We start from the raw sequence: 55,779 nt of genomic DNA, 5'->3' as shown, positions 1-55,779 counted from the left end.
CGCCGTGCTTGCGGCCTACCTGATCGGCTCACTGTCGTTTGCGGTGATCGTTAGCAAGCTGATGGGCTTGAACGATCCGCGCAGCTACGGCAGTAAAAATCCAGGGGCCACCAATGTGCTTCGTTCCGGCAACAAGGCCGCAGCCGCACTGACGCTGCTGTTTGACGGTGTCAAGGGCTGGGTGCCGATGGCACTGGTGATGTGGTTTGGCAAGGACTATGGCCTGCGCGAAGGCACCCTGGCCGCCGTTGGGCTGGCGGCGTTCATGGGCCATCTGTATCCGGTGTTTTTCGGCTTCAAGGGCGGCAAGGGGGTGGCAACGGCGGCCGGTGTGCTTTTCGGCGTGCACTGGATTTTGGGCCTGGCTACGTTGGCGACCTGGATCATCGTGGCCTTTTTCTCGCGTTATTCGTCGCTGGCGGCACTGGCCTGCGCCATATTTGCGCCCTGGTACTACCTGATAGGCGACCGTTCGTTCTGGTATGTCGACAAACTGGTGGCGCTGGCCTTGGTCGCCATGAGCGCCTTCCTCATCTTCCGGCATCGGGAGAACATCATCAAGCTGCTCAAGGGAACCGAGTCGAAGCTGGGGGGCAAAAAGAAGAGCTGAGCTGCATTGCAGTCTGCTATGAATTAAGTAGCTGCTTATGCCCGCACAATAAGGGCTACAGCCGCTTTTCCTTCAGAATCGTTTGGTCAGTGTCATTTGGTCATTTTCCCGGACCATCTGAAAACGCGTCAGGAAGCTGTTGCCCAGCAGCATGAAGGGCATGGGCTGGGAGATGACCACGGCGTCAACGTCGTACACCTCGACGTCACCCACACGCACGGAATTGAGCTTGACGCGAAAGCCTGGCGCGACGCCATTGGCCGTGCTCAACTGGATGGGCTGGCCGCTCTTGTAGTTGATTCCAGCTCGTTCGGCATCGGCCGCGCTCATGGCGATGCTCGTGGCGCCCGTGTCCACCACGAACTGCACGGCGCGCCCGTTGATCTGACCTGGAGTCACGAAGTGGCCGCCGGTGCCGGCTGTCAACACGATGCGGTTGCCGCCTTTGCCGCTCTTGCCGGCTTCGCCGCCCGTGCCTCCCCCGGCGCCCACACTGACCGGGGCGTCCCCGACGCGCAGGGTGTGGCGCTTGCCATTGAGTTCGAGCACGGCCTGGTCTCCGGACGTGGAGATGACCTTCACATCCATGTGCTTTTCGCCCACCGCTACGGATTTTGGCGCAGCACCGTTGACCACCAGCAGCGCCTTGTTGCCCAGCGTGCCGGCCAGGGCCACACTCTGGGCCTGCGCCATGCCACCAAAGGCCGCCAGCGCGATGAGCAAGAGGGTGAGGTGTCTCCATCCCATGCCAGCCGGGGCCGCGGAACCGGCTTCGCCGGGCCGCAGGCGCAGCGCCCCCTCGGGGGGCAGCGAACCACACGCAGTGGGGAGCGTGGGGGCCAAACCTCTAGTCCCTGAAGTTGTTAAAGCTAAGCGGCATGTCAGGCAGCTCCGCTTTGATCATGGCCATGGCGGCTTGCAAGTCGTCGCGCTTGGCACCGGTGACGCGCACCGCATCGCCCTGAATGGAGGCCTGCACCTTGACCTTGCTGCCCTTGATGAGCTGCGAGATCTTCTTGGCCTGTTCGGTCTCTATGCCGTTGCGGACCTTGACGATCTGCTTGACCTTGTCGCCGCCAATTTTTTCCACTTTGCCGGCATCGAGGAAGCGAACATCCACCGCGCTTTTTGTCATCTTGTTGCGCAGGATGTCGGTGATCTGGTCGATCTGGAAGTCGCTGTCGCCGATCAGCGTGATTTCCTTGTCCTTGAGCTCGATCGCGGCGGCCGTGCCCTTGAAGTCGAAACGCGTGCCGATTTCCTTGGCGGTATTCTCCACGCCGTTTTTGACCTTCACCAGATCGGCTTCGAGGACAGTGTCAAAAGAGGGCATGTTTGCAGTTTCCTGGTTGCGTTGCAGGGATGGCAGGGTGAGACAATCCCGTCATGTTAGTCGAGAAAAACGTTCCCCTCCAGTTTTCCAACACCTTTGGCATCATGGCCAAGGCGCTTGCGCTGGTGCGCATTGCCAGCGAGGAGGATGTCGCTGCCGTGCTGGCCGATCCCGCCCTGCAGGCGGTGCCCAAATTCGTGCTGGGCGGCGGCAGCAACATCGTGATCACCGGTGACGTCAAACCACTGGTGCTCAAGGTGGAAATCAAGGGCAAAAAGCTGGCCGGCGAAACGGCCAAAGCCTGGATTGTGGAAGCCGGTGCCGGTGAAAACTGGCACGACATCGTCAGCTGGACGGTGCACAACGGCTACCCCGGGCTGGAAAACCTGGCACTGATCCCCGGTACCGTGGGGGGCTCGCCGGTGCAGAACATTGGCGCATACGGCGTGGAGCTGCAAGACCGCTTTGACTCGCTGGACGCGATCGACCTGACCACTGGCAAAAGCTTCACGCTCAATGCAGCGCAGTGCGCTTTTGGCTACCGCGATTCGGTTTTCAAACACAGCAGCAATGGCCCCAACGGGCTCGGCCTGGCCGGCAAGGCGCTGATCACGCGTGTGCGCTTTGCCCTGCCCAAAGCCTGGAAAGCCGTGCTGGGTTATGCCGATATCGAGAAAAAGATGGCGCAGTTCGCGTCCGTTGTGCCTGACGCGCTACAAATTTATGAATGGATCTGCGAAATCCGCAAAGCCAAGCTGCCCGATCCGAAGGTGATCGGCAACGCCGGCAGTTTCTTCAAGAACCCCACCGTCACGCCCGAGCAGTGCGCCGACATCATCCTGCGCGAACCCAAGATCGTTCACTACCACCTGGACGACGGCTCCGTCAAGCTGGCGGCAGGCTGGCTCATCGATTCCTGCGGCTGGAAGGGCAAGACGATTGGCAATGCCGGGGTTTATGAGCGGCAGGCCCTGGTGTTGGTCAATCGCGGCGGCCCGGCCAACCCGGTGACCGGCGGCGAGGTCATGACCTTGGCCAAGGCGATCCAGACCAGCGTGTATGAACGTTTCGGCATTTTGCTGGAACCCGAACCGGTGGTGGTCTGAACATGGCGCGGCTGGGCGAGACCTATCGGGGGCTGCGGATGTCTTTGTGGCGCCGGCTGGCGCTACGGTATTCAGGTTTGTCGGCCGTGTTGCTGGGCATCCTTTGGGGTTGCCTGTTCCTGGTTTCGGTGTTGTCTGGCTTGCACCCAGACAGGGCAATGCTGCTCATTCTTGTATTGGCCTTCCCGCTGTCTCTTGTCGCAATATGGGCGACCTCGGAGCGCCGCCGGCTGGTGCGTGAAGCGCCGCTGCCGCGCTTTCTGAAGCAAAAGCTGGTGGATGCCTATCCGCACCTAACCCTGCGAGACGCCGAACTGGTCGAACGCGGTTTGCGCCAGTTTTTCACTGCCTGCCAGCGCAGCAACAAGCGCTTCGTCGCGATGCCGTCGCAAGTGGTCGACAGCATGTGGCATGAATTCATCCTGCACACCTCGGCCTACCGCGAATGGTGCGACCTGGTGATCGGTCGTTTTGTTGACCATGTGCCTGCCGAAGTGCTGGGCCGCAAGGCATCAACCAACGACGGCCTGCGCCGCACCTGGTTCTGGGCCTGTCGCGAGGAGTCCATCAACCCCAAAAAACCGAGCCGCCTTCCGCTACTGTTTGCGTTGGACGCGAAATTTGCGATAGCCGGCGGCTTTGTCTACCTGGCCGATTGCAAGGGCGTGCGCCGTGACGACGGAGCAGGCGGTTCAGCGGGCGCTTATTGCGGCGAAAGCTTTTCCGACGGCAGCTATAGCGGCGATGCGGATGGGTTTGGCGGCAGCGAATCTTCGGGCGGCGGCAGCGACGGAGATGGCGGTAGCGGTAGCGGATGCGGCTCGGGGTGCGGCGGAGGCGGCGATTAGTTGGCTGCCACCGCGTATGGGTGAAAATTGTCAGATGCTCTGTATTCCCTGCAACCGGGACAAGAGTGACCTTTAATCCAGTTGCATTCCGATGATTTAGGTTTCTGCTCAAATCTGATTGAATCGCCAGCAAAAAGCCCGCCAAGCTCTCACTTGGCGGGCTTTTTGTTGGGTGATCAGTCAGTTCTGATTTACTTGCCCAACTTCAAGAAATCATCCCCCTTGCCCAGCTCCAGCATTCCGGCATTGGAGTAAATGCCCAGCTTGGCGCGCGTGTCGGTGATGTCCAGATTGCGCATGGTCAGTTGACCAATCCGGTCCAGCGGCGAGAAAGGCGCGTCTTCCACCTTTTCCATGCTCAAGCGTTCGGGTGCGTAGGTCAGGTTCAGCGATTCGGTGTTCAGCAGCGAGTAGTCGTTACCGCGGCGCAGTTCTAGCGTGACGGTGCCGGTGATCGCGCTGGCGATCCAGCGTTGGGCGGTTTCGCGCAGCATGATGGCTTGGCTGTCGAACCAGCGGCCCTGATACAGCAGACGGCCCAGCTTGCGGCCGTTGTCGCGGTACTGTTCGATGGTGTCTTCGTTGTGGATGCCGGTGACCAGGCGCTCGTAGGCGATGAACAGCAGCGCCAGGCCGGGGGCTTCGTAGATGCCGCGGCTCTTCGCTTCAATGATGCGGTTTTCGATCTGGTCGCTCATGCCCAGGCCGTGGCGACCGCCGATTTCGTTGGCCTTGAGGATCAGGCTCACCAGGTCGGGGTAGTGCACACCGTTGAGTGCCACAGGGCGGCCTTCTTCAAAGGTCACGCTGACTTCTTCGGCCTTGACGGCGCAGTCGTCTTTCCAGAACGGTACGCCCATGATGGGGTTGACGATCTTGATGCCGCTGTTGAGGTTTTCCAGGTCTTTGGCTTCGTGCGTGGCGCCCAGCATGTTGCTGTCGGTGCTGTAGGCCTTCTCGGCGCTCATCTTGTAGCCAAAGCCGTTGGCCGTCATGAACGCGCTCATCTCAGAGCGACCGCCCAGTTCGTCAATGAAGAGCTGGTCCAGCCAGGGCTTGTAGATCTTCAGGTCGGGATTTGTCAGCAGGCCATAGCGGTAAAAACGCTCGATGTCGTTGCCCTTGTAGGTGCTGCCGTCGCCCCAGATGTTGACGTCGTCCTGCTTCATCGCCGACACCAGCATGGTGCCGGTCACGGCGCGGCCCAGCGGCGTGGTGTTGAAGTAGGTCACGCCGGCGGTGGTGATGTGGAATGCGCCAGACTGCAGTGCGGCAATGCCTTCAGCAGCGAGCTGTGGGCGGCAGTCGATCAGGCGGGCTTTGATGGCGCCGTATTCCATGGCCTTGCGCGGGATCTCGTCGTAGTCGGCCTCGTCGGGCTGGCCCAGGTTGGCGGTGTAGGCGTAGGGCAGGGCGCCCTTCTGTTTCATCCACAACAGCGCGGCGCTGGTGTCGAGGCCGCCAGAGAACGCGATGCCGACTTTTTGGCCGGCGGGGATGTTTTGCAGGATGGTGTTTGACATTAAATGTGCCTCTGGCCCTCGTGGAATATGCGCAAGCAGCTATTAAATTAGGAGTAAGTTGCCCTGCGGATCAGCCGAAATGGCAGATGTAGTGATAGGCCTCGGTGACGCGGATGTCGAAGCTCGAGTTGCCCGGTATGCTGAATTTTTCGCCCGGCGAAGACTTGAGCCAGGCATCGGAGCCGGCCAGTTTGTACTCGCAGGAACCGGCCACACATTCCATGATCTCGGGCGCGCCCGTCTTGAAAGCCAGGGTGGACGGCAGCACCACGCCAACGGATTTTTTGGTGCCGTCAGGGAAGGTGATGCCGTGGCTCACACATTTGCCGTCGAAATAGACGCTGGCCTGGGTGGAAACGCTGATATTGGCGATGTGGTCGGTAATCATGGTGGTGGGCAAAGTCGGATGGAAGCCGGACGGCAAAGAGCTGCAAAACCATTGATTTTAGGTCACCCGGGCCTATCCTTGGTGCCTGGCCACCCTGGTGACGTTCCGGCCCTGCGGGGAACCTGAATCCATTTGCCTGCTTGTGGCGTATCACTGATGCAGGACAATGACGGCCATGAACGCAGAAAGCCCGGACACCCAATTGATCGCGCTGATTAACCGCGTGGCGATGGCCGATGAAGCGGCACTCAGGGCGCTGTACGAATTGACATCTTCCAAGCTGTATGGTGTGGCTGTGCGTGTGGTCGGCAACAAGAGTTGGGCCGAAGATGTGCTGCAGGAAGCATTCATCAATATCTGGCGTATCGCAGGTGATTACAAGGCAACACTCTCGCCGCCCATGGCTTGGCTGTGCCTGATTGTGCGCAGCCGGGGGCTGGACTTTCTGCGGCGGCGTACCTCGGACCGGGCCGACGCGGCGCAAGAGCTCGACGATGTGATGGCTGAAACGCTGGAGGGCGATTCCGCCAACCCGATGGACACGGCCCTTGCCGGCGAGCAGGCCTGGGCCTTGCACCAATGCCTGAGCCAGCTTGACAACCAGCAGCGAGAAGTGGTCAGCCTGGCCTATCTGCGTGATTTAAGCCACGGCGAATTGGCAGAGCAGCTGAAGTTGCCGCTGGGAACCGTGAAAACATGGATACGGCGCGGGCTCGAGAAACTGCGCGGCTGCATGGCCCATTTCGCATGAATCCGGTCGCATGAAGCCGATGATTGATTTTGTTTGTTCCGGCCCTTTGCGGCTGGAAACTTCTGAAGAAGGTGGCGTATGAACCTGACCCGCAATCCCGCGCTGATCGAGCAGCTGGCTGCCAGCTATGCGCTGGGCACCTTGCGCGGTGGCGCGCGCCGCCGGTTTGAAGCACTGGCGCGAACCCACGCTTCCGTTCGCGCCGCCGCGCTGATCTGGCAAGGCCGGCTGGCTTCGGTGACCGAGCTGCAACCGCAGGAAGCGCCCAGCCCGGCTGTGTGGAAGCGCATAGAAAATCTGGTGCAGGCGGACAAGCAGGCGCGTGCGATGCAGGCCGCGCGGCAGGCGCCACGGGCCAGCGCGGGGGGCTGGTGGGCCAGCCTGGGCTTGTGGCGCGGCGCTTCGGCTGCGGGTGCCATGGCGGCAGTGGCTGCGGTGGTGGTGGGCGTGAACCTGAACACCCAGCTCAATGGCCAGGTCCGGGAGTTGAGTGCCAGGCTCGCGGCCACGCCTGAAATCCAGTATGTGGCGGTGCTGGCCGACGACAAAGCCGCAGCCTCCATGCTGGTGACTTTTGATCCCAAGAACAACAGGCTGGTGCTCAAGCGCGTCGGTGGCTTCCAGGAAAGCGCCGACAAGTCGCTCGAGCTGTGGGCGCTGCCGCAGGCGGGCGGACCCAAATCGCTGGGTGTGCTGGGCAGCGAAAAAGTGATCCGGCTCACCGCCAGCGACACGGATGTCAGGGAGGTGCCCGCGCTGGCCATCACGCTGGAACCCAAAGGCGGCGTGCCACCGGGCAGTGGGCCCACCGGGCCGATTCTCTTCAAGGGCGCACTGATCCAGACAACGCTGTAAAAGGCTGCGTTTGAGGTGCGCAGGTTAATCGCCGGGCAAAAAAAAAGGGGCTTTTCAGCCCCTTTTTTGTTTGCCCGGCTCAGCGCCAGTGGCGGTGCCCGTGGCTCCCGCGGCTGTACCCAAAATTGAGCGACACGCCGACCGGCGGGTAGTAGTAAGGGCGCGGGTAATAGCCAGGGTAGGCCACCACGGCAGGCTGCACGTACACCGGTTGTGTGTAAACAGGCTGTGAATAGACGGGCTGCGTATAGACGGGTTGCGAATACACCGGCTGGGACGGCTGCACATAGCCCTGCTGCACATTGGCCTGGGGTGTGGGCTGTGCCGGCAGGGTGCCTACCGGCGTGACCTGCAGCCGGACATAAAGGCCGGGGTCATTGGGCATTTGCACTGTGTACTGCTTGTCCGCGTATTCATAAACCACGTTGTAGTGTGTGGTGCGGTTCTCATAGGTAGTCTGGGTGCCGCACTGTTGCACGTTCTGCACCTGGTTGCGGTTGCCTTCGATGTTGTTGCCGACCACGGCACCACCCACGAGACCGATCATGGTGGCCAGGGCCCTGCCTCCACCGTCACCGATGGCATTGCCCATGGCACCGCCCGCCAGTGCGCCCATCACGGCGCCGGCACCCGAAGGAGGGGCCTGGGTGATCATGGGCTGCGTGGTGCAAACCTGCTGCGGCACGCTGACCTGCTGGACAACCGGTGTGCTCGAAATGACGCGCGCCAGGATGTCCATCGCCGATGCATGGGCTGCAAAAAGGCCGGACGCTGCAGCGACTGTCGATAAAACCAATGCTTTTTTCATGATTCAGACTCCTTTTTCAGCCTGCTGGAACGAACCCTGCAAGGGTGTCCAAAAGTGAGTTTTCAAGTTTAATGAAACAGACACGTTTTGGTGCACAAAAGTTCGGTAAAGCCCTGTAAAGCTGTGTTCGTGCTTACAAGCGCGCCGTCCAGCCGGCTTCGTCGAACCCGACGGTGATGCCGATCCCCCAGTCCACCACCGGCCGTTTGATCACGCTGGGATTGGCCAGCATGAGCGTCTGGGCGCTGGAAGCGTCTGTGGTTGCAGCCTGCAGTTGCGGCTCCAGTTTGCGCCAGGTGGTGCCCTGGCGGTTGAGTAGTTTTTCCCATCCCACGGCTTTTTGCCAGGTGGGCAGCCGTTCTGCGGGCACGCCTTGCTTTTTGAAGTCGTGGAATGTGTAAGTGACGCCGCGGCTGGCAAGCCAGGCGCGGGCTTTTTTGACGGTGTCGCAGTTGGGAATGCCGTAAACAGTGATCATGATGCCATTTTGGCATAAATTGAAGTATCAAATCGGCACTTTGCCCAATGCCTGCGGGCGCAAGCAGCTACTTATTTGATAGCAAATTCTTCCTCGTGGACGGCAGGGCTGCGGTTCCCGCGGGTGAACGGGTGAGGTGCCAGCAGCGACAATACAGCCCTCTATGGACAAGCTCACTACCCTGGACGATTGGCTCACGCATTGTGAGCGACTGCACCCCCACGCGATTGACCTCGGGCTGGACCGGGTCCGCCAAGTGGCAAGCCGCATGGCGCTGCGTTTTGATTGCCCGGTCATCACCGTGGCCGGCACCAACGGCAAGGGCTCGAGCTGCGCAATGCTCGAGGCCATCCTGCAGCAGGCGGGTTACCGCACCGGCGTTTACACCTCGCCGCATCTGGTGCATTTTGAAGAGCGCTGCCGCATACGCGGCGAAATGGCTTCTGCCGCCGCGCTGGTGCCGCACTTTGCCCGGGTGGAAGCCTTGCGCGGCGAGATTTCGCTGACCTATTTCGAGTTCACCATGTTGGCTATCTTCAGCCTGATGGCGGCTTCCGGGCTGGACGTGGTGATCCTGGAGGTGGGCGTGGGTGGCCGGCTGGATTCGGTCAACATCATCGACGCCGATTGCGCGCTGATCACCAGCATCGACATCGACCACACCGAGTTGCTGGGCACCGACCGGGAAAGCATCGGCTTCGAAAAAGCCGGCATCATGCGGCCCGGCAAACCGGTGGTGGTGGGCGATCCCGTACCGCCGCAAAGCGTGATCAAGCACGCGGCCGAAGTGGGTGCCGACCTGTGGCGCCTGGGCCATGATTTCAATTTTTCTGGCGACAAGCAGCAATGGGCCTGGGCGGGCCGTGGCCGCCGGTACGCCGGCCTGGCTTACCCGGCGCTGCGCGGTGCCAACCAATTGGTCAATGCCTCCGGCGTGCTGGCTGCGCTGACCGCCTTGCGCGACCGGCTGCCGGTGACTGCTCAGGCGGTGCGCAACGGCCTGGGCATGGTCGAGTTGCCGGGACGCTTCCAGATCATTTCCGGCCAGCCGACGCTGGTGCTCGACGTGGCGCACAACCCGCATTCAGTGGCCGCACTTGCCGAGAACCTGGACGCCATGGGTTTTTATCCGTGTACCCATGGCGTGTTCGGTGCCATGGCCGACAAGGACCTGGCGCAGATGCTGGCGCGCGTGAACCCCCTGGTTGACCGCTGGTATTTCACCGATTTGCCAACGCCCCGCGCGGCAGCCGGCGCTGATTTGATGGCCAGGTGGCAAGGCCTGAATACACGCAAGGATGTGAGCGCCACCGTGTTTGCCGACCCCGTGCAGGCCCTGCAGGCCGCAGTGGCCGCAGCAGACCCCGCTGATAGAATTGTCGTGTTCGGATCGTTCTACACCGTGGGGGGTGTTTTGAAGGACGGGCTGCCCCGCCTTTTTGCCCCGCACGCGGCGCCTGAGCGCCATGTTTCATCAACCGATACCTAGTCACCCACATGCCGTTTTTCAACTTTCGCCGGAGCCAAGCCTCTGCCGCTGCTGCCGGGTCTGGCGCCCAGACCGAGAGCATGGAAGTGATACGCAAGCGTGCCAAGCACCGCCTGATCGGTGCTGTGGTGCTTGTTCTGGCCGGCGTGATTGGTTTCCCATTACTGTTTGACACGCAGCCACGGCCGGTGGCGGTGGACATCCCGATTGAAATACCGCCTAAAAACGGGGCCAAGCCCCTGGCCGTGCCTGCACCAGCAGTGGCGCAGGCGCCTACCGCCAGTGCGTCATCCAGCACGGGCGACAAAGTGGCAGTGCCGTCCAGCCTCGCACCCCGCGAAGAAATAATTACTGAGAAAAAGGCTGCAGCCCCCGCTGCGCCTGCGTCGGCAGCTATCAAGACAGAAGCAAAGCCGGAACCCAAAGCAGAGCCCAAACCAGAACCCAAGGTGGCTGCCAAAGCGCCACCGGCCAGTGATGAAGCTGCACGCGCCAAGGCCCTGCTCGACGGCAAGGTAGCGGCGGCGCCGTCGGCCAAGGCCGCGGCCCATGAGGCCGAAGGGCGACTGGTGGTGCAGGTTGGCGCTTTCGCTGATGCCGACAAGGCCCGTGAAGTGCGGCAGAAGCTGGAACGCGCGGGGCTCAAGACTTATACGCAGGTGGCAGAAACCAAAGACGGCAAGCGCATTCGCGTGCGGGTCGGGCCTTTTGCCACCAAAGCCGATGCAGACAAGGCTGCCAGCAAGATCAAAAGCCTTGATTTGCCCGCTGCCGTCCTGACCTTGTAAAAGCAGCTGACTTGTGGCGATTGCTGACCTGGCTTTTCTGGGGGTGTTGGTGGTGTCGCTGATCATCGGCGCTTGGCGGGGATTGGTGTACGAAGTCCTTTCTGTTCTCGGTTGGGCCTTGTCGTTTTACCTGGCGCAATGGTTTGCACCGGATGTGGCCCTGCTGCTGCCGCTGCAGGGGGCGTCCGAAAAGATTCGTTATGCGGCAGCCTTCGTGCTGGTTTTCATAGCCGCCGTATTTGTGGCGGGTCTGCTGGCGGTGCTGTTCAAAAAGCTGGTCGAGGCTGTCGGCCTGCGGCCGGTGGACCGCACATTGGGAGCTGCATTTGGCGTGGTGCGCGGCGTGATTCTTTTGTTGGCAGTGACGGTGGTGATCAACATGACGGCTTTTAAAAGCAGCGCCTGGTGGCAGGAGTCCAAGGGCGCGGAAGTGTTGACGGCCACTGTCAAGGGCCTGAAGCCGGTGCTACCTGAACAGTTTGCAAAATACCTGTAATTGATGGCGACTTGATGATCGGAAATTTATGTGCGGAATAGTTGGTGTTGTCAGCAACGCCCCAGTGAACCAGCTGATTTACGACGGACTGCTTTTGCTGCAGCACCGTGGCCAGGACGCGGCCGGCATTGTCACTCAGCAGGGACGCAAGTTCTTCATGCACAAGGCCAAGGGCATGGTGCGCGACGTGTTCCGCACGCGCAACATGCGCGCGCTTCCCGGCACGGTCGGCCTGGGGCAGGTGCGCTACCCCACGGCGGGCAATGCCTACAGTGAGGACGAGGCGCAGCCGTTCTATGTGAACGCGCCTTTTGGCCTGGTGCTATCGCACAACGGCAACCTGACCAATGCCGCGGTGCTGAAGGCCGAGCTTTTCAACACCGACCACCGCCATATCAACACCGACAGTGATTCCGAGGTACTGCTCAATGTGCTCGCGCATGAGCTGGAAAAAACCACCCGTGGCCTGCCGCTCAAACCCTCCGATGTGTTTGCGGCTGTGCGCGGTGTGCACAAACGCGTGAAGGGCTCCTACGCGGTGGTGGCGCTGATTGCCGGCCACGGACTGCTGGCATTTCGTGACCCCTATGGCATCCGGCCGCTGTGCATTGGCCGGGGCCAGAACGAAAACGGCAGCACGGTGATGGTGGCCAGCGAATCGGTGGCGCTGGAAGGCACGGCACACCAGTTCGAGCGCGATATCGCTCCTGGCGAGGCAGTGTTTGTGGACCTGGACGGTGTGGTGCACGCCGAGCAGTGCGCTGCGAACCCGCAGCTCATGCCCTGTATTTTTGAATTTGTCTATCTGGCGCGGCCGGACTCGGTGCTGGACGGCATCTCGGTCTATCAGGCCCGCCTGAACCTCGGCGAAACGCTGGCCAAGCGCGTGGTCTCCACGGTGCCGCCGAACGAAATTGATGTGATCATTCCGATTCCGGAATCGAGCCGGCCGAGTGCCACGCAGCTTGCACATCTGCTGGGCATTCCTTACCGCGAAGGCTTCGTGAAAAACCGCTATGTGGGCCGGACCTTCATCATGCCGGGCCAGGGCGTGCGCAAAAAGTCCGTGCGCCAGAAGCTCAATGTGATCGCCAGCGAATTCAAGGGCCGCAACGTATTGTTGGTCGATGATTCCATCGTGCGCGGCACCACCAGCCGCGAGATCGTTCAGATGGCGCGCGACGCGGGCGCCAAAAAAGTTTACCTGGCCAGCGCCGCGCCACCTGTGCGTTACCCCAATGTCTACGGTATCGACATGCCGACTGCCGACGAACTGGTCGCGCACGACAAAACCGTGGAAGAAATCCGCATTGCCATTGGCTGCGACGCATTGATCTACCAGGACGTCGAAGGCATGAAGCGCGCGATTGGTTCCCTGAACAAAAAGCTCGATGGCTTTGACGCCTCGTGCTTTGACGGCGTGTACATCACGGGCGATATCACCGTCGAGAGCATTGCAAAAATGAACGAACAGCGGATCGACTCCAGTGAGGAAAACGAGGTCGATGTTTCGCGCCTGGCGCTGCCCAATCCGCAGGAAGCCTGAACATGGCTTCCAAGCAACTGCCTGATAACCTGCACCGCGACACACTCGCCGTGCGTGTTGCGCTTGAGCATAGCCAGCACGGCGAAAACTCCGAAGCGCTGTACCTGACCAGCGGTTTTGTTCAGCCCGATGCAGAAACTGCAGCCCGGCGTTTTGCCGGAACTGAAGATGGCTATACCTACGGTCGCACTTCCAACCCCACGGTGACCAGCTTCGAACAACGGCTGGCGGCGCTGGAAGGAACAGAAGCGGCCGTTGGCGCCTCCACCGGCATGGGCGCCATTCTGATGATGTGCATGGGGCTGCTGAAATCCGGCGACCACGTTATTTGCTCGCGCTCGATGTTCGGCTCAACCATCAATTTGATCGGCCGTGAGTTTGGCAAATTCGGTGTCGAAACCACCTTTGTCTCGCAGACCGATGTGAGCGAGTGGAAGGCCGCACTCAGGCCCACCACCAAACTCCTGTTTGCTGAAACGCCGACCAATCCGTTGACGGATGTGTGCGATATCGCAGCGCTTGCCGATCTCGCGCACAGTGTCGGCGCGTTGCTTGCGGTCGACAATTGTTTCTGCACGCCTGCGCTGCAGCGGCCCGGTGAGCTGGGCGCGGACCTGGTGATTCATTCCGGCACCAAATACCTCGATGGGCAGGGCCGTGTCATGGCCGGGGCCATTTGCGGTCCCTCGAAGTTGATTGTTGACGTGTTTGGCCCGGTCGTACGGACGGCCGGCATGACGCTGTCCCCCTTCAATGCCTGGGTGGTACTCAAGGGGCTCGAAACACTGGGCATCCGCATGCAGGCGCAATGCGCCAATGCGCTCGCCTTTGCGAAGTGGCTGGAAAAACAGCGCGCGGTTTCGCGCGTCTACTACCCGGGGCTTGCCTCGCATCCGCAGCACGACCTGGCAATGCGCCAGCAGTCAGGGCAGGGCGGAGCCGTGGTTTCGTTTGACGTGCGTGGTGACACCCCTGAGCTTGCACGCGCCAATGCCTTTCATGTGATCAACAGCGTGCGGGTGATGAGCATTGCCACCAATCTCGGCGACACCAAAACCATCATCACCCACCCGGGCACCACCTCGCATGGGCGTCTGACCGAAGTGCAGCGACAGGATGCCGGCATCGGCCAGGGTCTGATCCGTGTAGCGGTAGGCCTTGAGCATATTGAAGACCTGAAGGCCGACCTGCTGCGTGGCCTGGACACCCTGACATGACACAGAAAACAAGAACGCGTTTCGCGCCATCCCCTACAGGGTTCATTCATCTCGGTAATATCCGCTCGGCCCTCTATCCCTGGGCTTTTGCGCGCGCCACGGGCGGTGATTTCGTCCTTCGCATCGAAGACACCGATGTCGAGCGCTCCAGCCAGGAAGCCGTTGATGTGATCATCGAAGGCATGCGCTGGCTGGGACTGGACTACGACGAAGGCCCGTTCTATCAAATGCAACGCATGGACCGCTACAAGGCCGTGCTCGCGCAGATGCAGGTTGATGGGCTGGTATATCCCTGCTACATGAGCGTGGCCGAACTCGATGCCCTGCGCGAAAAGCAGATGGCCGCCAAGGAGAAACCGCGTTACGACGGCACTTGGCGCCCCGCGCCCGGCAAGACATTGCCGCCGGTACCGCAAGGCGCGCAGCCCGTGCTGCGCTTCATGAATCCACAAGGCGGCAGCGTCGTGTGGGACGACAAGGTCAAAGGCCGCATTGAGATCAGCAACGACGAACTCGACGACTTGGTGATTGCACGGCCGGATGGCACACCGACCTACAACTTTTGCGTGGTGGTCGACGACATTGACATGGGCATGACCCACGTGATTCGCGGCGACGATCATGTCAACAACACGCCGCGCCAGATCAACATCTTCCGCGCCCTGGGCAAAGAGGCGCCGGTGTATGCGCACCTGCCGACCGTGCTCAACGAGCAGGGCGAGAAGATGAGCAAGCGCAACGGCGCCAAGGCCGTCACGCAGTATGCAAAGGAAGGTTACCTGCCAGATGCCATGGTCAATTACCTGGCGCGCCTGGGCTGGAGCCACGGTGACGATGAGATTTTCAGCCGTGAACAATTCTTGCAATGGTTCAATCTCGACCACTTGGGCAAGAGCGCGGCGCAATTTGACGAAGCCAAGCTGCGCTGGGTGAATGCCCAGCACATGAAGACCATGGCGGATGACAAGCTGGCCGAGCTGATGCAACCTTTTCTCAGCGAGCAATGCCTAGGCGGGCTGGATGCGGCACGGCGCGTGCAGGCCTGCGCGTTGTTGAAGGACCGTTGCAGCACGCTGGTGGAACTTGCCGAATGGATGGCGGTGCTGGTCAGTGGAGAACCCATCAGTGCGGCAGACATCCAGGCGCATGTGCCGGCCGATGCTGTTCCGGCGGTGGCAAGGCTGGCGGAATTACTGGTTGACTGCGAGTGGACCAAGGCGTCGATTGCTGTTGTGATCAAACAGGTGCTGACTGAAACAGGCCTGAAAATGCCGCAACTGGCCATGCCGGTGCGCGTGCTGGTGGCGGGGCGCCAGCAAACCCCTTCGCTCGATGCATTTCTGGCCTTGATGGATCGGCAAAACGTCATCGCCCGACTCGGCAGCTTGAAAAGCCTCTGATTTTCGGGCTATAATTCAAGGCTCGACGATTGCAGGGAAACTTGCAACATGGGGGTATAGCTCAGCTGGGAGAGCGCTTGCATGGCATGCAAGAGGTCAGCGGTTCGATCCCGCTTACCTCCACCATTGATCGTCGGGAAGATTTAAGAAGAGTTTTTTGGCAGGCCTTTGTGTAAAACCAAAGCCTGCTGACGGAAGTTCCAAGGTTTAGACCCTATCGTCTAGAGGCCTAGGACACCACCCTTTCACGGTGGCTACAGGGGTTCGAATCCCCTTAGGGTCGCCAAAATTCTTCACAGCGATGTGAAGCACAAGGCACAAGTTGATAACAAGCCTGCGCAAGCAGGTGGCTTGGCTCGAAAGAGCGAACGTTGTCACTACCAGGAGTGGTAGTTCAGTTGGTTAGAATACCGGCCTGTCACGCCGGGGGTCGCGGGTTCGAGTCCCGTCCACTCCGCCAATAAAATCAACGGGTTGCAGCAGTTTTGCCGCAACCCGTTTTTCTTTGGCTGCGCCGTGGGAACACTTATGGGAACAGTTGATCTTGGGGCACATGCGTAGTGATCTCGTGCGCCTGAACATTCGTGTCTTCACACAGGTGTTAGCCATGCGGCGGCCGCGCATCACTGAGCGTCGAAGGCCGTCGGATGTCGAATCTGCTGCGGACCCAGCGCGCGCGTGTGTGGAGACGGCTCCACCCGCCGTCCATGCATCAGCCGTGATTTACGGATAATCCAGTTCACAAATGTCCCGTGCGCGCAGCTCCGGTCACTCTGGCCAGCACGGCTCTATCGCCTTTTGCTCGATTGCGAATGCCCCGAGCGCGTCGGCCTCGTCGGTCCATCGCCAATGCTCACAGGTCCGGAGGATCTCGCGCCGCTCGGAGAGTACCAATTCGCGCCGCGCGACGGTCCCGGGTGGCACGGCATCCGCCCGCATGCCATGCAAGCGGAGGGACCGCCCCGCGTCCTCGCAGCACTTGGCGATGTGCGAAGCGTCCGGAAGCATCCCACGTCGATGTCGCCCCAGTGATGGAGATGCGCGGTCTGCGCGAGCGCCGCGTAGGCACGCTTCCACGAGGAGCTGGGCATCCCACCCGTGTAGATCACGATCGCGCCTTCCGGCCGCTTGCCGGCCAGCTCGCGGAATGTGGTCGGGTTTTCGACGTCAGGAGGTGCCGGCCGGCACCCGAATCGACCGCGACCGAGCGGATGGCGGACGGCGCGAAGCCGACATATGGCCGCGAAGCCCTGATGATCTCATTGCCATACGACACCGCAACATTGCCGGCAACTAGCAGGGTCGGCGGAAACTTGATCAACCAGCCCGTGATCAGCCGAACACCAGCGCCAAGCGCTTTTGCTCGCGGGTCGGCCCGCGTGCATCCGCCTACTATTTGCACCACTCGATCGATCCCTTCTTGATCCAGAAGTGACACCTGCACATTTTCTGCTGGTGTATCGAAGGCGAAACGGTGGGACGGCCCCAAAAGTCGGACTCCACTGACCACCGCGGTCGGCGATCCGGGTTCAGAGAAAGAGAAATCTGGACCCCACAGCCACCGGGGCAGCTCATGCAGGCCCATTTCTTTGCTCCGCCATCGACCACCAGCCATAGCTCACCGGGCGGAATCACGGCCTTCCCGGGATGGCGATTTACCCGAGACACGAGGAAGTCGAAAGGAAGCCAGCCAAGGCGGCGAAGCCCCAGGGAAAGTAGACGTTTCATCGGGCTAGCCGATCACGCCGAGGAAGGGGTTCACGTCGCCGCGTCCCCAAACCGTTTCGCTGCCGCACACCGGGCAAGATGACACCGGCCGACACGTCATCGCCCGATCCTCCATGCGATCAAAGCGACGAATCCTGTTGTGCGTCATGCCATGGCCACCCCGAAATCCAGTCAAGCCCTGAATCAGTTCATCCACCGCCGCGCAGGCGATGCTGGTCGTGAAGGTCACCACGGCCGGTGCCGGGTCGCCACCACCAGCCACGTAGGCTTCGGCCTTGCGCCGCTCGAATTCCGCAGGGTCACTGCGTCGCAAGCCTTCGGCAGCGGCGCGGCTGGGGTCAACGACGCCCAAGCACATCAGGCACGGACTGCCCGGCCGGATCGTCGATACGCGCCCCGTCATGTCGTAGTCGACGCCGCTACGGGCGGACCGCATGCGCAGCCCGACGTCGATCAACGGAATCCCGTAGTAGTGCGCCAACCTGTTCAGCGTGAGTCGGCCCTGGTGGTCATCCGTGCAGCCGAAAAGCACATCGCAGGAGCGCAGCAGGTCGCGCAACGCCAGGTCACCCACCCAAGCCTTGCGGGCGACCACCTGTGTACCCAGGCCAGCCGCCGCGATCTCGCGCGCGGCGATGTCGACCTTGGCGGCGCCGTTCTCCACGTCGGTCGCGTGTGACCCGTGCACGCGGTTGAGATTGGTGGTGTCGATCGTGTCGTTGTCGATCAAGCCCAGGAACCCCACGCCCAAGCGCGTAAGCAGCATGGCCACCGCGCTGCCCGTGCCGCCGCAACCGATCACGCCGACCCGCAGCGCCCGCACCACGGGATTGAAGCCGCCCCCGAACAGCGCAGCCTGCCGCGCCAGAACCTCCGGCTCACTGTCGTCCGCATGTACCCGCGAAATCCTGATCGTGCTGCCGATCAGGGAAATCGAGGATGCGTTCACCGTTTCCGCAGACGAAGTCCACAACCGCCCCACGATGGCCTCGTTCCGGCCGAATACAACGCTGGCCAATCCGGCTGCGCCCTTGTTGAATGCAGTTCGCGCGAGCTCGGCCTCGTTGCGGTCATCCTGATCGGAGAAGAAGGCTTCGGCGCTAGGGTGCGTGTGCACCAAACCTGCCACCAGGCCACGGTGCTGCGCTACGCCCAGCAGCCGCATGAAGCCCCTCGTCGACCAAGTGACGTGGACTGCGGACGCTGAGACCATTTCGTCCGGGGGAATGGGCACGACCTCGTGTGAGATGAGCCGCATGCGCGGCTGGCCCGACCAGGGGTCGGCCGCGATTTCTGCCTTGCCGAACAGCACGTAAGCAGCCGCCTCTGAGCCATTGTCCCGGTGAAGCAGCGACCGAAGCGCTGCTTCATGGGACTGCAGCAAGACGATGTCCAGCGCCGCCGGCATCACTTGGCCCCCGCCAAGGCGTGCTCGATGCGCTTGATCATGGTGTGCAAGCCATCGATGCCCGGCCGCCAGCTGGGATTGTGGCGGGACCAACGCTGCCAGTTGCGACCGTGAAACGCGTGCGGCTGGTCCGCACGGTTCGGGTAGTGACCGGAGGACTGCAGCGTCAGCCACGGGTCGCAGAAGAACATGTCCGGCGCGACATCCGGATAGCCGGGCGGCAGGATCACCAGCACGTCCGCCACGGCGTGGTTGAACTTGCCGGCGGGCGCGGACATCTGCTTGAAGACGACGCCGGTGTGCGTGCCATCGCTGACCATCTCGATGGCGATGCCGTGGCTGTCCAGGTAGCGCTGGTCGGCCTCGGGCAATGCCATGAGGCCTTCGGTGGTGTCGCGGATCAGCGTGATGAAGCGCTCGATGCCAGGCTTTCCGAGGTCGATCAGGTCAGCGTCGCGGATCAGAACATCCTGGCCGCCGCCCCGCACTTCGAGATAGACGTCGTAGGTGTCTGCCGGAACGCCCGCCAACGACTTCAGAACGCGACCGCTGATGCTGGGCTTGCCCCATTCCAGCTGCCGGTCGTCGATCGTGAACTTGAAGGCGCGATCGGTCTGAAAGATGACGAACCGCTCGGCACCACGACCGCGCAGGTCGTAGGTCTCGTCCAGCCGCAGGTCTTCGAACTCCCCGGACGGGAGGATCGCATAGACGCTGTGGTCTTCCACCGAGCGAACCGCGGCCGCCTGCAGAATCTGACGGGCCGTGGGAACCGGGTCGCTCAGGTCAAGAGGCCGCTCGGCAAGCTGCTCGTCGAGCACGACGATACGGTAGCGCTGCGCGGGGCGAAGACTGCGGCCCTCACGGATCGCGGCGCCCACGTCTTCGAGGGGAATGCGGTCATCACCGCTGGGAGTATCAGTTTGCATTTGATTGCCTTTTTTCGGGCCGCCTGCGGGATTGCAGGTTTGTGGCCTTCACCAGGTCAATCGCAGCTGAGTTCAGGACCGGAAAGGTGCGTCCATCTTTTTTATTTGGATCGCGCCGGATGGCAGATCACCGCAGACAAAGAAGCTGGGGCACCGCGGACAGGCCCGCGCCTCGGCCTTGAGAGGAAACTTGCCGGCACGTACCCCCTGAACGATCTCCTGAAGCTTCTGGCGTCGGGTCTCAAGCTTCCGGGGCGTGATCGACATCGGTTCGATGGTCTCGCTGGTCAAGTAGGTCACCTCGACCTGGGCTTGACTGCCATAGGTCTGCACGGCGGCGAGATGCAGAATGGTGTATTCGATGTCGTCAAAGGCATTGGAACGGGGCTTGCCCGTCTTCACGCGCCGAACCACGATTTGCCCACCCGCTCCTTGGGCTACCCCGTCCGACTTGACCAAAATATCGCCCCCTGCCCACCCCAAAGAAACTGGCGCGGCCGCGACACGCGTGCCGCTGCTGCGGCTTTCAATGAGGAAATCGACAAGACGCTTGCCGATGCGACGGTAGTCGTCCGCGTAGCCATGCTCAGTGGCACCCTTGGCGCGCCAGGCTTCATCAAAGCGTTCGGCCAGTTCGGCGACTGTAGGGCTGGTCGTTTCATGCTCGCTCTTGAGCCACTCAAAAACATCACTGACCACGTTGTGCATCTTCATGAAGGCAGTTTCAGTCCGGCGGCCCCCGAGCCTGAGCACGTGCGTGTACAGGAACCGGCGCGGGCATCGCTCGAAGAGATTGACTTGGCTGTCGGTCCATGCCGGCTTTTCCTCCCAGGTGATCCGCACATCCGGCAGCACGCGCGGTTGCCCGGCGCATTGCGGTGGGTGGCTGGGGCGCACGAGGAGGTGATTGATCGGCGGGATGAATCTCGACGCGTTGCGTGCCCTGCCATCTGCTTGCTGGGACGAGGCATAGAGAAACAGCCGGTTCCGGGCACGGGACAGCGCCACGAAGAACAGGCATTCCTCTTCCTCGTCATGACCCGCCTTGACCGCTTCAAGCCCGGTCAACCCTTCGGAGCCGTGAATGAGACCGTCCGGCGGCACGCAACGTGGCGGAACGTTGTTGCGCGGCAATCCGGAAGCCACCATGCCGGGAATATGAACGATGTCGAACTCCAGCCCTTTGCTCGCGTGGATAGTCATCAGGCGCACAGCGTCTATTCCCTCGGCACTGCCCGGCAACTGGCGCAGCCCCCGGTCCTCGGACAACAACACCAGGCGGCGAATGCGGTCGAGCAAGCGCACACTGGGGATGCCCGCGCCGCCCGGCTGCCGGTGGCAGAAGTTCAGGAACTGCCATATGGCCAAGCCCTTCATCCGGCTCTGGGGGCTTTGCGTGACATGGAGTGCCCTGGCGAGCCCGAGCCCGTCGATCACCCAAGTCGTGAGAACCGTCCACGGGTTGCTGAAGGGCGTCAGCCCGGAGAACAGTGCTGCCAGGCGCATCAGCGCCGTGCTGCTCTCCGCCGCGAGATCGGGCAGCTGCGCGCCAGCGGCGCCCCATGCAAGTGTCGCTGCCTGGCTTTCTCTGAGGTGCCCAATGATCCGCATGACATCTTGCAGAGGCATTTCGTAGCCGCCCATCGTGGCCGCCCGCACCAACCCTGCCGCATAGGGATCCGTCGCCATGGAGAGCAAGGCGAGAAGATCCTTGACCTCAGGCCGCTCGAAGAGGCTACCCAGATGCAGTACAGGAATGCCTCTGGCTTCAAGACCTTCGGCAATCTCGCTCAAGCGCGCGTTGGATGCACAGAGCAGCGCCTGCTTGTGGTAAGGGATGCCTGCCTCGCGCTGCGCCTTGATGGACGCCGCCACTGCGGAAATTTCGTCCTCCACCGAGCCGACGACACGAAACTCCGGCGACATGTCCAACGCGCCACGATCAGCCGTCAGCTGCAACGGCAGTGCGCCCGTGGATGCCTTCATCGATCGCGAGAATTCTGTGAAAACGTTGATGATCTCCTGCGCGGAGCGATAGTTGCCCCCGAGCTGCTGAACTTGTGCCCCCGGAAAATCTGTCGCGAACCGCGCCATGTTGGTCGCCGATGCACCACGGAATCGGTAGATCGACTGGCGGGCATCCCCGACGACCCACAGATTGCGGCCATCGTCCACGATCGCTTTCAGGAGCCGCACCGAGGCGCGGTTGACGTCCTGGTACTCGTCCACGAGCACATGCTGGTGCCGCGCCTTCAACGCAGCCCTCACCTCCGGGTCGTCCTCCACCAACCGCACCGGATGCGCAACCAAATCACCAAAATCGATCAGCCGCCCCGAGGTCATCAAGCGTTCATAGGTTTCGAACAGTATGGCGACTTCGAGGCACTTTTCTGCTCGCGTGGTTGCTTCCGGATCGGCGCCCGCCCTGCTGGCCATAGCCTCCGCCAGCGCGCGATAGCCGGCAGCATCAATGACTTCATCCTTCGCACGCGAGATCGCGCTGAGCATGTCACTGAGATCGAGCGCCGGGTCCCACAGGTTGCGGTAGTTCCGCAGCGGCAGCCTGGGCAACTCGTCTTCCAACAACTCGATGGCCTCTGATCGATCCAAAAGACGGGGATCAGGTGGAAGGCTCAGCCGATCGTGAAAGCGGCGAACAATGTCCAATCCGAAGGCATGGAACGTCCCGATCCACATGGCGGCTGCTGAAGTGGGGTCGTTTGCAGCCAGACGCTCGCTTAGTTCATTTGCCGCCTTGTTGGAGAACGTAAGCACGAGAATCGACGTGGGGTCAACGCCATCTGCAAGGAGGCTTTCGATACGGCGCACGAGCGTGCGTGTCTTTCCCGTCCCGGGCCCTGCCTGCAGCTGGAATGCACTGCCGCGATGTGCGGCGGCGGCCGCCTGAGTGGGATCTGGCGTCAGCGTCCTGGCCGAGCCTTCGCTTGCGCCGGTCGTTTGGTCTTCCGCTGGCAGCAGCAACGCATCCAAGAGCTGCTGCTGCACCACCTGGAGCGGTGCGCCGAATCGCCTGGCGATCTCGGCCGACGACAGCGCGTCGGAAACGTGCAGTTGCCGCATCACGAACCGGGGAAGTAGCAGCTCGCGCGCAAAGAGGTCCATGCGGACTTCGCGTCGTTCACGTGAGCCATAGTCAAGCACCCTCTCGATGCCCACCGGCGTGTCTTCGACTGAACGATCGGGCTCGACTTGCTCGGTCACCGCATCGAGTGTGCCGCCCTCCAGCACCACATGCCCCAATTCATGAGCAATGAGGAAGGCGCGGTCGAACTCGGACCCGCTGTTCTCGTACAGGATGATTCCAGCCTGGCTGTCGAATGCAGCGCGCCCGCCCTTCAGTTGCGAATCGCCCGGCTGAAGCGCATACACGTCCAGGTCACGTCGAGCGGCTTCGCGCCGAACAAAATCGAGCAACTGTCCGGGGTCATCCCCTGCCGCAACCGCCGCCCGATGAATGCGTTCTGCTTCTCGGCGGGCGGCCTCGGTGGCGTCCATGCTCAGTCCAACATTGCCTTGAGGGTTGCCTGCTGCGCCGGCGTCAGTTGGGACGTCTCAATCGCCTGCAGAAAAGTGATCTGCTCGGCGACCTCCGGCTTCACGCTGGATCGAAAGCTGTGCCCCGAAACCATGGCCGGTGGACTGCGCAGATACGCAGCGACAGCATCTGCCGTAGCGCCCAACTCGGCCGCGAGCCCCTGGACAAACTGCGCTGGAATCGATGCAGCACTAACGGCACGATCCCGCAGACGTATGAGGAACAAGTTGCTCACGTCGAGCTTCTTCGCGACGGACTTGAAGGCGCTGGGATTCAGCTTGGAAAACGGATTGACCAGCGGGGCATCCGCTGGCTCTGCAACAGCCGCTTGAAAGCGCCGCCAGGCATTGTCGACGGCGCCTTCCGAAGTGGCCGCGGCCTGCGTACCGCCGACTGCGTCCATCATCAGCTCGATGGAACAATCCACCAGCGCACTCGCATGCTCAGGATACTCCTTCAGGTACTGTTCCAGTGTTTCGCGGCCATGGCTCGGCTCGACGGAAAACGCCAGCAGCACCTCTTCCTCATCAAGTCTTGAACGGTCTTTGGTACTCATAGCGCGTCTTCCGGAAGGACGGCCCTGAGCGCCTTGCAGGCGCGGTCACGGCGGTTTCGAACCGTTCTTTCGTCGCACTGCAGAATGCGGGCAATAGTCATGATGTTGGGGTCCTTTGAGTCGATTTGGAAACCTTGCAGCAAGAGGCCCATGACCTGTCTCTGGTCGTTGGGTAGGGCGTCAATCGCGGCAGTCAGCTCCAACCGGAAAGCAGGGTCATCAAGTTTTGATGGGTCGCCCCCCAGAAAGTCGGCGGCAGCGGCCTCCACCTCGGCGGAAACCTCCAGGGCATCCTCTCGATCCGTCCCCAGGGGTACCGTGTCTACGGATGCGGGTCCGATCTGGCGCAAGACCGAGGTTCGGATGGCCGCAAGCGCCTTGTCGAACCGGATTTCAAAGAAGTCCATCAGACCGCCACCGCCACGGCAGTCCTTGGCGATTCGCTCGGCGAAGCGCCCTGTGATCTCTTCCCTGATTCCACGCGCCCCCGCCATGCGTGAGTCAGAAACCGCCGAGGACAGCGATTGCTCAACCCGGTCCATGAGAATTCGAAAAATCTTCTCGAAGTCGCCCTTGGCTCCCTCGGCCCACGCGCGCCGCAGAAAATGGACTAGCACCTCCGAGGGCACGTGGCCGACGCTCTTCCTGGACATCACGGAGAACTGCCGCAGGCGCTCAGCGACCTCGATGCCCTCCAGTTTCACGAGCCAAGCCTCGATCTCGGGCGGTCGCACATAGGGCACGCCATTCCTGTCCTTGCGCTTCAGCGGTTCCGGCATTCGTCGCCTCCCTCAGAGGTAGTGCAGGCTTCACCAAATAATCTGGCCATATCCCCTCCCGCTACCTGATGCGGATCGGCAGCGACACCTGCGGCTGAATCGGTACCAGCGTTTTCGCGTACGCGCGCAGGATGTCGTTGTACAGGTCGGCATGCTTCGGCGCCTCGACCGTAATGATCAGCGCATAGCGAATCTTCTCGGCCCCCGTTGCGCGGCCGCCGGCTTCGCGCGCGTTGTAGTGAATGTCGAAGACCGGGTTGTCGAGACTGCTTCCCCGCATGCCCTTGCCGCCGTGCAGCACGGTTTCCCATTTGCCCAGATCGGACCGACGCTCCTCTTCGGTCGCGTACTTCTTCATGTCGAAAAAGCCCTTGGTTTCGGCATTGGCCTTGCCGTCCTTGATCTTCTTGTCGCTGGGCCTGAACACGACCTCCAGCCCGGCGCGCGTATAGGCCGCTGCGTCCTGTGGGTCTGTGGGCGACGCGTAGCAGAACGTCGCCTTCAGGCGGATATTGCCCTTGAGTCCATCGGGCGGAATCGGCAGCGTTGCGCGGAGATACTTTCCAGGCTTCAGCTCGCCCTGATACACCACGCGCGCCGTGCCTGCGGGGCATGTAATCACCTCCATCAGGTCTTCCGGCACCTTTCCCCAGCCCACATCGAGTTTGTCGTGCGTCGAGGCATCAGCGGCATGAACCAGCAGCGCCTTGATCGCCAGCGGCGTCAAGTCCGCTCCAAGGATGGCTCGGACGCCGACCGCGCTGCGAAGCAAGTACGGCGAGGCGTAGCTGGTGCCGAGCTGCGGTGCCAGCGCAGCCTTCTTGCCTGGCGACAGGACGTGGAAGTATTTGGCCGCATCGCCGCCGAATGCCATCAGGTCGGGCTTAACTACACCTGGACTGCGACCTGGGCCGACAGCGCTGTATGGCGCCCTCGCCCAAGTGGGTTCGGTATCGTTGGCTGCGCCGACGGCGAGCGCGTTGACACAGTCCGAGGGAACCTGCACGCGCGCGTTTCCGACGGCGCGGTCCATCTCTCCATTGTTTCCGATGGCGACGGTCATCAAGGTGTCGCCGTCGCTCAGCAAGTCGTCGATGACGGAGGTCCACGCATGGACGTCCGTGTCTTCAATCGGAAGGTCTGGCCCGAGGCTGAGATTGACGAACTGGTATTGGCGCGACAGCAGTACTTCTTCGACAAACCCCAGCGTACGATACAACTCCAAGGGGTCTTCCGTCTCTGCATCCTTGTCGAGCACGCGCAGGTGATCGACGTACGCGAACGGCCGCGACGCCATGCCATTCGGTTGGATGGGTCCAAAGAGGAACGCCGAGGTGACACCTAGGCCATGCTCGACTCCTTGGGGATCGTCTGCGGCGTCTTCGTCCAGCACCCGGTACGAGCGCAACCAGGGGCCAATGGCATGCTGCTTCGGCAGGCCGCCGTCCAGGATGGCGACCTTGGGCTCCGAGGATAGTGGCTGCTCGGTCGGAAGGCTGCAACCGACCAAGACGCCACCCGACCGGTGCACCGGGCGCATGCCGCGAAGCTTCGGCATCGGACGGATCACCCGCACGAAAACAAATTCAGCCAGCTTGTCGATGCTGTCATGGCTGCCCTCGACGGGCACAAACCAGAGGTTGCCTGCCGTGAAACCCAACTCTGTGTGGACTTTTGCCTCGACGCCCGTTGCGTACTTGGCGAATGCGCGCTGCACGAACAGACGATCCTCGTCGGGCAGCAAGTGAATGCCGACCTCGAAGAAGCGGTCCTTTTTGCGGCCCAGGGATACGATCCGTTCCTCGGGCGCGAATGCCACAAATCGTTCAATGTGGGCCAAGTCCAAGGCTTCATCCGCCTCGGCTTCAATCTCCCGCGTCCAGGCCTTGAGTTGGCGGAACGCCTGGCGCTTGCCCGCGACGAACAGTTCCGTGGTCGTGCATTCCCGCGGATCGCCCTTCTTGGTCCAGCCGTCAGGTGTCAATTTCACGGTCCGGCTGCCCACCGACTCTAAGCCGACCGTGCGCAGCATGGCGATAGGGAAAAACGACCGTGCGATATAGCTGGGGTTCATCGTCAGCCGCGCGATGCCGAAATCGCCTGGACATGCCGCTGACGGCAGGGCATCGAGGGTCGAGGCCGCCTCGGCAAACTGAGGACCCAGCCGCTGCGCAGCTTCTTGAAGGCTGTAGACCTCCGCCTTGCCGGGTTTGCGCTTGGGCCCCTTGATCTCATGCGTCAGGAGTTCGCCGCGTCCAATCAGGAAGTTCGTTTGGCTCATGCGTCATGCTTCCTTCGGGGGGTCTTCCTCGGCTCAGGCGATTGCTCGGCGCTGTACTTCCGGATGGTGTCGCGGCTCACGCCCGTGATCTCCGAAATGGAGTGCTGCGACAGGCGGGTTTGCTTGGCCAGCAGCACTGCCATATCGATGCGGCCCTGGTGATCCAGCGCAAGAACGCGCGACTTGATGAATTCCTCAATCAAATCGGAATCCGAGGCCGTACCCAGCGCCACGGCACGCCTGAATCGCTGAATATCTCGCTCGATGTCGCTGAACGACTCCCCATTGAAGGCAAACGCCAGGATGTCGATCCACCGGCCAAACAACGCGTAGTCCGGCCCGAGGAATCGCTTGATCGCCGCTTTGACCGCGGGCAGCTCCGGCAACTTGAATTCGATAACCAAGTCGAACCGCCGCCACAACGCCGGGTCAATCAGTTCAGGATGGTTGGTCGCTGCCAGGAGCAACCCTGTCGCCGGCCACTCGTCCACCTCCTGCAGGATCACGGTGACCAGGCGCTTCAGTTCCCCGACATCGGTGTCGTCGCTACGCCGCTTGGCGATCGCATCGATTTCGTCGAGCAGCAGGACACAGGGACTGCGTTTGGCGAAGTCAAGTGCGGCGCGCAGGTTATTGCCGCTGCGTCCGAGCAAACTGCTCATGACAGCGGTGAGGTCCAGGACGTAGAGCGCCACCCCAAGTTGCGCTGCAAGCCAGCGCGCTGTCAAGGTCTTGCCCACCCCCGGCTTGCCGACGAAGATGGCTGAGCGTGTCGGAGTCAGCCCCATGGACGCAAGGCGCTCGATTTGACGGCGTTCCTGAATCAATTGGTTCAAGCTCTCTTCGAGCTCGACAGACAACAACGGCTGCTCCCGATCCGGTGAATCCTGGAAGACCTTCAACAATGACAGGCGGGATTCATCATCCATCGGCAACGCCTCTTCGGAGGTCATGCGTTGCGTGGTGGTCTTGCGCAGTGGCGCACTCGACCGAGGGGCTTTGGAGCGCAGGTAGAGATCCATCTGCTCAGCCAGCTCAGGCGCCGCAGCGCGGTACTTGCGGACAAGCCGTGCAACGAACAGACGCACATCATCCGTCTGCTCGCCAAGGGCCAGCCGAATGACCTGGGCTAAATCTGACTGTAGATCGTTCATTTCGTCCAAAACATTCATAACCTATTGAATTTAAACGTATTTCTATTTTTGTCAATTGGACGACTGTATTGTCGCATGTTTTTATGTCTTCTGTGAAGACCGTCCCGGCGTGCCGCCGTCGGGCTCGCGGGCGTTGCCCCGCGCCTTGCCGTCGCGGCCATTCGGCTTTGATCCCTGACGCCTCCGCCGGCTGCGCCGGCTCCGCGCTGTCGCTTGCCGTAGGCAGTGGAGGGCAGGGGGGCTGTCTCGCTGTTCCCTTCACCGTATCACGCCGTTCTCGTGGTCAAGGTCTGCGCGCCTGCGCTTCGCTGGTGCGCTTGCGTCCTGGCGGCCGTCTACGAACCCTGACAACTGCGCTGCGCCGTGTTGGTGCCGGTCTCGGGCAATCCCGCCCGGATCACGGAGCCGACCATGTCGCACGATTTCTCTTCTTTCAAACCTTCCGTTCTCTTCGTCAAGGACGTTGCGGGCACCTACCGTCCGGCGCAGGCCGACGAGGTTCTTCAGGCTGCTCAGCGTTTGCTTTTGAGCCGGGTGCGCAACACGGAGATCTTTTCCTCACCGCAGGCGGTGCGGGATTTTTTGCGGGTGCGCCTGGCAGGCCTGGAGCACGAGATGTTTGCCGTCGTGCACCTGGATTCGCAGAACCGCGTGATCGAGTACGTCGAGATGTTCCGGGGCACGGTGGGTCAGACCTCGGTCTATCCGCGCGAAGTGGTCAAGGAGACATTGGCTCGCAACAGCGCCGCCGTGGTGCTGGTGCACAACCACCCGAGCGGCACGGCCCAGCCGTCACGCGCCGATGAAGCCCTGACGCAGACACTCAAGGCGGCTCTGGCGCTGGTGGACGTGCGGGTGCTGGATCACCTGATCGTGGCGGGTCCGGACATTCTCAGCATGGCCGAGAAAGGGCTGATGTGATCCCGGGGGCGCAGCCCCTTTTTGCTCGCCGACGTTCGACGTTGGACATAGGGCCCCACTCCAGGGGTCGGCTTCTAGCCCACCCCGCCGCGCAGGCTTGGCGCCCCGGGATACCGCCGAACAGGCTGCGCCTGATCGGCCAGCGCAGGTTGCCGATGCGCGCTGCGCACTTGCTCACCTCTAGCCAGGCGTGCCCGCGGCACGCGGGGGCGCTCGCCGCGCGGCCGTGGGTTCGTCGCTCCCCTGGCCGTTGGCCGGGTATCCGTCTTTCCCCTCCTTCATCGCTGATCCCGCGACCGTAGCCGCCGGTGCCTGGCCGTCAAGGCGCGCAGGGCCGTGTCCTCGCCCCAGGCTGCGGGCCGCCCCAACCCCCTGCGCTTCTTTCCTTGACGGCCAGTCCCCGCCGGCCCGGTTTTTCGCGGGCGATGAACTCAGGAAAGACGGCGGCAACGGCGACCAGCCCAGGTCACTGCGCCGAACCCACCGAAGCCAACACCGGGCTCCGAATCTTGGAATCCGGCTGGTTTTGGAAACCACAGGAGAGCCGCGCATGCAGACACCGACACCTTGAACCCTCTTCCCTTTTTCTTCCTTTTCACTTTCAACGTCCCGGTACGGGACAGGAGTTTTTAACTATGAACACCGCCACCCTTCACGAAACCACCGCCATCGCTTTGGCGGTGGCAGCAGTCGCTGCCGCGCAAGAACTGCTGCTCATTCCGCTGTCCAAGCTGCGACCGTCCAGCCGCAATGTGCGCAAGAACGGCGGCACATCGATTCCCGAACTCGCTGCCAGCATCGCCCGCGTGGGTTTGCTGCAAAACCTCAACGTCGTGCTGGGTGCCGATGGCGAGCACTACGAGGTCGTGGCCGGTCGCCGACGCCTCGCCGCGCTCAAGCTGCTGGTCAAGCGCCGCAAGCTCGCCAAGGACTTCGAGGTGCCTTGCCTGCTGGTGGCGGATGCAGCGGCGCGCACCGTCAGCCTGACCGAGAATGTGCAGCGCGAAGCAATGCATCCGGCAGACCAGTTCGAGGCTTTCGCCGATCTGGTAGCCGAGGGACGACCCATCGAGGACATTGCCGCCGACTTCGGCGTGACGCCATTGGTTGTGCAACGGCGCTTGAAGCTCGCCAACGTCTCGCCACGCCTGCTGGCTGACTACCGGGCCGACGCCGTGACGCTGGAGCAATTGATGGCGCTTGCCATCACCGACGATCATGCGGCGCAGGAAGCAGCTTTCTACGAGTCGCCGCAGTGGCAGCGCAGCCCGGAGGCGCTGCGCGACCACCTGACGCATGAAGAGATCGACGCGGGCCGCGATGCGCTGGCGAAGTTCGTGGGCGTTCAGGTCTACGAGCAGGCTGGCGGCGCTGTGCGGCGCGACCTGTTCGCGGACGGGCAGAACGGCATCTTCCTCACCGATTCGGCGCTGCTGGAGTCGCTGGCGAAAGACAGGCTCGTGCCGATGGCCGAGCAGGTGCAGGCCGAGGGCTGGGGCTGGGTGGACGTGGCTCCGCGCGCCACCTACGCGGACCTTCACCAGTTCCAGCGCATGCGCAGCAAGCGGCGCGAGCCGAGCAAGGCCGAGGCCAAGCGAATCGCCAAGCTCGAAGCGCAGCAGAGCAAGCTGCAAGACCGCCTCGACGACGAGAACGAGGACATGACTGACGAACAGGCGCAGACTATGCAGGACGAGATGGACGGCCTGGGTAACGAACTCGAAGCCCTCGAACGCACGCTGGTGGTCTTTCCGCCGCGTGCGATGGCAACGGCGGGGGCCGTGGTGTCGCTCGACCACATGGGCGGTGTGATCGTCCATCGCGGGTTGCTGCGTGAGGAACAGGCCAAGGCGTTGCGGGAGAATGAACGCGACGGGCACGGTGCAGATGACGATACGGAGCGCAACAGTGAAGCCGCAGCGGAAGGCAAGCTGACCATTTCGGAGAAGCTGGTCAAGCGCCTGAGTGCTCATCGCACCGCAGCCCTGCAGGCCGAAGTGGCCCGGCATCCGCACGTCGCGCTGGTAGCCGTGGTACACGGGCTTGCGCTGCGCGTCATCCATGACACGCACTACGGCTCGCCCATCAACATCACTGCCAATCCGCAGGACCGGCTGGAGCTGTTCGCGCCGGACGTGGCCGAGGCACCGGCTGCTGTGGGCATGCGGCAGGTACGGGAGGCTTGGGCTGCACGCCTGCCCCAAGACTCGGACGAGCTGTTCGCCGAATTGCTGGCGATGCCGCAGCAAGAGCTGTTGTCGCTGCTGGCGGTGTGCGTGGGCTTCACGGTGACAGCCATTGCTTCGCGTGAGGACGAAGCTCCGGCTGCTGCGCTTGCACGAGCCGTGGGGCTGGACATGCATGCGTGGTGGACCCCGACCGCGGCGGGCTACTTCGATCACGTTTCCAAGGCCAAGGCACTGGAAGGGGTGCGAGACTTCGCGCCCGGTGAAGTAGACCGGCTTGGCAAACTCAAGAAGGCGCAGATCGCCAGCGAGGCCGAGCGGCTGGCGGCGGGTTCGGGCTGGCTGCCCGCGATGTTCCGCGCTCAGGAGGTAACGACGGTTGACGTTGAAAGCGCTGAACCATGTGTTGAGGGGCAGGCTGACGACGAAACGCAGGAGGACGCGCACGTAACGGCGTGATCCTCATGACTCCCCGGCCGCGAGGCCGGGGATCAAGAAATCAGCGCGACGCGCGCGGCAGGTCTGCCGCGCGCGTTTTGACTTCCGGAACACGCAAGCCCTCTGCTCAGGAATGCCGCGCTACGTTAGCGCTCGCTGCGGCGGGTTGGGAATGCCCGCTGGTCGCGGGAGCATCGAACAGCACCGGTCGCCTGCAATCCAGCGCGCTGATCGAGCCTTCGACCACCACCCGGATACCCCATGAATCACCAAGGCGTCAGCGAGATATTCTTTGAAGAATCCTACACCGTGCCGGCCGATCAGACAGCGAAGTCGCTTTTCTCGCGGCTTCCTCACGGAAGCGGGTATGCGGAGCGGTTGATCGAATGTCTGGCAACCGGATACCTGGTCGCGGTGGTCGAATCCCTTTGCATTCGTGAGATGCAACAGCACGTCGATGCCGCCGCTGAAGTGGTGGTCGGCCGTTCGATCCGTGTCGACCATCGAGGGCCGATCCCGCCAGGGTCGCCCCTGCGGCTGCGCGGATGGCTCGAACGGATGGGAGATCGAAGCGCGACATTCCGCGTTCAGGCCCACGATGCGCACGAAGTCGTCTGCGAAGCCACTGTCACGCTGGTGGCTGTGCAGCGGGCTCAGATGGAGTCGCGCATCGCGACGAAGGTTTTGGCACTCCAATGCCTTGGAAACTAGAAACGAGGCGCTCCGGCGTTTGCGGAGCGCGGGGCACCACTCAGCTTGCTGCGTTCGAATGTCATGCGCGCCGTCGCGAGTGAATCTGGCGGGCAGTCGGCCGTCACAACGGCGATTCACCGAGAGAGAGTTCCCTTGCCGATTTCTTTCCACGCCGCAATGGCCGATTCGTTGGCCAGCGCCTGCGCGGAGGGATCGTTCTTCCTTGTTTCGTTGCTCGGCCGACATGGACCGGGCTGCGTCGGGCCCTGCCGGAACGCTGTTGCCGCAGTGACGGTGCTTGGGCCATCCGTCCTATTGCTACAGGATCACACCCACAGCGGCCTTGTATTTGTCGTGAATCCTGGCGAGGGCACGGCGGCGCCACGCACCGCCTCGGGCTTCTTCGCCGCAACCGTACAGCCCGACAAATTTCCCCGACCTGCGGTCTTCCTCGCGAGGCAAATTTCTCGGGCCTCCCGGTCCTTCGCGGTGCTTCGGCCTTCGGTGCGGCGCGCCCGGACCCTCACCCATCGGATCACGCCAAGGCCGCGATGGGCGCGACCTGGTTAACTTCAAAAGGACTTCATCATGGCCAACATCGGCACCTTCACCGCACAGAACGACAGCTACACCGGCACGGTTCGCACCCTGACGCTCAACGTCAAGGTCAAGATCGTGCCCAACAACAAAGAGAGCGAGAACGCCCCGGACTACCGCATCGTCGCAGGCAACTTCGAGATCGGCGCGGCGTGGAAGAAAGTGAGCAAATCGGATCGCCCCTACCTGTCAGCGACCCTGGATGACCCGTCGTTCCCGGCGACCATTTATGCCCGCCTGGTCGAAGGCGAGGACGGCGCGCACAACCTCATCTGGTCGCGCAGCAAGGGCGACTGAGCGTCGCCCTCGGCGCCCCGCCCGCGGCGGGGCGCTTTTCCATTGTTCTCCCGCTACTTCAACGGCTCGGGCGAGCAGTCAGCTATCGGGGGCTGATCTCGCTCATCGGCTTTACGCATGCCGGCGATTCAGTAAACCCGTGTCTGCGTTTGCTCGCCAATCCGCTTATGCGACCTTGCGGTTCTACGCTTCAACGGCAATCCGTGAAGGCGGCTATGCGCTTCTGAGAGTTTGTTGAATGCCGCATCGCTGGCTCTACGAGTCTCCGCATATTTGGCATCGACCCTGAGAAATTTCGTGCGTCTCCGGCGATGCCGGCCGCGCTGTCGTGCTGCGCATCGAGCCGCCGTTGGCGTCTCGCCCCTTCGGGCTTCCATCGCTGACGTCTTCGCGCCTGTCGGCGCTGCGCACTGCGTTTGCAGGCGCGAGTGGGGCTGGCTTGCTGTTCCCTTCACCGTATCACGTCGTTCTCGCCGTCAAGGTCTGCGCGTGCCGTGCACGCTGGCGGCTTGGCGGCCGTCTGTCGAACCCTGACGGCTGCGCTGCGACGTGCTGCTTCCGGTCTCGGGCAATCCCGCCCTGATTCCTTCCAAGGAGAAGACCATGACGAAGCTCATCACCGACGAACAACGCGCGCAACTGCTAGCTAACGGCCGGCAGTCCCTCGAACAGGAAAACTTCGATCCCGCTCCGGTGGTCAAGCTGTTCACCCCGGATGCTGGGGCGACCTGGCTGCTGACCGAGATCGACCCCGATGACCACGACCATGCGTTCGGGCTGTGCGACCTGGGCTTGGGTTACCCGGAGCTGGGGTGGGTCAGCCTGGAAGAGATCGCGACTGTGCGTGGCCGGCTCGGACTTCCCGTTGAACGGGAGCTGCACTTCGAACCACAGAAACGCTTAAGCGCGTATGCGCGAGAGGCACGTTTCGTCGGCCGCATCGTGGTCTAGCCGGGAGGCATTGGCCGCCGGCAACGTTCGGTGGCCAATTCCGCTTTAGATCTCCTCCTTCGGCAGACGTGCTTCGGTTTCCAGGATCAGTTCGCCTGCGCTGCGGCCCAACGCGCGGGCGATCTTCAGGATCATGGCCAAGGTCGGCATGTGCTCTCCGCGCTCGATCTTGCCCATGTGGGATCGTTCGATGCCCGCCAAGTGGGCCAGGGATTCCTGCGCGATGCCGTCCTCGGTGCGCAGGCTGCGCACTGCATCGCCAAAGGCCCGTGCCGGGCCCGCCTCAAATGTCGTCGCGCCGGTCGGCCGCCCGCGCTGGATTCCTCGCTTCTGCATCCACAGAAGCGTCACGTTTCAGAACATTTAAAACCACGTTATCTTTAACTCATAAAATGACCTGCGTTGCCCCAGAGAGCTCGCATCCGAAATTTACGGTGCGACAAGCGCTGTCGCCGTGGCGCTTGCGTTATGCCTCCCGCGAACTAGTATGTAACTACCTCACGAAGATGCCATGACATTCCTCACAAACGAGCAGCGAAGCCAGATGCTGGCCAACGGTGCCGCGCGGGCGCGTGGGGACACTCTTGACCCCTTGCCCGTGGTCAAGCTCTACACCTTGGACGCCGGGGCCGTCTGGCTGCTGACCGAACTCGACGCCGACGGGGACAAGGCCTTCGGCCTGTGCGACGCTGGCACCGGCAGCCCTGAGCTAGGGCAGGTCAGTCTCTCCGCCCTCGAAGGCGTCCGCGGGCCGCGCGGCATGCGCATCGTTGCCGATCCGCACTTCAAACCGCGCCAGACGCTGTCGGCCTACCTGGCCGACGCACAGCGCGACGGATCGATCAACGACTGACGCGTCCCGCAGCGTCGCTAGACGAGCGATGAATGGTCGCCGAAAAGGCGACGTTGCTTTTCCTGGTCTGTGGCAGCGTTCCCCTCCAAAGGAGGACTCCATGTCGAAACCTGATCCCGAAGACCTGCCCCACGCGCTGTGGGGCGTGTCTGCTGCCTATCTCTACGTGCTGGACCTCGACGACTCGGGCGTCGCATGGGAGTACTTGCGCCGCCATCCGGGCTACCGTTCGGACTGGGCGCGCCGCAAGCGCGTGGCCTCCTTCGCCCGCTGGGGGTTGCGATGTCGCCGAAGACCCCGACATGGATGGGCGCAATGCACAGCCGCTGTGGCTGTCGTCCCCTGACGGGCTGCTGCATGTGCGTGCTGCGCACGCGCACGATGCAGCAGCCAGCCGATTCGACCTGTGGCGCATTCCTGGCCGCAAGCGCCTGGCGCTTGACGGCACCGACCTGGCGCTGACTGCCGACCTCAGCGCCCAGCGCATGCGCTTGTCGCTATCGGGCACGGTGGCTGACGGCGCCGCCTACGCGAGCGCCGTGCCGCTGACGCCGCGCCTGCGTGGCCAACTCGACGCCTTCAACGCGCAGGCGCAAGCTCTGGAAGGCCATCCCCCGCAGCTCGACCCCGCACGGCCGGTAACCCGCGCCGCGCTGCTGCACATGCGTGCTCTACAGGCGCTCGACGCCTCGCAGGCGGGTGCGTCGCACCGCGACATCGCCCAGGCCTTGTTCGGTCTGGAAGCCGTCGTCCTGCGCTGGCACGAAGACGGCGAACTGCGTGCGCAGGTGCGTCACTTGCTTCGGCGTGGCGAGGCGTTCATGGCGGGCGACTACCTGGCCCTGGCCGGCGTGGCCCGTCCCGCAGCGAGGCACCCCGGAGACGAACCGATGCGCTGAATCTCTCCCTGCCTTGATCGGGCATGGTTCCCGAGACTGCCTCCATCGGGCCGCGAATGGTTTGCGGCCCATCCACAGCGATGGAGGCCTCAATGGCAGTTGGCAGTTCTTTCCCTTCGCGCACGGCCGCTGCGGCTGCGCCGCAGCCTGCTGCGGTTCCAGCTGCGCCGGTCAATCCCGAGTTCCTGACCACGGACGAAGCCGGCGCGTTCCTGCGGCTCTCGCCGCGCACGCTGGAGAAGCAGCGCGTGCTGGGCGGCGGTCCTCGCTTTCGCAAGTTCGGCGCGCGTGTGGTTTACGCGGCTGCCGACCTGCGTGCATGGGCCGACAGTCACAGCTACGGTATGACTTCAGATCCCGGCTACGTGCAGCGCGACTCCGTCCGCTGAATGCCGCACGAGGGGAAACCGCCGCATGTCGAAGCGCCACAGTGAACGCGAACAGCTCACGCTGTTCCGCGCGCTGCCGCACGGCGACATGGCGCTGCGCGATGCGCAGGACCTGATGGCCTACCCCTTCTTCTCCCTGGCGAAGTCGCCGCGCATCGTCCCGATCCGCTTCGAGGCCGGTGGCATCACGCTCACCGTCGAGGGTGTGCCCGAGCACGGCATCGCCACGATCTGGGATGCCGACGTTCTGATCTGGGCTGCCAGCCAGATCATCCAGGCGAAGAAAAAAGGCATCGCGCCTTCGCGTCTGATGGTGGCCACGCCCTACGAGATCCTGCGCTTCGCGCAGCGGGGTACCGGTCGCAGCGACTACCTGGCGCTGCGCGCAGCGCTGGACCGGCTGCAGTCCACCACCGTCGCCACGACGCTGCGCCAGCGCGAGCGCCCGAACGGCGGCAAGCGGGTGCACCGCTTCTCCTGGATCAACGAGTGGAAGGAATACATCCGGCCCGATGGTCGCTCCGACGGCATCGAGTTGATCCTGGCCGATTGGTTCTTCACCGGCGTGATGGACGAGGCACTGGTGCTCACGCTCGATCCCACGTATTTCCGGCTTTCAGGTGGCATCGAGCGCTGGCTGTACCGGCTGGTGCGCAAGCACGGCGGCCGGCAGCCCGCGGGCTGGCGTTTCGAGATGCGCCACCTGCATTTGAAGTCCGGGAGCCTGCAGCGCCCATCCGATTTCGCGCTGCAGGTGCGCCAGCTCGCGCTGCGGCAGGCGTTGCCCGGCTACCAGCTGTCCCTGGAACGCAGCGGCGGCATCGAATGGCTGGCCTTTCGGCCCGGCCAAGCCGAAACCTCCCAGAGTGACTTATCCACAGCCTCTGCTGAAGAACCTGTGGGTGGCGTGGGGATGAACTCGGTAGATCGCCCGCACGACCCTCGGTGGATCGCCCGCAGAAGTATCGGTGGATCGCCCGCACCGATCGGCCGGAAAGCCGCACCCAGCAACGGTTTCGGGCCTCCCTAAACATCTAAAGGGATACATAAATGGAATTCACGCGCGCGCGAATAGAGGCTGCTCAAAAAGCGGGCAATGCCATGCCGGAGGCATTCCGAAGAGCCCAAACAGCCGAAAACCGCTTATCAGGAAGACAAGACCAGCCTGGCAAGGTGATCGCGCTACTCAACCAGAAAGGCGGCGCCGGCAAGACCACGCTCGCCACGCACCTGGCCGGCGAGCTGGCGATGACTGGAAGCCGCGTCACGCTGCTCGACGCCGATCCGCAGGGCTCTGCGCTCGACTGGGCGCAACGTCGGCTTCAGAACGGACGGGGACGGCTCTACGGCGTGTTCGGGCTGGCTAGGGACTCGCTGCACCAGGAAGCGCCGCAGATCGCCTTGGAGGCGGACTACGTCGTGATCGACGGCCCGCCGCGGGTCGCGGCCCTTGCGCGCTCCGCGCTGCTGGCCGCCGACCTGGTGCTGATCCCCGTGCAGCCCAGCGCCTACGACGTGTGGGCGAGCCACGAGATGGTGACGCTCATTGCCGAGGCCCGCGTATTCAGGCCGCAGCTTCGCGCGGCCTTCGTGATCAACCGGCGCGTGGTCGGCACCGTGATCGGCCGCGAAGCGCGCGCAGCGCTGGCCGATCAACCGTTCGCCGCGCTGCACGCCGAAGTCTCGCAGCGCATCGTGTTCGCCGACAGCGTGGCCGCAGGCCGGCTTGCATGCGAAGCCTCGCCTAAGTGTGCCGCCGCGCGCGAGATCGCGGCGCTGACGCAAGCAGTGCAGGAGATTTTGCGATGACGGTTTCAGCGTCATCTGCAGCGCCGAAGCGGGCACCAATCGGTCGCAAGCCGGCCGCCGATCCGGCCTCAACATGGGTACGGCAGGCCGACGCACCAGAAGTTGCCGCCACGGCGTCGATCTACACCGCCCGCCTGACCATCGACGTGACGCCGGCGCTACGGGGCCGCATCAAGGTGATCGCGTTCAAACGCGGCATCACCGCAGCCGAGATGCTGCGCGAGTTGTTGGAACGCGAGTACGGCGGAGGTCAACCATGACGCAGTTGCTTCCCTTCACTGGGCAGGCCTGGCCCCAGGCCGTGGTGCCGCGGCCTGTCCATATGCGGGTCTCGCTCGCCTTCGTCGAGCATCGGGTGAACCTCTGGCTGCGCTTCGGACGGCCGGTGCGCGAGACGGTGGTGGACCGCTGGCGGCGCGTGGCGACATTCGAACCCAACGCAGTCTGTTGCCGCGTGAAGTGGATCGGCAATGACTACGGCACGGCGCTCTGGCAGCTCATGGTGCTGGAGGCACCGATGCCGTTCGATGGCGCGCAACGCATCGCGGGCGTAGCGCCCGGCGCGCGCATCCTGTTGCGCGCCGATGGCGAGCAGCATGTCAAGGCGGTGCTCGATGTGATCGATGCCATCGAGGCGCTGGGCATCGATCCGGCCGTAGTGGCCGTCACATACTGGCGCACGGTCGGCAACCGGCTGGCAGCACGCCAGCCGCCGCCGGACTACACCACCGAGCGGCATGCGGCACATCTTGCGCGGGGAGCGTTGAGATGAGGCGGCGCGTGCTCTTCACCTGCATGGGGATCGGCCTGGCTGCGCTGTGCGCGCCGGCCGTCATGCCGATGTCGGCGCATGAACGCATGTTCGTGGTCTACAACCCGACGGACAGCGTGCCGCGCGGCTGGTACGGGGTCAGCAGCATCGACAACGCCGCCTCGCTGCACGTCGGCAGCATCGTGCTGGCCCGGCTTCCCGTCGACGTGGCCTCGTTCGCGGGACAGCGCGGCTACCTTCCGAACGGCGTGCCGATCCTCAAACGTGTCGGCGCTGTCGCGCGGCAATCGGTGTGCGTTCGCGGACAGACTGTGCACATCGACGGCGCCGTAGTGGCGACCGCGCGGACGCACGATGGCGCGCGCCGGCCGCTACAAGCCTGGCCGCAATGCCGACCCCTTGCCGCAGGTGAGCTATTCCTGCTCAGCGACACGAATCCCGCGTCCTTCGACAGCCGTTACTTTGGCCCTATCGCCGCGTCTGCCGTGCTCGGCATCGCGCGGCCACTGTGGACATGGAGCGAGCCATGAACCTTGCTCCGTCGCGCGACCGCCCATGCTGCCGAACTGCAGCGGGGCACGCGCCCGCGCTGCACTCCGTCGTGCAGGGAGCCCGCCGCCAGCGTGCAGCGCGCGCTGCACCGTCGCTGCCTCTCGGGCAGCGTTGCACACCCTGTGTGCGGCTGGCGGCAAGTCGGAGCCGGGAGCGGGAGCAGAAGGCGGAGACGGAGGGCCAGATAAAGGGGGTGGCACGTCGCGCCCCTCCAAGCCAGTCTGCACGTGGGTTTGCGGCGGCACCGCAAGGGGTCTTGCGCGTGCCGCGCAGAGGCTGGAATCCGCATAGCAGCGGCGTCTGCCACGTGCCGCTTTCGATGCGCTGCGCCACTGTGCGCTGGAGTCTTCGTGGCTGGCAATGACGAGGACCGCTTTCGCGTCAAACCCGCGGCGCCGAAGTCGCGTGGCGGGCCGCGCTCGCAGCGCTTCGTTTCGCAGGTTCTCAAGCAGGTGTCGAAGACCGGCGCAAATCCCTCACGCAAGGCCCTTGGCAGACCCGCCAATACGTTCGGCCGAGGCCGCGTCGCGGCCTCCATGGCCGGCCAGCGCCTGGGGCCGAACGCGCGGCGTGTGGTCATCAAGTCCCGCTTCGTCGTGCTACGGCGCGCCAGCCCAAACTCGGTTGCCGTGCACCTGCGTTACATCGAGCGCGACGGCGTCACGCGCGATGGGCAGAAGGGCCAGGCTTACGGCGCCGACACCGACGCGGCCGATCTCAAGGCCTTTCAGGAACGCGGTTTGAATGACCGCCACCAGTTCCGCTTCATCGTCTCGGCCGAGGACGGCCTGGAGCTGGAAGATCTGAAGGGTTTCACCCGCCAACTGATGCGCCGCATGGAGATCGACCTGGAGACGCGACTGGACTGGGTGGCCGTGGACCATTGGGACACAGACAATCCGCACACGCACATCGTGCTGAACGGCCATACGGGCGGGCCCGCTAGTGGCAGGGAAGATCTTGTGATCGCCCCAGACTACATGGCCCACGGCATGCGCTTACGCGCCAGTGAAATCGCCACCGAATGGCTGGGGCCGCGCACCGAGGCGGAAATCTCTCAGAGCCTGCTGCGGGAGGTCGACCAGCAGCGGCTTACCAGCCTGGACCGTGCGCTGGTTCGGCAAGCTGGTGCCGATGGCATCGACCTGACGGGCAACTCGCAAGACCGCCAGCGTCAGAACGCGCTGCGGGCACGGCTGCAGCACCTCGAAGGCATGGGCCTGGCCGAGAGGATGGATGCGAACCGCTGGAAGCTCCAGCCCGGGATGGCGGCCACACTGGACAACATGGGCCAGCGCGAAGACGCGCTTGAAACCGTGCGCCGTGCGCTCAAGGGTCTGCGGCGGGAATGCGTGGTCGATGAGCGGCAGACTGCCCCCGTCATCGGCCGGATCGCAGGCAAGGGGCTGGCCGACGAACTGCACGACCGCGGCTACCTGGTGGTCGATGGCATCGACGGACGGGCTCACTATCTGAAGCTGCCAGCCGGTACCGACCTCGCAGAACTGCCCATGCACGGCATCGTGGAGGCGAGGCCACCGGGCCAGCAGAAGCCGGTGGACCGCCACATCGCAAACGTCGCGCGAGACGGCTTCTACAAGACCGCCGATCACGTGTCGCAACTGAAGCAGGATAACGACCGCGACCCGCAATCCACTGCCGATGTGAACGTGCGCCGACTCGAAGCGCTGCGCCGCGCCGGCATCGTGGAGCGCATCACCGATGGCGTCTGGAAGGTGCCGCTGGACCTGCTGCAGAAGGCCAGGCAGCATGATGTCCAGAAGGCCCCCGGATTCGCGATCGAGTTGCGATCGCATCTGTCCATCGATCAGCAGGTGCGCGCCATCGGCGCCACTTGGCTGGACAAGCAGTTGGTGGGCGACGGTTCGGCCTTGGCCGGCCAAGGCTTTGGGGCGCAAGTGCGCGACGCAATGCGCGACCGTGTCGATTTCCTGGTCGAAAGAGGTTTGGCCGAGCAGCGCCGCCAGCGCGTTGTGCTCGCACGCAATCTGCTGACAACCCTGCGCGACATGGAACTGACTACAGCCGGCAAGGCCATCCAGGATCAGACCGGGCAGACCTACCGCCCGGTGCAGGAAGGCCAGTACACCAGCGGCGTCTACCGCCGGAGCATCCAACTCGTCAGCGGTCGCTTCGCCATGCTGGATGACGGCATGGGCTTTAGCCTCGTGCCATGGCGGCCCGTTATTGAGCAACGTCTCGGGCAGCAGATTTCGGGCGCCATCCGCGGCCAAGCGGTCACGTGGCAGCTTGGGCGCCAACGAGGCATGGGCATCTGACGGCAGCGGTCCCGGTTTTCCTAGCTAGCTGCCCACAGATTCGGTGCTCACGGCGTCAGCGCCCTAATAATGTGAACTAAACTATCGGTTCTGCGCAAAGCTGGATCAGCCGCCGTGGACCGCTCACGCGGTACCTGTGACCGGCGGATGACCCGATTGAGCAGCTAATAAAAATCATCAAGGAGTGAAAAAAATGATCCGTCTCGAGTCCGCTGTCACGCACCCTGTCTTCTCTTATTGCCCTTGCCTCCTGCCCCGACGCGCACTGCCCAACAGTTACGCGGCGAGGCGACAATGATTGAACTGCGACACCTGCGCTATTTCATTGCCGTTGCCGAGGACCTCAACTTCCGCCGTGCCGCTGAGCGGGTGCACATTGACCAAACGCCGCTGTCGCGCACCGTTCGCGATCTGGAAGACCAATTGGGCGTGCAGCTGTTCGTGCGCGCTCCCCGCAAGCTGCACCTGACGCCGGCCGGCCTGCGCCTGCTTCAGGACGCACGCAAGATCTTCATCCGCATCGAACGCACTTATCGTGCCGTGCGTGAAACCGACGCGCGCTTTCGAGCGCCGCTGCGCATTGGCGTTGCCGACGGAATCGCCCAGCCCAAACTATCTGAGTGCATGGTCCGTTGGCGCGAGGTCGCTCCGGAGATCCCGCTGGAACTTACTGAGATGCGCGCTTCGGAGTTAGCGGATGCACTGCAGCGTGAGGAGCTCGACGCGGGCTTCTCGTTTGGCCTGCCTGATGATGAGGCCATTGCGCAGCAACCTGCATGGAGCTACCCGGTGATGGCGCTGCTGCCTATTGGGCACGAGCTCGCAGGGCAGTCCGCGCTACCCATTGCCGACGTGCTGGCCTTCCCGTTGCTGTCATGCCATGCGGAGCGACAGCCTGGCCTTTTGAGACAGATGCAGGTCATCGTCCACCGATACACATCGACGCCGACGTTGTCTGGTGAAGCCTGTACGCTCGCCGGCTACGTCACGCGCATTGCTGCGCACATGGGAGTGGGCCTCGCGGATGCCGGCCACGTCAAGGCCCTGCGCCGCAATGACGTGGTGGCTGTGCCGCTGCATGAGGACGAACGCATCACCACCTTTGTTTTGCACAAGCACCAGCGCTTCGGCTTGCGCCCGGCTTTGCAACGTTTCGTTGCGCATGCAAAAGATTTGAAGTAATCGTTACGCGTGTCGCGCCCGCAACTCGTGGCGCGGCGTGATCGGCCTTGGACACACCGCGCACAGCTCGCGATGCTGATGGCCCGCCGATGAGTCTGCGCGCATGAAGCCTGCATCCATCTGGTCCGAAGCCACGATTTCCGCCGACGTACTCCTCACCACGCTCCATCACGCCCAGGTGGGTGGGCGTTGGGGCGACTCGGTTCCAGACTCGGGCATGCGGTGCCGTTGCGGCACGCGCGCACTGGAATCAAGACGCGAAGGAGAAGTGGTGTATGCCGACCCGGGGTGCGACAGGGATTTTGTTTGGACAAATTGTTGTAGTGCTGGGTGTGACCCTCGGCGGCGTCTGGGCGGGTACGCAGTGGACGGCGCATGCGCTTGGCCATCAAGCCCGGCTCGGGCAACCTTGGTTCGCCATCTCTGGCATGCCGGTCTACGAGCCGTGGAAGCTCTTCGAGTGGTGGTACTTCTTCGATGCGTACGCACCAAAAATATTCGAGCGCGGTGGGATCATTGCCGCGTCGAGTGGAATGCTGGCCACCGGTGCGGCCATCGGCATGGCCGTCTGGCGTTCACGGTTGGCCAAGCAGGTCACGACCTACGGTTCCGCTCGATGGGCCGAGCGAGAGGAGATCGCTGAAGCTGGACTGACGCGACCGGCAGGCGTGTTCCTTGGAAGGACAGCGCACAAGAACGCCGACTACCTGCGCCACGAAGGTCCGGAGCACGTGATGGCATTTGCCCCGACGCGCTCCGGCAAGGGCGTGGGCCTGGTGATACCGACGCTGCTGTCCTGGTCGGGATCGGTTGTCATTCACGACATTAAGGGCGAGAACTGGAACCTCACCGCAGGCTGGCGCTCGCGCTTCTCTCATTGCCTGCTGTTCAACCCGACCGACATGAAGTCGGCCGCATACAACCCACTGCTCGAAGTGCGGCGCGGCATGCACGAGGTGCGCGACGTGCAGAACATCGCCGACATCCTGGTCGATCCCGAAGGTGCGCTTGAGCGGCGCAACCACTGGGAGAAGACCAGCCATGCCCTGCTGGTGGGTGCCATCCTGCACGTGCTGTATGCCGGCGTAGACAAGACGTTGCGCGGCGTAGCCAACTTTCTGTCCGATCCGGCGTGCCCGTTTGAGGTAACGCTGCACCGGATGATGACTACCGGGCATCTTGGCGAAGGGGTCCATCCCGTCGTCGCTTCGGCTGCACGCGAAGTGCTCAACAAAAGCGACAACGAGCGCTCGGGTGTGCTGTCCACCGCAATGAGCTTCCTGGGCCTGTATCGTGACCCCACGGTGGCCGAAGTCACCTCGCGCTGTGACTGGCGGATCGCGGACCTGATCTCGGCCGCGCACCCCGTGTCGCTCTACCTGGTCGTGCCGCCATCGGACATCAGCCGTACCAAGCCGCTGATCCGCCTGATCCTTAACCAGGTCGGCCGGCGGCTGACCGAATCTCTCGATGGTTCGGACGGAATCGCGCGCAAGCACAAGCTGCTGCTGATGCTCGACGAGTTCCCGGCGCTCGGCCGGCTGGACTTCTTCGAGAGCGCCTTGGCGTTCATGGCCGGCTACGGGCTGCGGGCCTACCTGATCGCACAGTCCCTCAACCAGATCGACAAGGCCTACGGCCAGAACCATTCCATCCTCGACAACTGCCACGTGCGCATCGCGTTCGCAACGAACGACGAGCGCACGGCCAAGCGTATCTCCGAAGCGCTGGGAACGGCGACGGAGCTGCGCGCACAGCGCAACTACGCGGGGCACCGGCTCGCGCCTTGGCTCGGGCATCTGATGGTCTCGCGCCAGGAAACGGCCCGGCCGCTGCTGACACCGGGCGAAGTGATGCAACTGCCGCCCGACGATGCCGTGGTGATGGTCTCGGGCCATCCGCCCATCAAGGCGAAGAAGCTGCGGTACTACCAGGACCGGAACTTCACCACGCGCGTCCTGCCTGCACCCGCGCCGGCTGCGGGCGTCTACGCGGACCGACCTGCGGCACGGCCTGACGACTGGAGCGGACTGCCACCGCTAGCAGCGCGGATGCCTTCATCAGCCGGAGATGCGAGCGGCCTTGCCGACGAGGGTGGACACCAGCTCAAGCCCGAGCTGGATGTCACCGCCGATGCACCGTCGTTTCCAAACGCCGACGGCCTGTTGGTGCTCGATGACGAAGACGACGCGCCGCTACGGCCGCAGGACGTGAACCGGCAGCTGATGCGCACCGCGCGTCTGGCCGCGCTGGACCCTGACGACGGGATCGCGCTATGACCCGCGCCCGCCTGAATATCTTCATCGAGCCAGAGCACGCGAAACGGCTGGACCAGGTCGCGGTGCACAAGGGCGTGTCGAAGTCCGCCGTGATCGCCGCCGCGCTGGCCTCGTTCCTTTCGCCGGACGGCGAGGACCAGCGCGAGGCGGCCATCGCCAAGCGCCTGGACCGGCTCTCGCGCCAGTTCGACCGTCTGGAGCGTGACCAGAACGTGCTGATTGAGACGACAGCCCTCTACGTCCGCTACTTCCTGACGGTCTCGCTGCCGGTGCCCGAGGGCCAGCAGGACGCGGCGCGCGCACAGGGCAGGGCCCGCTATACGCAGTTCATTGAACAGCTCGCGCGCCACATCCAGCGCGGGCGCAGCCTGGTGCGGGAGGTCCATGAGGACATCGAACCTGCGGAAGCAGCCCAAGTGGGTTCAGGCACCGAATCTCAGGAGGTTCATAGTGAATCTGCTTGAGCCGAACGCCATGGACGCCTCGTTGGAGCGGCGCATCCGCATGCTGCGCACGGCCATGGGGCCGGAGATCGCGGCAGCGTTGGAGGACCCCGAGGTCGTCGAAGTCCTGCTGAACCCGGACGGCTCGCTATGGGTGGACCGCCTGGGCACGGGCCGCGAAGCCACCGGCGCGGCGCTGCCGCCCGCCGTGGCCGAACGAATCATCCGGCTGGTGGCCGCGCACGTGCGCACCGAGGTGCATGCGGGCGCACCGATCCTGTCGGCAGAGTTGCCCGAAACCGGAGAACGCTTCCTGGGCGTCCTACCGCCCGTCGTGCGCGCGCCATCGTTCGCGATCCGAAAGCGGGCACTGCGCATCATGACGCTGGCGCACTACGTAGCAGATGGCGTGATGACCGAGGATCAGGCGGCGTTCCTGCGCCGCGCAGTGCGCGAGCGCCTGAACATCGTCGTGGCGGGCGGCACCAGCACCGGCAAAACCACGCTGGCCAATGCCTTGCTCGACGAGATCGCCGAGACGCGCGACCGTGTGCTGATCCTCGAGGACACGGTGGAGCTGCAGTGCCGTTCCGACGACCACGTGGGCATGCGTACCGAGCCGGGCGTGAGCACGATGGCCGACCTGGTACGCGCCACCTTGCGGCTGCGTCCGGATCGCATCGTCGTCGGCGAGGTGCGCGGTTCCGAGGCACTCGACCTGCTCAAAGCCTGGGGCACCGGACACCCCGGCGGCATTGCAACCGTGCATGCCGGCTCGGCGCACGGTGCGCTCACGCGGCTGGAGCAACTGGTGCAGGAGGTCAGCGTGACCGTGCCGCGTGCCCTGATCGCCGAGGCAGTCAACGTGATCGTCTTCATCGCCGGCCGCGGCCGGGCGCGCCGCGTGCGCGAGATCGCGCGTGTCATCGGCCACGACAGCCATGGCTATCAGCTCGATACCGAGCTGTCTTCTTTCCCGACCCTTCCTTCGTCCAACCCTTCCATCACAGGAGACCCGTCATGACACATTCACGCCGTTCCGTAAAACCGCTTTTGCACTTCGTCGCTGCAGCGGCGCTGTTGCTCGCCGTGGCACTACCCGCGCATGCAGCCGGCTCCAATATGCCCTGGGAGGCGCCGCTGCAATCGGTGCTCGAATCCATTCAGGGACCGGTGGCGCGCATCATCGCGGTGATCGTCATCATCGCCACCGGCCTCGCGCTGGCCTTCGGCGACACCAGTGGCGGCTTCCGCAAGCTGATCCAGATCGTGTTTGGTCTGTCGATCGCCTTCGCCGCGTCCAGCTTCTTCCTGACCTTCTTCAGCTTCACGGGCGGGGCGGTGCTGGCATGAGCACCGCTACCGGAAGCCTGGCCGGATTCGAGGTGCCGCTGCACCGGTCGCTGACCGAACCGATCCTGCTGGGCGGTGCCCCACGCACCGTGGCGATTGCCACCGGCACGCTAGCCGCTGCCGTCGGCGTAGGGCTACAGCTCTGGCTGCCCGGTCTCGTGTTGTGGATCGTTGGGCACTCGCTGGCTGTCTGGGGTGCGCGTTCGGACCCGCAGTTCATGCTGGTCTTCGCGCGACACATCAAGCACCGGCAGCTGCTGGACGTGTGAGGTCACCGTGTTGAACCTCACCGAATACCGCAATCGTCCGGCGCTGCTGGCCGACTGGCTCCCGTGGGCCGGGCTAGTGGCGCCGGGCGTCGTGCTGAACAAGGATGGCTCGTTCCAGCGCACGGCACAGTTCCGCGGGCCGGATTTGGACAGCGCGACGCAGGGCGAACTGGTCGCCATATCGGCGCGGCTAAACAACGCGCTGCGGCGGCTGGGCTCCGGCTGGGCCTTGTTCGTTGACGCGGAGCGGCGCGAAGCGGCCGATTATCCCGATTCGGATTTTCCGGAGCCGCTGTCCTGGCTGGTCGACGAAGAGCGTCGCGCCTCCTTCGCGGCGGACGCCAGCCACTTCGAAAGCAGCTTCCACCTGACGCTGCTCTACCTGCCGCCTGAGGAATCGACGGCCCGTGCCGCCCGGATGCTTTATGAGAACCACCGGTCCGAAGGCGTGGATTGGCGCGAGCGGCTCCAAGCCTTCGTGTCGGAGACCGAACGCCTCTTCGGTCTGCTCGACGGCGTAATGCCGGAGATCTCGTGGCTGGACGACGCGCAGACCTTGACCTACCTGCACGGCTGCGTATCCACGCGCCGGCATACGGTGGCCGTGCCCGAGGTCGCCATGCACCTGGATGCGCTGCTGGCCGATCAACCGTTGGTGGGCGGTCTGGCGCCAATGCTGGGGAGTCAGCACCTTCGGGTGTTGTCCGTCCGAGGCTTTCCGACCTCGACTTGGCCGGGTTTGCTGGACGATCTGAATCGTCTGGGCTTTGCCTATCGTTGGAGCACGCGCTTCCTCTGCCTCGACAAGGCTGAATCCGAGAAGGAGTTGCGCCGCCTGCGGCGCCAGTGGTTTGCCAAGCGCAAGAACATTGTCGCGCTGCTGCGCGAGACGATCTTCCAGCAGGAGAGTCCGCTGGTGGACTCCGATGCATCGAACAAGGCATCGGACGCCGACGCGGCGCTGCAGGAACTGGGCGGCGACCAAGTGGCCTTCGGCTACGTCACAGCCACAGTGTCGGTACTCGACTCCGACGCCACGGCGGCCGACGAAAAGCTGCGCGCAGTGGAGCGAGCCATCCAGGGCAGGGGCTTCGTCACCATACCCGAGACCTTGAACGCAGTCGATGCCTGGCTGTCGTCGGTACCGGGCCACGCCTACGCCAACGTCCGTCAACCCATCGTCTCGACTCTGAACCTCGCGCACATGATGCCGGTTTCGGCCGTGTGGGCGGGGCCGGAGCGCAATGCGCATCTCGATGGTCCGCCATTGATCGTCACCCGCACCGATGGTGCGACGCCGTTCCGTCTGGTCACGCACATTGGCGACGTGGGCCACACGCTGATCGTGGGACCGACGGGCATGGGCAAGTCGGTGCTGCTCGCGACCCTTGCGATGCAGTTCCGCCGCTACCCGGGTTCGCGCATCTTCGCGTTCGACATGGGGCGTTCGATGCGGGCCACCATCCTCGGGCTCGGTGGCGAGCACTACGACCTCGGCACCGACGGCGCCATTGCGTTCCAGCCGCTAGCACGTATCGACCGGGAGGGCTATCGCGCCTGGGCGGCCGAGTGGATCGAAGGGCGCTTGCTTCAGGAAGGCGTCGCCGTCGGCCCACCTGAGAAGGACGCCGTCTGGTCGGCGCTGAGCAGCCTTGCCAGCGCGCCGCTCGAGCAGCGCACCATGACTGGCTTGTCGGTCCTTCTGCAGTCCAACGCATTGCGGCAGGCCCTGCAGCCCTACGTGCTCGGTGGTGCCCACGGCAAGCTGCTTGACGCCGACGCCGATCGGCTTGGCGCTGCCTCCGTGCAGGGCTTCGAGATGGAGGAGCTGATGCACAGCAAGGCCGCAGTGCTGGCGGTTCTGGGCTACCTGTTCGCCCACTTCGACGAGCGCTTCGATGGTGCGCCCACGTTGCTGATCCTGGATGAGGCCTGGCTGTTCCTGGACGACCCGGTGTTCGCCTCGCGCATCCGCCAGTGGCTCAAGACGCTGCGCAAGAAGAACGTCTCGGTGATCTTCGCTACGCAGTCCCTGGCGGACATCAAGGACTCGACCATCGCCCCGGCCATCGTGGAAAGCTGCGCGAGCCGCATCTTCCTGCCAAACCCGCAGGCGACCGAGCCGCAGATTCGGGTGATCTACGAAGGCTTTGGACTCAACAGCCGGCAGATCGAGATCGTCGCGACCGCACAGCCCAAGCGGGACTACTACTACCAGTCTCGGCTGGGCAACCGCGTCTTCGACCTCGGGCTCGGGTCGGTAGCGCTGGCCTTCGCCGGTGCGTCCACACCGGAAGACCAACGAGCCATCGATGCCGTGTCCGGTGCCGGCAACTCTCCGGAATTCGCCGCAGCTTGGCTGCGCCATCGCGGTCTGGAATGGGCTGCGGACCTCATCCCATCGTTTCCGTCCTTCCCTTCATCACCTCAGGAGAACTCGCCATGAAAGAGCACTTTCTCGCCGCCGCGGCGGCATCGCTGATCGCACTTGGGCCTGCCGCACACGCGCAGTGGATCGTCTTCGATCCCTCGAACTATTCGCAGAACATCCTCACGGCCGCGCGCACGCTGGAGCAGATCAACAACCAGATCCGCCAGCTGCAGAACGAGGCGCAGATGCTGACGAACCAGGCGCGCAATCTGACGAGCCTGAATTTCAGCGCGCTGGGAGAGCTGCGCGCCGCCTTGTCGGCGACGAACCAGCTGATCCAGCAGGGACAGGGCCTGGCCTTCAACGTCGCGCAGATGGAGACGGATTTCCGTCGGCTATATCCCGAATCGTATTCGGCAGCGGTCTCGGGCACGCAGATGGCGACCGATGCGCGCACGCGCTGGACCCATTCGCTCGAAGCACTGCGCACCGCGACCAAGGTGCAGTCCCAAGCGGTGCAGAACTTCACGTCGGACGAACGGACCTTGACCGACCTGGTGAACCGCAGCCAGTCGGCCGTCGGTGCCTTACAGGCAATGCAGGCGACGAACCAGTTGCTGGCCTTGCAGTCGCGCCAAGCCATGCAAGCGCAGCAGCTCCAGATCACGCAGGACCGAGCCGCGGCGCTGGAGCAGGCGCGGCAGGTGGCGGTGCAGGAGCGCGCGCACGAAGTTCGTCGGCGCTTCCAGGGCGATGGCACCCCGTACACGCCCTACACGGTCAACTTCTACGGCAACTGAGGGGAGCGACCATGAAACAGCTCTTAAGCATGATCCTGGCCGCTGTCGCAGCCATGTTGCTGGTCGCTTGCAGCAAACCTGCGCCCATCGAGTCCGTCGAGTCGCTGGTAGCCAATCCCGAGCGCCTGACGGAATTGCGCGCGCAGTGCAAGGCCGACCACGCCAAGGTCGGTGACGACCAGTGCAATGCCGTGGCCGAGGCCACGCGTCGGCGCTTCTTCGGCAGCGGTGGGCCGAAACACACACCGCAGGCGCAGGCACCCGCGGCGTCAGCACCAGCTGCCAAGGACTGAACGATGAATGACCTGTCGGTCATCGACCGCTTCCTCGACGTCTTCTCGCGCTACATCGATTCCGGGTTCGGCCTGCTGGGCGGCGAGGTGGGGTTTCTGACCGCCACACTGGTCGTGATCGACATGACGCTGGCAGGCCTCTTCTGGGCGATGAGCAATGCCAGCGGCGGTGGTGGCGACGATGTGATCGGCAAGCTGATCAAGAAGGTGCTGTATGTCGGCGCCTTCGCCTTCATCCTGAACAACTTCAACAGCCTGTCGGGCATCGTGTTCCGGTCCTTCGCCGGGCTCGGACTGGTGGCGTCCGGTTCGTCGATGACACAGGGCGAGTTGCTGCAGCCGGGCCGGCTGGCGCGGGTGGGCGTGGAGGCCGGCGCGCCGATCATGCGGCAGATCAGTGATCTGACGGGTTTTCCGGAGGTGTTCGCAAATCTTGATGTCATCACCGTGCTGTTCCTGGCTTGGCTGGTGTTGATCGTGAGCTTCTTCGTGCTCGCGGTGCAGCTCTTCGTCACCCTGATCGAGTTCAAGCTGACCACGCTCGCCGGCTTCGTGCTGGTGCCGTTCGCGCTGTGGAACAAGACGGCCTTCTTGGCTGAGCGGGTGCTTGGCAATGTGGTGTCTTCGGGAATCAAAGTGCTGGTGCTGGCTGTGATCGTCGGAATCGGCACTGGCCTGTTCGCCGAGTTCACGGTGCCGCCGGGTACCGAGCCGTCCATCGACCATGCGCTGGTCATCATGCTGGCCTCGCTGGCGATGCTGGGGTTGGGCATATTTGGGCCGGGCATTGCCACCGGACTGGTGTCTGGTGCGCCGCAGCTTGGCGCAGGCGCGGCGGTGGGGACTGCGCTGGGTGCTGCGGGTCTGGCCGTTGCCGGCGGCGCGGCCGTGGCGGGAGCCGGTTCGGCGGTGGCTGCTGGGGCACGCATGGCACCTGGTGCTGCGCGCGCTGCCATCGGCGGGGGCGCTGCCGCTGCGCGGTCTGTCAGTTCAATGGCCACCGGCGCGAAATCGGCTTATCAGGCCGGAGCCGCCGCATCGGGCGCAGGCGGCATGCGCGCGGCAGGCGCCGGCCTGGCCAACGTTGCACGCAGCGGCGCCAGCGCCGTGGGTCAGCGCGTGGCATCCGGCGCCAAGGCGGTTAAGGACGGCGTGGGGAACTTTGTCGCCGATGCCGCTGCACCCGCGTCAGCCAAGGCGACGGACGCAAGCGAATCGAGAACGCCAGCGGCCGAGCCCGCATGGGCCAAGCAGATGCGCCGCAAACAGCAGATCACGCATGCAGCAACGACGGCCGCGCATGCATTGCGTTCGGGCGATGCCGGCGGCAGCGGCGCCAGCCCGAGCTTGCGCGACGACTCAAATTCTTAGGAGATCCAGATGCGATTCAAACGACCCCAGGTGCGGTACTCGGAGACGCCCGAGCCCGTCACTCCCTACCAGGCCGCCGCGCAGGTCTGGGACCAGCGCATCGGCAGCGCGCGCGTGCAGGCCAAGAACTGGCGGCTAATGGCCTTCGGTTGCCTGTCGCTCGCGCTGCTGATGGCCGGCGGCCTCGTGTGGCGCTCGGCCCAGTCCATCGTGACGCCCTTCGTCGTAGAGGTGGACAACGCCGGCCAGGTGCGCGCGGTCGGCGAAGCGGCCACGCCCTACAAGCCGAACGACGCGCAGATCGCGCACCACCTGGCGCGCTTCGTCACCGACGTGCGCTCGCTGTCGATCGACCCAATCGTGGTGCGGCAGAACTGGCTCGAAGCCTACGAGTACACGACGGACCGCGGTGCCGCCACCTTGAACGACTACGCGCGAGCGAACGATCCGTTCTCGCGCATCGGGCAAAGCTCGGTGGCCGTGGAGGTGACGAGCGTTGTGCGGGCCAGCGACACGTCTTTCCAGGTGCGCTGGATCGAGCGCAGCTATGCCAACGGCTCGCCTTCGGGAACGGAGCGCTGGACGGCCGTGTTGTCCGTGGTGCTGCAGCCGCCGCGCACCGAACAGCGCCTGCGCAAGAACCCACTCGGCATCTACGTCAACGGCCTGTCCTGGAGCCGTGAACTAGAAGCCACCGATGCAATGAAAGGAACAAAGCCATGAATACTCATTTCCGTAGATCCGTACTGCCGTTGATCTTGCTGACCCTCGCTGGTTGCGCCACGCAGGGCAAGCCGCCGCCGACGATCTCACTGGACGAGCCCGTTGCCGTTGCCGCGCAGCCGCTGTCGGAACCACCGAAGCCTATCGAGGTGGTTGAAATGCCGAAGCCCTTGCCGTTGCCCGAGCAGATGAAGGCGCTGCCGAACGCGACTGAGGCGAAGATGGAGCCGGAACCCGTGGACGAGAAGCTGCGCGTTTCCCGGGCCAACGCGGAGGCGCGCATCGCGCCCACACGCGAGGGCTATGTCAACGCCATCCAGGTCTGGCCCTACGCCGATGGCGCGCTGTATCAGGTCTACACCAGCCCTGGGCGTGTGACCGTCATCGCCTTGCAGCAGGGCGAGGAGTTGGTGACGGTTTCGGCCGGCGATACCGCCCGCTGGATCGTCGGCGATACGGCCAGCGGGACGGGTGCGACGCTGCGCGTGAACATCCTTGTGAAGCCCACGCGCGTTGGCCTGAAAACCAACCTGGTGGTGACGACGAACCGTCGCACCTACCTGCTGGAACTCTCCTCGACGCCACAAGCCTGGATGGCCTCGGTGTCCTGGGACTACCCGAAGGACCGGATGCTGGCCCTGCAGAAGCAGGCGCATCAGGCTCAGGCCAGCGCGCCGGTGGAAACTGGGATGACGCTGGAGCAGATCAGGTTCCGCTATGCCGTCAGCGGCGACAGCCCGCCGTGGAAGCCGCTGCGCGCCTTCGACGACGGCGAACGCGTCTACATCCAGTTCCCCGGCGGCATCGCGCAGGGCGAGTTGCCGCCCTTGTTCGTGATTGGCGCGCGAGGGGATGGGCAGCTGGTGAACTACCGCTTCCGCTCGCCGTACTACGTGGTGGACCGGCTGTTCGGCGCTGCCGAACTGCGACTGGGCGGCGACAAGGCGCAGGTGGTGCGCATCGAGCGCACCGATGGTGTCAGTTCGGGCGCCACGCGGAGGAACTGAGCATGGGAACGCCAGACATGCCCGATACGGCATCAACCGCGGCCTCGAAGGTCGCGCCCGAATCCGTCGCCTTGCGCGCTTCGCCGCGTCCTGTCACGCGCCTGAATCGCCGCATGCTGGCGCTCGGTGCTGGCGCCCTGGCCGCCGCCGTGCTTGGCGGCACTCTGTGGTCGCTGCAGTCGAACAAGCGCCAGCGTAATCCTGCCGCCGAGTTGTACAACGTCGATCGCGTCTCGCGCGCCGAGAACCTGAACCAGTTGCCCAAGGACTATGCCGGGATTCCGCCGACCGTGAAGCACGGGCCACCGGTGCTGGGCGAGCCGCTACCCGGAGACCTGGGACCGGCCATTGTCAAGGCACAGCAGCCGATGGAGACACGTCCCCCGGGCGGCGGGGTCGATCCCGCGCAGACCGAGCGACTTGCCGCTGAAGAGGCGGCGCGGTCTTCGGTGTTTTTTCGAAGCGGTGGTAGCAGCGGCGGACCGAAGCCGGGTGCGGCGCAGGCCGCCGTTGATCCTTCGGCATTGACTTCGGGCAATCAGCCATTCAATCCGATGGGGACCATGGCTCCAGCAGCGCAGCCATCAAATCCAACGGCCGCGCAGAACCGGCAGGATCAGAAGGATGCGTTCATCGCGAAGGCAGGCGACATGACGACGCGCAATCCCGGCAGCTTGCAGTTGCCGGCGTCGCCTTACCAGGTGATGGCAGGCACCGTCATCCCCGCTGCGCTGGTGACTGGGATCAACTCCGATTTGCCGGGGCAGGTCATCGCCAACGTGTCCGAGGCGGTTTACGACACCGCCACGGGCCGCCATCTGCTGATCCCACAGGGCTCACGCCTGATCGGCCGCTACGACAGCCAGGTGGCCTTCGGCCAGCGGCGTGTGCTGCTGGTGTGGACACGGCTGATTCTTCCGGACACGTCGTCGGTTGCGCTGGACCGTCTGCCCGGCATCGACCCTGCGGGCAACGCCGGGCTCGAGGATGGCGTCGATTGGCATTGGGACCGCATCCTGGTCGGCGCTGCGCTGTCCACGCTGCTGGGCATCGGGGCCGAGTTGGCGGCACCTGAGAGTCGCACCGATGGCAACCGGATTGTCATCGCTGGGCGTGAGAGCGCGCAGGAGACGGTGAACCAAGTCGGCCAAGAGATCACGAAGCGCAACATGAGCATCCAGCCTACGCTGACGATCCGGCCGGGCTTTCCGATGCGGGTGATGGTGAGCAAGGACCTAGTGCTGCGGCCGTATCAGCCGTTGTTCTTCCAGCGGGGATCTTCGCAATGAGTAATGCAAAGGGAAAACTTGGGTTGGGCAAGCTCCCCCGCACGGATGTGGTGAAGGTCACGATCGCATTGACGACCGAGGCGAAGTCCCTACTCGACCGTTATGCCGCTGTGCACAGCCAAATCCATGGCGATATGGTTGATGCGGTAGTGCTGATCCCTCATATGCTGGACGCCTTCATGAAGCGAGATCGTGGCTTCAGAGCCTTGAGCCCGAGACTTGCGAATCGCAAGAATCAGAGCGAATGATCGGTCATGCTTCCATAAAACTGATGCGGTTCCCCTTGTGGACCTTCATTTCAGATCGCGTTGGGCGAACCAGAGCCTGTTGACCGGCTTCTTTGTTGAAGGCGATCGAAACCAACTCTGGTTTCGATTCGCGCATGCTCGATGATAGTGTGCGGGACTGCACCTTTTCCTCAAAGTCACTTCACTTTTGTGACGACATAGTCATTGCCGTCCTTGACGAACTCGACCTCGACGGTCTTGCCCTCACTGAGCTTGTCCATCAGCTTTTTCTCCTTGACCTTGAACGCCATGGTCATCGACGGCCAGTTCAGGGTGGCTACAGGCTCATGCGCCAGCGTCGCGGTACCGGCCTTCGCATCGACCTTTTTGACCGTTGCCTTCGTCTGATGAGTGGCACTTGCGCCGGCGGCCGGCCTCTTGGCCATGTCCATCCCCTTCATGTCATCCATTTTTTGCTGCGCCAGGGC

57 protein-coding genes and 3 tRNA genes (2 of these 60 cut by a window edge) are annotated in these 55,779 nt (G+C 63.5%); 43 read left to right on the top strand and 17 right to left on the bottom strand.

Annotation, left to right across the window (positions count from 1 at the left end):
• On the top strand, positions 1-610 hold the 3' portion of the coding sequence (plsY, locus tag B0B52_RS20305; RefSeq protein ID WP_077595480.1) for a glycerol-3-phosphate 1-O-acyltransferase PlsY. Its footprint begins 23 nt before the window's first position; only the last 610 of its 633 coding nucleotides appear in the window; its start codon lies beyond the left edge, outside the window; its stop codon occupies positions 608-610.
• 72 nt (positions 611-682) lie between these two features.
• Here the strand turns inward: plsY and B0B52_RS20300 are convergent, their stop codons facing one another.
• Together B0B52_RS20300 and B0B52_RS20295 are read right to left on the bottom strand one after the other, a co-directional pair.
• Positions 683-1,357 carry a TIGR02281 family clan AA aspartic protease gene (locus tag B0B52_RS20300; RefSeq protein ID WP_077595620.1) on the bottom strand — a complete coding sequence of 225 codons (675 nt, stop codon included), beginning with the start codon at positions 1,355-1,357 and terminating at the stop codon, positions 683-685.
• Positions 1,358-1,457: 100 nt separating this feature from the next.
• Positions 1,458-1,943 carry a YajQ family cyclic di-GMP-binding protein gene (locus B0B52_RS20295; RefSeq protein ID WP_077595479.1) on the bottom strand — a complete coding sequence of 162 codons (486 nt, stop codon included), beginning with the start codon at positions 1,941-1,943 and terminating at the stop codon, positions 1,458-1,460.
• A gap of 53 nt (positions 1,944-1,996) precedes the next feature.
• Here B0B52_RS20295 and murB point away from each other — a divergent pair, with 53 nt between their 5' ends.
• Positions 1,997-3,049: a UDP-N-acetylmuramate dehydrogenase gene (gene murB / locus B0B52_RS20290; protein ID WP_077595478.1), complete on the top strand. Its 1,053-nt coding sequence runs from the start codon at positions 1,997-1,999 to the stop codon at positions 3,047-3,049.
• 2 nt (positions 3,050-3,051) lie between these two features.
• Positions 3,052-3,897 carry a hypothetical protein gene (locus B0B52_RS20285; protein WP_077595477.1) on the top strand — a complete coding sequence of 282 codons (846 nt, stop codon included), beginning with the start codon at positions 3,052-3,054 and terminating at the stop codon, positions 3,895-3,897.
• Positions 3,898-4,088: 191 nt separating this feature from the next.
• On the opposite strand, the gene argG is transcribed toward B0B52_RS20285, so the two are convergent.
• A complete protein-coding gene (gene argG / locus B0B52_RS20280) occupies positions 4,089-5,420 on the bottom strand; it encodes an argininosuccinate synthase (protein ID WP_077595476.1) in 1,332 nt (443 codons plus the stop codon).
• 70 nt (positions 5,421-5,490) lie between these two features.
• On the bottom strand, positions 5,491-5,808 hold the full coding sequence (locus B0B52_RS20275) for a pyrimidine/purine nucleoside phosphorylase (RefSeq protein ID WP_077595475.1): 318 nt from the start codon (positions 5,806-5,808) through the stop codon (positions 5,491-5,493).
• A 175-nt stretch (positions 5,809-5,983) separates the two neighbouring features.
• Between B0B52_RS20275 and B0B52_RS20270 the strand changes: the two genes are divergently transcribed.
• Both B0B52_RS20270 and B0B52_RS20265 read left to right on the top strand, forming a co-directional pair.
• Complete coding sequence (locus tag B0B52_RS20270) at positions 5,984-6,559, top strand: RNA polymerase sigma factor (protein WP_077595619.1); 576 nt, start codon at positions 5,984-5,986, stop codon at positions 6,557-6,559.
• Between the two features lie 78 nt (positions 6,560-6,637).
• On the top strand, positions 6,638-7,414 hold the full coding sequence (locus B0B52_RS20265; protein WP_077595474.1) for an anti-sigma factor domain-containing protein: 777 nt from the start codon (positions 6,638-6,640) through the stop codon (positions 7,412-7,414).
• Between the two features lie 79 nt (positions 7,415-7,493).
• On the opposite strand, the gene B0B52_RS20260 is transcribed toward B0B52_RS20265, so the two are convergent.
• Together B0B52_RS20260 and B0B52_RS20255 are read right to left on the bottom strand one after the other, a co-directional pair.
• A complete protein-coding gene (locus tag B0B52_RS20260; protein WP_077595473.1) occupies positions 7,494-8,222 on the bottom strand; it encodes a glycine zipper 2TM domain-containing protein in 729 nt (242 codons plus the stop codon).
• Between the two features lie 133 nt (positions 8,223-8,355).
• Complete coding sequence (locus B0B52_RS20255; RefSeq protein WP_077595472.1) at positions 8,356-8,700, bottom strand: ArsC family reductase; 345 nt, start codon at positions 8,698-8,700, stop codon at positions 8,356-8,358.
• Positions 8,701-8,863: 163 nt separating this feature from the next.
• Here B0B52_RS20255 and folC point away from each other — a divergent pair, with 163 nt between their 5' ends.
• The 9 genes from folC to B0B52_RS20210 all read left to right on the top strand — a co-directional run bounded on the left by folC (position 8,864) and on the right by B0B52_RS20210 (position 16,096).
• On the top strand, positions 8,864-10,189 hold the full coding sequence (gene folC / locus B0B52_RS20250) for a bifunctional tetrahydrofolate synthase/dihydrofolate synthase (protein WP_077595471.1): 1,326 nt from the start codon (positions 8,864-8,866) through the stop codon (positions 10,187-10,189).
• Positions 10,190-10,197: 8 nt separating this feature from the next.
• A complete protein-coding gene (locus tag B0B52_RS20245) occupies positions 10,198-10,977 on the top strand; it encodes an SPOR domain-containing protein (protein ID WP_077595470.1) in 780 nt (259 codons plus the stop codon).
• Between the two features lie 13 nt (positions 10,978-10,990).
• Positions 10,991-11,473 carry a CvpA family protein gene (locus B0B52_RS20240; protein WP_077595469.1) on the top strand — a complete coding sequence of 161 codons (483 nt, stop codon included), beginning with the start codon at positions 10,991-10,993 and terminating at the stop codon, positions 11,471-11,473.
• Between the two features lie 28 nt (positions 11,474-11,501).
• Positions 11,502-13,019 carry an amidophosphoribosyltransferase gene (gene purF / locus B0B52_RS20235; protein WP_077595468.1) on the top strand — a complete coding sequence of 506 codons (1,518 nt, stop codon included), beginning with the start codon at positions 11,502-11,504 and terminating at the stop codon, positions 13,017-13,019.
• Positions 13,020-13,021: 2 nt separating this feature from the next.
• A complete protein-coding gene (locus tag B0B52_RS20230; RefSeq protein ID WP_077595467.1) occupies positions 13,022-14,236 on the top strand; it encodes an O-succinylhomoserine sulfhydrylase in 1,215 nt (404 codons plus the stop codon).
• Complete coding sequence (gene gltX / locus B0B52_RS20225) at positions 14,233-15,636, top strand: glutamate--tRNA ligase (protein ID WP_077595466.1); 1,404 nt, start codon at positions 14,233-14,235, stop codon at positions 15,634-15,636. The genes B0B52_RS20230 and gltX overlap by 4 nt, the downstream gene beginning before the upstream one ends.
• A gap of 50 nt (positions 15,637-15,686) precedes the next feature.
• A tRNA-Ala gene (locus tag B0B52_RS20220) sits at positions 15,687-15,762 on the top strand.
• Between the two features lie 84 nt (positions 15,763-15,846).
• Positions 15,847-15,922: transfer RNA gene (locus B0B52_RS20215), tRNA-Glu, on the top strand.
• Between the two features lie 97 nt (positions 15,923-16,019).
• Positions 16,020-16,096 (top strand) — tRNA-Asp (locus tag B0B52_RS20210).
• Positions 16,097-16,424: 328 nt separating this feature from the next.
• Here B0B52_RS20210 and B0B52_RS22870 read toward each other — a convergent pair.
• From B0B52_RS22870 to B0B52_RS20165, 9 genes are all read right to left on the bottom strand, one after another.
• Positions 16,425-16,874 carry a Wadjet anti-phage system protein JetD domain-containing protein gene (locus B0B52_RS22870; RefSeq protein ID WP_077595465.1) on the bottom strand — a complete coding sequence of 150 codons (450 nt, stop codon included), beginning with the start codon at positions 16,872-16,874 and terminating at the stop codon, positions 16,425-16,427.
• Positions 16,875-17,028: 154 nt separating this feature from the next.
• A complete protein-coding gene (locus B0B52_RS22865) occupies positions 17,029-17,211 on the bottom strand; it encodes a DUF6527 family protein (RefSeq protein ID WP_254425797.1) in 183 nt (60 codons plus the stop codon).
• A gap of 157 nt (positions 17,212-17,368) precedes the next feature.
• On the bottom strand, positions 17,369-18,772 hold the full coding sequence (locus tag B0B52_RS20195) for a ThiF family adenylyltransferase (protein ID WP_254425788.1): 1,404 nt from the start codon (positions 18,770-18,772) through the stop codon (positions 17,369-17,371).
• The gene (locus B0B52_RS20190) at positions 18,772-19,701 is read right to left on the bottom strand and encodes a multiubiquitin domain-containing protein (RefSeq protein WP_077595462.1); all 930 of its coding nucleotides are present in this window, start codon (positions 19,699-19,701) and stop codon (positions 18,772-18,774) included. Before B0B52_RS20190 ends, B0B52_RS20195 begins: the two co-directional genes overlap by 1 nt.
• 72 nt (positions 19,702-19,773) lie before the next feature.
• Positions 19,774-23,217 carry a UvrD-helicase domain-containing protein gene (locus B0B52_RS20185; protein ID WP_077595461.1) on the bottom strand — a complete coding sequence of 1,148 codons (3,444 nt, stop codon included), beginning with the start codon at positions 23,215-23,217 and terminating at the stop codon, positions 19,774-19,776.
• Between the two features lie 2 nt (positions 23,218-23,219).
• On the bottom strand, positions 23,220-23,813 hold the full coding sequence (locus B0B52_RS20180; protein WP_077595460.1) for a hypothetical protein: 594 nt from the start codon (positions 23,811-23,813) through the stop codon (positions 23,220-23,222).
• The gene (locus B0B52_RS20175; RefSeq protein ID WP_077595459.1) at positions 23,810-24,592 is read right to left on the bottom strand and encodes a sigma-70 region 4 domain-containing protein; all 783 of its coding nucleotides are present in this window, start codon (positions 24,590-24,592) and stop codon (positions 23,810-23,812) included. Before B0B52_RS20175 ends, B0B52_RS20180 begins: the two co-directional genes overlap by 4 nt.
• 61 nt (positions 24,593-24,653) lie before the next feature.
• On the bottom strand, positions 24,654-26,873 hold the full coding sequence (locus B0B52_RS20170) for a S8 family peptidase (RefSeq protein WP_077595458.1): 2,220 nt from the start codon (positions 26,871-26,873) through the stop codon (positions 24,654-24,656).
• Positions 26,870-28,045, bottom strand: coding sequence for an AAA family ATPase (locus B0B52_RS20165; RefSeq protein ID WP_077595457.1), 1,176 nt, complete (start codon positions 28,043-28,045; stop codon positions 26,870-26,872). Before B0B52_RS20165 ends, B0B52_RS20170 begins: the two co-directional genes overlap by 4 nt.
• Before the next feature lie 393 nt (positions 28,046-28,438).
• On the opposite strand from B0B52_RS20165, the gene radC reads away from it, so the two are divergent.
• The 5 genes from radC (at position 28,439) to B0B52_RS20140 (ending at position 34,110) form a co-directional block, all read left to right on the top strand.
• On the top strand, positions 28,439-28,948 hold the full coding sequence (gene radC / locus B0B52_RS20160) for a DNA repair protein RadC (RefSeq protein WP_077595456.1): 510 nt from the start codon (positions 28,439-28,441) through the stop codon (positions 28,946-28,948).
• 635 nt (positions 28,949-29,583) lie between these two features.
• Positions 29,584-31,593, top strand: a complete 2,010-nt coding sequence (locus B0B52_RS20155) for a ParB/RepB/Spo0J family partition protein (protein ID WP_077595455.1) — start codon at positions 29,584-29,586, stop codon at positions 31,591-31,593.
• Between the two features lie 240 nt (positions 31,594-31,833).
• The gene (locus B0B52_RS20150; RefSeq protein ID WP_077595454.1) at positions 31,834-32,283 is read left to right on the top strand and encodes a thioesterase family protein; all 450 of its coding nucleotides are present in this window, start codon (positions 31,834-31,836) and stop codon (positions 32,281-32,283) included.
• 570 nt (positions 32,284-32,853) lie between these two features.
• On the top strand, positions 32,854-33,159 hold the full coding sequence (locus tag B0B52_RS20145) for a DUF736 domain-containing protein (RefSeq protein ID WP_077595453.1): 306 nt from the start codon (positions 32,854-32,856) through the stop codon (positions 33,157-33,159).
• A 603-nt stretch (positions 33,160-33,762) separates the two neighbouring features.
• Positions 33,763-34,110 (top strand): DUF2958 domain-containing protein, encoded by a 348-nt coding sequence (locus B0B52_RS20140; protein ID WP_077595618.1) that lies wholly within the window; start codon positions 33,763-33,765, stop codon positions 34,108-34,110.
• Positions 34,111-34,155: 45 nt separating this feature from the next.
• Here the strand turns inward: B0B52_RS20140 and B0B52_RS20135 are convergent, their stop codons facing one another.
• A complete protein-coding gene (locus tag B0B52_RS20135; RefSeq protein ID WP_077595452.1) occupies positions 34,156-34,446 on the bottom strand; it encodes a helix-turn-helix domain-containing protein in 291 nt (96 codons plus the stop codon).
• A gap of 175 nt (positions 34,447-34,621) precedes the next feature.
• Here B0B52_RS20135 and B0B52_RS20130 point away from each other — a divergent pair, with 175 nt between their 5' ends.
• The 24 genes from B0B52_RS20130 to B0B52_RS20020 all read left to right on the top strand — a co-directional run bounded on the left by B0B52_RS20130 (position 34,622) and on the right by B0B52_RS20020 (position 55,312).
• A complete protein-coding gene (locus B0B52_RS20130; RefSeq protein ID WP_077595451.1) occupies positions 34,622-34,963 on the top strand; it encodes a DUF2958 domain-containing protein in 342 nt (113 codons plus the stop codon).
• Between the two features lie 28 nt (positions 34,964-34,991).
• Positions 34,992-35,309: a transcriptional regulator domain-containing protein gene (locus B0B52_RS22755; RefSeq protein WP_371327416.1), complete on the top strand. Its 318-nt coding sequence runs from the start codon at positions 34,992-34,994 to the stop codon at positions 35,307-35,309.
• Positions 35,266-35,862, top strand: coding sequence for a DUF2285 domain-containing protein (locus B0B52_RS20125; protein WP_254425786.1), 597 nt, complete (start codon positions 35,266-35,268; stop codon positions 35,860-35,862). The genes B0B52_RS22755 and B0B52_RS20125 overlap by 44 nt, the downstream gene beginning before the upstream one ends.
• Before the next feature lie 92 nt (positions 35,863-35,954).
• Positions 35,955-36,251, top strand: a complete 297-nt coding sequence (locus B0B52_RS20120) for an AlpA family transcriptional regulator (protein ID WP_077595450.1) — start codon at positions 35,955-35,957, stop codon at positions 36,249-36,251.
• Positions 36,252-36,276: 25 nt separating this feature from the next.
• Entirely contained in the window at positions 36,277-37,281 is a 1,005-nt protein-coding gene (locus B0B52_RS20115) for a replication initiator protein A (protein ID WP_077595449.1), read from the top strand.
• 20 nt (positions 37,282-37,301) lie between these two features.
• Positions 37,302-38,060 (top strand): ParA family partition ATPase, encoded by a 759-nt coding sequence (parA, locus tag B0B52_RS20110; RefSeq protein WP_254425785.1) that lies wholly within the window; start codon positions 37,302-37,304, stop codon positions 38,058-38,060.
• Positions 38,057-38,320, top strand: coding sequence for a chromosome partitioning protein ParB (locus B0B52_RS20105; RefSeq protein ID WP_077595448.1), 264 nt, complete (start codon positions 38,057-38,059; stop codon positions 38,318-38,320). Before parA ends, B0B52_RS20105 begins: the two co-directional genes overlap by 4 nt.
• Positions 38,321-38,382: 62 nt before the next feature.
• A complete protein-coding gene (locus B0B52_RS20100) occupies positions 38,383-38,832 on the top strand; it encodes a DUF2840 domain-containing protein (protein ID WP_254425796.1) in 450 nt (149 codons plus the stop codon).
• The gene (locus B0B52_RS20095) at positions 38,829-39,362 is read left to right on the top strand and encodes a S26 family signal peptidase (RefSeq protein ID WP_077595446.1); all 534 of its coding nucleotides are present in this window, start codon (positions 38,829-38,831) and stop codon (positions 39,360-39,362) included. The genes B0B52_RS20100 and B0B52_RS20095 overlap by 4 nt, the downstream gene beginning before the upstream one ends.
• A 372-nt stretch (positions 39,363-39,734) precedes the next feature.
• On the top strand, positions 39,735-41,684 hold the full coding sequence (locus tag B0B52_RS20090; protein ID WP_077595445.1) for a DUF3363 domain-containing protein: 1,950 nt from the start codon (positions 39,735-39,737) through the stop codon (positions 41,682-41,684).
• Positions 41,685-41,978: 294 nt separating this feature from the next.
• Entirely contained in the window at positions 41,979-42,866 is an 888-nt protein-coding gene (locus tag B0B52_RS20085; RefSeq protein WP_077595444.1) for a LysR family transcriptional regulator, read from the top strand.
• A 275-nt stretch (positions 42,867-43,141) separates the two neighbouring features.
• The gene (locus B0B52_RS20080) at positions 43,142-45,145 is read left to right on the top strand and encodes a conjugal transfer protein TraG (RefSeq protein WP_077595443.1); all 2,004 of its coding nucleotides are present in this window, start codon (positions 43,142-43,144) and stop codon (positions 45,143-45,145) included.
• Positions 45,142-45,609, top strand: coding sequence for a CopG family transcriptional regulator (locus B0B52_RS20075; protein WP_077595442.1), 468 nt, complete (start codon positions 45,142-45,144; stop codon positions 45,607-45,609). The genes B0B52_RS20080 and B0B52_RS20075 overlap by 4 nt, the downstream gene beginning before the upstream one ends.
• 10 nt (positions 45,610-45,619) lie before the next feature.
• A complete protein-coding gene (gene trbB, locus B0B52_RS20070; protein ID WP_139352049.1) occupies positions 45,620-46,612 on the top strand; it encodes a P-type conjugative transfer ATPase TrbB in 993 nt (330 codons plus the stop codon).
• The gene (locus B0B52_RS20065) at positions 46,609-46,941 is read left to right on the top strand and encodes a TrbC/VirB2 family protein (RefSeq protein WP_077595441.1); all 333 of its coding nucleotides are present in this window, start codon (positions 46,609-46,611) and stop codon (positions 46,939-46,941) included. Before trbB ends, B0B52_RS20065 begins: the two co-directional genes overlap by 4 nt.
• Entirely contained in the window at positions 46,938-47,210 is a 273-nt protein-coding gene (locus B0B52_RS20060; protein WP_077595440.1) for a VirB3 family type IV secretion system protein, read from the top strand. Before B0B52_RS20065 ends, B0B52_RS20060 begins: the two co-directional genes overlap by 4 nt.
• A gap of 7 nt (positions 47,211-47,217) precedes the next feature.
• Positions 47,218-49,656 carry a conjugal transfer protein TrbE gene (gene trbE, locus B0B52_RS20055; protein WP_077595439.1) on the top strand — a complete coding sequence of 813 codons (2,439 nt, stop codon included), beginning with the start codon at positions 47,218-47,220 and terminating at the stop codon, positions 49,654-49,656.
• Positions 49,653-50,381 (top strand): P-type conjugative transfer protein TrbJ, encoded by a 729-nt coding sequence (gene trbJ / locus B0B52_RS20050; protein WP_077595438.1) that lies wholly within the window; start codon positions 49,653-49,655, stop codon positions 50,379-50,381. The genes trbE and trbJ overlap by 4 nt, the downstream gene beginning before the upstream one ends.
• Before the next feature lie 11 nt (positions 50,382-50,392).
• Positions 50,393-50,674 carry an EexN family lipoprotein gene (locus B0B52_RS20045; RefSeq protein WP_077595437.1) on the top strand — a complete coding sequence of 94 codons (282 nt, stop codon included), beginning with the start codon at positions 50,393-50,395 and terminating at the stop codon, positions 50,672-50,674.
• A gap of 3 nt (positions 50,675-50,677) precedes the next feature.
• Complete coding sequence (gene trbL, locus B0B52_RS20040) at positions 50,678-52,045, top strand: P-type conjugative transfer protein TrbL (protein ID WP_077595436.1); 1,368 nt, start codon at positions 50,678-50,680, stop codon at positions 52,043-52,045.
• 9 nt (positions 52,046-52,054) lie between these two features.
• Positions 52,055-52,768, top strand: coding sequence for a conjugal transfer protein TrbF (trbF, locus tag B0B52_RS20035; RefSeq protein ID WP_077595435.1), 714 nt, complete (start codon positions 52,055-52,057; stop codon positions 52,766-52,768).
• The gene (gene trbG, locus B0B52_RS20030; RefSeq protein ID WP_077595434.1) at positions 52,765-53,775 is read left to right on the top strand and encodes a P-type conjugative transfer protein TrbG; all 1,011 of its coding nucleotides are present in this window, start codon (positions 52,765-52,767) and stop codon (positions 53,773-53,775) included. Before trbF ends, trbG begins: the two co-directional genes overlap by 4 nt.
• A 2-nt stretch (positions 53,776-53,777) precedes the next feature.
• Positions 53,778-55,064 (top strand): TrbI/VirB10 family protein, encoded by a 1,287-nt coding sequence (locus B0B52_RS20025; protein ID WP_077595433.1) that lies wholly within the window; start codon positions 53,778-53,780, stop codon positions 55,062-55,064.
• A complete protein-coding gene (locus B0B52_RS20020) occupies positions 55,061-55,312 on the top strand; it encodes a DUF2274 domain-containing protein (RefSeq protein ID WP_077595432.1) in 252 nt (83 codons plus the stop codon). Before B0B52_RS20025 ends, B0B52_RS20020 begins: the two co-directional genes overlap by 4 nt.
• A 176-nt stretch (positions 55,313-55,488) precedes the next feature.
• On the opposite strand, the gene B0B52_RS20015 is transcribed toward B0B52_RS20020, so the two are convergent.
• Positions 55,489-55,779: the 3' portion of a copper-binding protein gene (locus B0B52_RS20015; RefSeq protein WP_077595431.1), read on the bottom strand. It continues 57 nt past the right edge of the window; the window shows 291 of its 348 coding nt (coding positions 58-348); its start codon lies off the right edge, out of view; its stop codon occupies positions 55,489-55,491.

The organism is Polaromonas sp. A23, assembly GCF_002001015.1.
GTDB lineage: Bacteria > Pseudomonadota > Gammaproteobacteria > Burkholderiales > Burkholderiaceae_C > Polaromonas.
This window is presented reverse-complemented; position numbering and strand designations above follow the sequence as displayed.

Bases quoted from the DNA above. Each gene is read 5' to 3' on its own strand.
- B0B52_RS20245 (WP_077595470.1), top strand. From the start codon at position 10,198: ATGCCGTTTTTCAACTTTCGCCGGAGCCAAGCCTCTGCCGCTGCTGCC.
- B0B52_RS20095 (WP_077595446.1), top strand. From the start codon at position 38,829: ATGAGGCGGCGCGTGCTCTTCACCTGCATGGGGATCGGCCTGGCTGCG.
- B0B52_RS20300 (WP_077595620.1), bottom strand. From the start codon at position 1,357: ATGGGATGGAGACACCTCACCCTCTTGCTCATCGCGCTGGCGGCCTTT.
- B0B52_RS22865 (WP_254425797.1), bottom strand. From the start codon at position 17,211: ATGAGCTGCCCCGGTGGCTGTGGGGTCCAGATTTCTCTTTCTCTGAAC.
- purF (WP_077595468.1), top strand. From the start codon at position 11,502: ATGTGCGGAATAGTTGGTGTTGTCAGCAACGCCCCAGTGAACCAGCTG.
- B0B52_RS20020 (WP_077595432.1), top strand. From the start codon at position 55,061: ATGAGTAATGCAAAGGGAAAACTTGGGTTGGGCAAGCTCCCCCGCACG.
- B0B52_RS20275 (WP_077595475.1), bottom strand. From the start codon at position 5,808: ATGATTACCGACCACATCGCCAATATCAGCGTTTCCACCCAGGCCAGC.
- B0B52_RS20115 (WP_077595449.1), top strand. From the start codon at position 36,277: ATGTCGAAGCGCCACAGTGAACGCGAACAGCTCACGCTGTTCCGCGCG.
- B0B52_RS20125 (WP_254425786.1), top strand. From the start codon at position 35,266: ATGGATGGGCGCAATGCACAGCCGCTGTGGCTGTCGTCCCCTGACGGG.
- B0B52_RS20180 (WP_077595460.1), bottom strand. From the start codon at position 23,813: ATGAGTACCAAAGACCGTTCAAGACTTGATGAGGAAGAGGTGCTGCTG.
- B0B52_RS20080 (WP_077595443.1), top strand. From the start codon at position 43,142: ATGCCGACCCGGGGTGCGACAGGGATTTTGTTTGGACAAATTGTTGTA.
- B0B52_RS20230 (WP_077595467.1), top strand. From the start codon at position 13,022: ATGGCTTCCAAGCAACTGCCTGATAACCTGCACCGCGACACACTCGCC.
- B0B52_RS20140 (WP_077595618.1), top strand. From the start codon at position 33,763: ATGACGAAGCTCATCACCGACGAACAACGCGCGCAACTGCTAGCTAAC.
- B0B52_RS20255 (WP_077595472.1), bottom strand. From the start codon at position 8,700: ATGATCACTGTTTACGGCATTCCCAACTGCGACACCGTCAAAAAAGCC.
- B0B52_RS20265 (WP_077595474.1), top strand. From the start codon at position 6,638: ATGAACCTGACCCGCAATCCCGCGCTGATCGAGCAGCTGGCTGCCAGC.
- B0B52_RS20060 (WP_077595440.1), top strand. From the start codon at position 46,938: ATGAGCACCGCTACCGGAAGCCTGGCCGGATTCGAGGTGCCGCTGCAC.
- B0B52_RS22755 (WP_371327416.1), top strand. From the start codon at position 34,992: ATGAATGGTCGCCGAAAAGGCGACGTTGCTTTTCCTGGTCTGTGGCAG.
- trbB (WP_139352049.1), top strand. From the start codon at position 45,620: ATGGACGCCTCGTTGGAGCGGCGCATCCGCATGCTGCGCACGGCCATG.
- B0B52_RS20195 (WP_254425788.1), bottom strand. From the start codon at position 18,772: ATGCCGGCGGCGCTGGACATCGTCTTGCTGCAGTCCCATGAAGCAGCG.
- B0B52_RS20045 (WP_077595437.1), top strand. From the start codon at position 50,393: ATGAAACAGCTCTTAAGCATGATCCTGGCCGCTGTCGCAGCCATGTTG.
- B0B52_RS20065 (WP_077595441.1), top strand. From the start codon at position 46,609: ATGACACATTCACGCCGTTCCGTAAAACCGCTTTTGCACTTCGTCGCT.
- B0B52_RS20190 (WP_077595462.1), bottom strand. From the start codon at position 19,701: ATGCAAACTGATACTCCCAGCGGTGATGACCGCATTCCCCTCGAAGAC.
- B0B52_RS20165 (WP_077595457.1), bottom strand. From the start codon at position 28,045: ATGAATGTTTTGGACGAAATGAACGATCTACAGTCAGATTTAGCCCAG.
- trbL (WP_077595436.1), top strand. From the start codon at position 50,678: ATGAATGACCTGTCGGTCATCGACCGCTTCCTCGACGTCTTCTCGCGC.
- B0B52_RS20100 (WP_254425796.1), top strand. From the start codon at position 38,383: ATGCGGGTCTCGCTCGCCTTCGTCGAGCATCGGGTGAACCTCTGGCTG.
- trbG (WP_077595434.1), top strand. From the start codon at position 52,765: ATGAATACTCATTTCCGTAGATCCGTACTGCCGTTGATCTTGCTGACC.
- B0B52_RS20145 (WP_077595453.1), top strand. From the start codon at position 32,854: ATGGCCAACATCGGCACCTTCACCGCACAGAACGACAGCTACACCGGC.
- B0B52_RS20135 (WP_077595452.1), bottom strand. From the start codon at position 34,446: ATGCAGAAGCGAGGAATCCAGCGCGGGCGGCCGACCGGCGCGACGACA.
- B0B52_RS20260 (WP_077595473.1), bottom strand. From the start codon at position 8,222: ATGAAAAAAGCATTGGTTTTATCGACAGTCGCTGCAGCGTCCGGCCTT.
- trbJ (WP_077595438.1), top strand. From the start codon at position 49,653: ATGAAAGAGCACTTTCTCGCCGCCGCGGCGGCATCGCTGATCGCACTT.
- B0B52_RS20295 (WP_077595479.1), bottom strand. From the start codon at position 1,943: ATGCCCTCTTTTGACACTGTCCTCGAAGCCGATCTGGTGAAGGTCAAA.
- B0B52_RS20185 (WP_077595461.1), bottom strand. From the start codon at position 23,217: ATGGACGCCACCGAGGCCGCCCGCCGAGAAGCAGAACGCATTCATCGG.
- argG (WP_077595476.1), bottom strand. From the start codon at position 5,420: ATGTCAAACACCATCCTGCAAAACATCCCCGCCGGCCAAAAAGTCGGC.
- B0B52_RS20105 (WP_077595448.1), top strand. From the start codon at position 38,057: ATGACGGTTTCAGCGTCATCTGCAGCGCCGAAGCGGGCACCAATCGGT.
- B0B52_RS20130 (WP_077595451.1), top strand. From the start codon at position 34,622: ATGACATTCCTCACAAACGAGCAGCGAAGCCAGATGCTGGCCAACGGT.
- B0B52_RS20025 (WP_077595433.1), top strand. From the start codon at position 53,778: ATGGGAACGCCAGACATGCCCGATACGGCATCAACCGCGGCCTCGAAG.
- B0B52_RS20285 (WP_077595477.1), top strand. From the start codon at position 3,052: ATGGCGCGGCTGGGCGAGACCTATCGGGGGCTGCGGATGTCTTTGTGG.
- gltX (WP_077595466.1), top strand. From the start codon at position 14,233: ATGACACAGAAAACAAGAACGCGTTTCGCGCCATCCCCTACAGGGTTC.
- B0B52_RS20170 (WP_077595458.1), bottom strand. From the start codon at position 26,873: ATGAGCCAAACGAACTTCCTGATTGGACGCGGCGAACTCCTGACGCAT.
- parA (WP_254425785.1), top strand. From the start codon at position 37,302: ATGGAATTCACGCGCGCGCGAATAGAGGCTGCTCAAAAAGCGGGCAAT.
- B0B52_RS20075 (WP_077595442.1), top strand. From the start codon at position 45,142: ATGACCCGCGCCCGCCTGAATATCTTCATCGAGCCAGAGCACGCGAAA.
- B0B52_RS20175 (WP_077595459.1), bottom strand. From the start codon at position 24,592: ATGCCGGAACCGCTGAAGCGCAAGGACAGGAATGGCGTGCCCTATGTG.
- trbF (WP_077595435.1), top strand. From the start codon at position 52,055: ATGCGATTCAAACGACCCCAGGTGCGGTACTCGGAGACGCCCGAGCCC.
- B0B52_RS20150 (WP_077595454.1), top strand. From the start codon at position 31,834: ATGAATCACCAAGGCGTCAGCGAGATATTCTTTGAAGAATCCTACACC.
- B0B52_RS20270 (WP_077595619.1), top strand. From the start codon at position 5,984: ATGAACGCAGAAAGCCCGGACACCCAATTGATCGCGCTGATTAACCGC.
- B0B52_RS20085 (WP_077595444.1), top strand. From the start codon at position 41,979: ATGATTGAACTGCGACACCTGCGCTATTTCATTGCCGTTGCCGAGGAC.
- B0B52_RS20120 (WP_077595450.1), top strand. From the start codon at position 35,955: ATGGCAGTTGGCAGTTCTTTCCCTTCGCGCACGGCCGCTGCGGCTGCG.
- folC (WP_077595471.1), top strand. From the start codon at position 8,864: ATGGACAAGCTCACTACCCTGGACGATTGGCTCACGCATTGTGAGCGA.
- radC (WP_077595456.1), top strand. From the start codon at position 28,439: ATGTCGCACGATTTCTCTTCTTTCAAACCTTCCGTTCTCTTCGTCAAG.
- murB (WP_077595478.1), top strand. From the start codon at position 1,997: ATGTTAGTCGAGAAAAACGTTCCCCTCCAGTTTTCCAACACCTTTGGC.
- B0B52_RS20155 (WP_077595455.1), top strand. From the start codon at position 29,584: ATGAACACCGCCACCCTTCACGAAACCACCGCCATCGCTTTGGCGGTG.